Below are 57,671 nucleotides of genomic sequence, written 5' to 3'. Positions count from 1 at the left end.
GTGGCGGTCACGGGCGATTTCCAGCACCTTACTGGCGCGGTGACGCGCGGTCGCCATTGCCGTTGCCAGGGCGTTAAACGACGGGTTAAATACCGCGTGCATAAAGCCATCGTCGAGAGAACGTTGACGGTTCATCTCAAGGAAACGATCGGTATCTACCAGCACCTGCGGCGGTGAATACTCTTCCGGGATCAGGAACAGTTTCCAGCGTTTCGCACGCAGCCCCACGGTCGCACGACTGGAGATCACCGAAACAAACGGTGACAGGATCAGTGAGAAGACAATCGGCGCCAGCCAGAACAGGAATCTCAGGTCCAGCCATGCCATGCCAACCGCCCACACAAGACCCAGTAACAGTTGCGAACCGTGACGTTTAAACGCTTCTCCCCAGGAAGTGGAGTCATCATCACGTTGCGGTGAATTCCACACCACCTCCCAGCCGAGGAAGGCACTGACCACGAATACCGTATGAAACAGCATGCGCACCGGCGCCAGCAGTACGGAGAACAGCACTTCCAGCAGCAGCGACAAGGTGACGCGCCAGAAGCCACCATACTCTTTAGTCCCTTTGCACCAGATGAGCAAAATACTCAACAATTTTGGCAGGAACAGTAGCACCATTGTTGAGGCAAACAGTGCAATCGCCAGTTCAGGACGCCATTGCGGCCACACCGGAAACAACTGCCGTGGTTGCAGGAAGTATTGCGGTTCGGTCAACGCATGCACTACCTGTAATGCGGTCGAGAGCGCGAGGAACATAAACCACAGCGGCGCAGAGAGATAAGACATTACCCCCGTCAGGAACACCGCACGGTGTACCGGGTGCATCCCTTTGACCAGGAACAGGCGGAAGTTCATCAGGTTGCCGTGACACCAGCGACGGTCACGCTTTAGCTCGTCCAGCAAGTTTGGTGGCAACTCTTCATAAGAGCCTGGGAGATCGTACGCAATCCATACTCCCCAGCCTGCACGGCGCATCAGTGCCGCTTCTACAAAGTCGTGCGACAGGATTGAACCAGCAAAAGAGCCTTCACCCGGCAACGGCGCCAGCGCGCAGTGCTCGATAAAGGGTTTCACGCGGATAATCGCGTTATGCCCCCAATAGTGCGACTCGCCAAGTTGCCAGAAGTGCAGACCGGCAGTGAACAATGGCCCATAAACACGGGTCGCAAACTGCTGGCAGCGCGCGTACAGCGTATCCATACCAGATGCTTTCGGCGAAGACTGGATAATCCCGGCGTTCGGGTTGGCTTCCATCAGGCGCACCAGTCCGCACAAGCAATCACCGGTCATCACTGAATCGGCATCCAGCACGACCATGTAGCTGTACTGACTGCCCCAGCGACGGCAGAAGTCATCGATATTACCGCTTTTACGCTTTACACGACGGCGGCGGCGGCGATAGAAAATCTGCCCTTCGCCGCCGACTTCAGCGATAAGCTCCATCCAGGCTTTTTGCTCTGCGACGCAGATATCCGGGTTGTAACTATCACTCAGAATGTAGACATCAAAGTGTTTAGCATTGCCGGTGGCTTTTACCGATTCCCACGTTGCGCGCAAGCCTGCAAAGACGCGATTCACGTCTTCATTACAGATGGGCATGATCAATGCCGTACGATGCTCCGGGTTTAGCGGCTCATCGCCAACGGTCGACGCAGAAATACTGTATTTATCGCGACCAATGAGCAGTTGCAGGAACCCCATCAACGCGGTCCAGAAACCGGCAGACACCCAGCAGAAAAGAACAGCAAAGAGGATCAGAATGCCGGTTTGCAGCATATAAGGCAGGAGCTGCATAAAGGAAACCCACAGATCCTGATCGACCATATCAACCGGATTAATAAACGCCCACCCCTGGTACGGAAGAATCGTCTTCATGTACCAGGTGGCGACAACGGTTTGCGCCAGTGTCAGGATAAGCAGGATATAACGACGGATTGTCCCGACGGTACGCCATTTTTGCTCGCTTTCCTGTTCTTCTTTAGTCAACCGAGCCAGATAGCGCGGTGTCACATCGCGCCCGCGCAGACGATCCCAGAATCGCCCTACCGGGTTAGTTCGCCACGGGTCGGGAAACATAGAGGAACGTTTTGCTTTCGGCATGGCCTGCAGCTGATCGCGTCCTTCGTCGTCTTTAATTAACTGCCCATCAGCCAGTGAATCCGGCCAGGCTTGTTCAAGACGCGCCTTCACCGACCCTTGCGGGGAGTCATCCTCCCGCGCCCAGGTGCGGTGTTCGGCATCCAGCGCCTGATGAACGGCGCGGATATCGGTCTTCGGCAATGCCGCTTTCTCACTGGCGGAGATGGGCATTGCGTCAATGTACTCAGTTGTTTTATTCATTGGCAGGTAACTGGTAGCTCCAGGTTTCACTCAACGTCTGATCGGCATTCACCAGCGCAGCACGCATTTCAGTGGTTTTCTTGGCATCTTTCACTTTCACGCGCATTACCAGACGCCAGCCTTTGGTGACCGGGTTATAACGCACTGTACTCTCTACAATCTCACCATTATCGCCAATACTGGTTTGTGCGGTGACTGGCGTATCCGCTGGCAGTTTTTTCATTTCTGCACCAGTAAAATCGACCACAAAGGCGATAGTACCGTCAGGTTGACGAATCAGGTTTGATTGTTTCACATCCCCCGTTGAACGACGCGTCTGCTGTACCCAGGCGTTATCTGGCGCATGCAATTTGTCTTCGTCCCGGCTGAAGGTGATGGTGTATTTAAAGTTCATCTCTTTACCCGGTTCCGGCAGCTGGTCCGGCGTCCAGTAAGCGACGATGTTATCGTTAGTTTCATCGTTGGTCGGGATTTCTACCAACTCAACGCTACCTTTACCCCACTCCCCTTTCGGTGTTACCCAGGCGCTTGGACGCAGATCGTAACGGTCGTCGAGATCTTCAAAACGAGAGAAGTTGCGGCCACGCTGTAACAGACCAAACCCTTGCGGATTCTCCATAGAGAAGCTGCTAACCGCCAGATGTTTCGGGTTATTCAGCGGACGCCAGATCCACTCGCCGTTACCGGCATGGATAGACAAGCCGTTTGAGTCGTGCAATTCCGGACGATAGTTATTCGCCGGAGACGGCTGGTTCGGTCCGAACAGGAACATACTGGTTAGCGGCGCAACACCCAGTTTGCCGACTTTGTCGCGCAGATAAATTTTAGACTGCACATCAACAACCGTGTCACGTCCTGGCATAACCACAAACTTGTAAGCGCCTGTCGCCCGCGGTGAGTCAAGCAATGCATAAATGGTTAAACGTTTATCAGTCGGTTTTGGACGCTCGATCCAAAACTCTTTAAAGCGCGGAAATTCTTCACCGGATGGCAACGCGGTATCAATTGCCAGGCCGCGGGCAGAAAGGCCATAAACCTGACCTGCACCAATCACGCGGAAATAGCTAGCCCCGAGCATGCTGACGATTTCATCGTTTTTATCTTTGCTGTTGATCGGGTAAAGCACTTTAAAACCGGCAAAACCAAGGTCTTTTACCGTGTCTTTGTCATGCTGAACATCGCCGAATGTAAAATAATCCGGACTGTATTTGATTCTTTTTACTGCCGTTGCAGTAACTTCATTGATTTTGACCGGCGTGTCGAAGTACATACCCTGATGGTAGAACTCGAGCTTGAATGGGGTCTTCAGATTGTTCCAGTAGGCTTTGTCATGATTAAACTGGATCTGCTGATAGTCCGCGTATTTCATGTCGCGGAAAACGGAGGGCAAGTTGCTTTTAGGCGCCTCATAGCCTTTTCCGGCTAAGGATTGAGCTTGCTTTGCAACATCGTCAATGCTGAACGCCCAGCTTGAAGAGGTATACAGGGTTAACATTACTGCAGCACTCAACCAACGCATTTTCATCATTTGTAGTTTATGTTTCATAATAAGTAAGCACTTCCCCCTTTGTGTGCTTATATCGATCCGATCTATTTTAATGGATAACCAGCCATTACGACAACAGAATCCCGGTGTTATTCAGCATGCTGGCTCATGGATTAAGCACTTGATTGCGGCCGTTTTCACTTTCCGTGCTTCTCCTAAAGACAGAAGCAGCGAGTTCGTGTAGGGTTTGCCAGCAAATTTATTTATCAACAGTCTTACAGACGCTTCCATTTTGGTTAGTGGTAGTGACTATGCCGCGCAAAAACACCCGTGAAGCCTGTGCCAGATGCGGTCAGGTCGATGTTGTTATGGCAAAAGCCTAAAGGCATTACCCGGCAGGGATAAGACGAAAAATCCGAGATTAGTTAATCATATATGAATCCAGTACCCGCGCAGCGTGAATATTTCCTCGACTCCATCCGCGCCTGGTTGATGTTGTTAGGGATCCCTTTTCATATTTCTTTAATCTATTCAAGCCACACCTGGCATGTGAATAGCGCAGAACCATCCTGGTGGCTGACACTTTTTAACGATTTCATCCACTCGTTCCGCATGCAGGTATTTTTCGTTATTTCTGGTTATTTTTCCTACATGCTTTTTTTGCGCTACCCATTGAAAAAATGGTGGAAAGTTCGTGTCGAACGCGTGGGGATCCCGATGTTAACGGCCATTCCTCTGCTGACCTTGCCGCAATTCATTATGCTGCAGTATGTCAAAGGCAAAGCAGAAAGCTGGCCTGGCCTGTCATTATATGACAAATATAATACACTGGCCTGGGAGTTAATTTCGCACCTGTGGTTTTTACTGGTATTGGTGGTCATGACGACACTTTGCATATGGATATTTAAGCGCATCAAAGATAATTTAGATAATTCCGAAAACAAAAATAAAAAATTCTCAATGGCTAAACTATCGGTGATCTTCTTATGCCTCGGCATCGGCTATGCGGCAATAAGAAGAACGCTCTTTATCGTTTATCCGCCTATTTTAAGCGATGGCATGTTCAATTTTATTTTCATGCAGACGCTGTTTTATATGCCGTTTTTTATCCTTGGCGCATTAGCTTTTATTTTCCCTAATCTTAAAGCCTTGTTTACCACACCTTCTCGTGGTTGCACACTCGCTGCAGCAATGGCATTTGTCGCATATTTGCTCAATCAACGTTACGGTAGCGGCGATGCCTGGATGTATGAAACCGAGTCGGTGATCACGATGGTACTCGGCTTGTGGATGGTGAATGTGGTTTTCTCCTTTGGTCACCGTTTGCTCAATTTTCAGTCGGCGCGGGTGACCTATTTTGTAAACGCATCGCTGTTTATCTACCTGGTTCACCACCCGTTAACGCTGTTTTTCGGCGCATACATCACCCCGCATATCACCTCAAATTGGCTTGGTTTTCTCTGCGGTCTGATATTTGTGATAGGGATTGCGATAATTCTGTATGAAATTCATTTACGCATTCCGTTGTTGAAGTTTTTGTTCTCCGGAAAACCGGCCATTAAGCGCGAGAATGATAAAGCACCAGCCCGCTGAGCCACGCTTACAATAACCATTCAACGGGTAATATTGACGCCAGTCTGACCAAAACCCGCTTCCAGAAACTGGTTGCGGGTTCTTTTTTGAGAATAATTTCTTCCTTCCCGTGGCGATCGACCCAGTTAATCCGCCCCCACCGATCCAAACGCAACTGCCAGGCCGCATCATACTGACTCTGAATAAAGCGTTTATCGATCAGTTGCGCCAGCGTTTTATTCTCTATTACCAGGCCCATTTCAGTGTTGAGTAATGTAGAACGCGGGTCGAAATTGAATGAACCAATAAATACGGTTTTGCCATCGACACTGAAGGTCTTGGCATGCAGACTGGCACCGGAATTCCCGGTTATTCCGCGGTCGTGCAGTGTACCGGGTTGTTCCTGCGTCGGCTTCAGCTCATAGAGTTCCACGCCATAACGGAGCAATTTTTTGCGCCAGCGTGCGTAGCCAGCATGCACCACAGCGACATCATTGGCGGCAAGTGAGTTGGTTAAGATTGCTATCTTTACCCCTTTTCTTACCATTCGTAACAGTTGCGCTACACCTGCACGCGTCGGCACAAAATAGGAAGAGATAATATCAATCCGCTCGCCGGGTGACCCCATGATATCGAACAGACGCTGCGGCAGAAGGGAATGGCGTTTTGCTTTGCCCTCCCCTTTCGCAGGATCATCACTTAATAAACGCGTTTTTGCCCAAATAAGCGGTAACGACCCCTCAACGAGTTGATTCATAAAAGGGCTTGATTCCAGTTTATGCAAATAGCGATGCGTGATGCTGTCATTATGCCAGGATGCGGGTAGCTCAATACGATCAGCCATTTCACCTTCTGGCACATCCAGAACATGCTGCAAGGGTGAAACTGATTTGCAATACCAGTAGCGGGCGAAATCATCAGCGACGTCCTCAACAACCGGCCCCATTGCCATCACATCTAAATCTGAAAAAAGCGGTTCTTCTCCTGCTCCAAAATATGCATCGCCGATGTTTCTCCCCCCCACCAGAGTCACCACGCCATCGACGGTAAAACTCTTATTGTGCATACGTCGATTGAGACGGGAAAAATCGGTGATATAGCCAAGCGGACGCAATAAGCGAAATGAGAAAGGATTGAAAAGTCGAACTTCAATCCGCGGATGACTATCGAGCAAGCGTAAAATGTCATCAAGTCCGGGTGTATTGTTGTCATCAAGCAACAAACGAACGCGAACGCCACGCTTCGCGGCGGCTAACAGAGCGGAAAACAGTAACCGCCCCGACATATCGTCCTGCCAGATGTAATACTGAACATCCAGCGTATGTTCCGCCATTTCTGCCAGGCGATAACGTGCGGCAAACGCATCCAGACCTTTATCAAGGGGGAAAATGCCGCACAGTCCTGGATGTTGCGAACACAAGGGCAACACCGCGCTCGCCAGCCGGGGCAAATCATTCATCTCCTTGTTGGGTAAGGAGTCTTTCGTAGAGATGGGCGTTTTCTTCATCATAACAGACAAAGTATACCTGCTCGGGTAAAGCGTGACGGGTAATAAATTCCGAAACGGTTTTTACTGCTATTTCAGCCGCTGCAGCGCGTGGGTATCCATAAACACCAGTACTAATGGCAGGGAAAGCTACCGATGTATAACTGTTCGCCGCCACCAGTCGCAGACTATTGAGATAGGCATCCTGTAATAGCTGATCTTCATTTTGTTCTCCGCCGCGCCACACTGGTCCAACAGTATGTACAACAGCTTTGGCGGGGAGATCGCCTGCGAGGGTAATTACTGCGTGTCCCGTAGGGCAGTCGCCCTGTTGTTGTCTGACTTTTAAACAGGCATCCAGCAGCGCCGGACCGGCAGCGCGATGTATAGCGCCATCGACGCCGCCTCCCCCCATCAACGATGGATTTGCCGCATTAACAATCACATCAACGGTCAGTTTGGTAATATCGCCCTGTACAACATGAATACGCGATTTCATAACGCCTCCTTACACCATCTTGTTTCTTAAGTGTACAGCAGGGTTTTTAGAGAAATCGCATTTTTCTTGTCGGCGACGTGAGTGGTTCAGAAACTTAGTTATATTCGATATTCATCACAGCCAGCTTTTTCTGCTCATCAAGATACTGCACTTTTACTGAGGCAATTTGCGCATTTTTAACTTTGCCGCTCATTAGCTCTTTGCTGGAATACGTTTTGCTCTGTACAGGACCATTTTGCATACAGGTCATTTCAACTGGCGCTTGTAGGGAGCTCACGTCACACGCCGGTTCCACAATTTGACCATAAAAATGAATCACGCCACCTTGCGCATTGCTTTCCGCTGTTGCAAAGAAAGGAAAAACCAGGCTGCCAAGCATAAGGGAGTTTAATAACGGTCTGAACATCTCTTCTATTTCCTCAATGATTAATCATCCTTGAGGGTGTGTTATCCATGCTTTCAGGTGGCCGATTCGTATCAGACCATTCTCTTCCGGCTCATTTTATGCTCAACTATCAATACATTAAGACTTTCCTGAAGAGGGCGGCCATTGTTGTGATAAATGAAGTGACTGTCCATCAGAAACAGTAACAACTATTTTCACCCGATCGTCCGGGGAAATATTTAAACTCAACTTCGTCAAGGCAATGGGTTGATTAGCGGGTAATGAAAGGGTCTTTTCTTGCTTCGTCTGACTTTGTCCCGAACTGCCTTCACGCAGAGATAATATTTGCACCCGGCACAAGCATGATTGCGTCAGAGTAACCTCAGGAATAATGGTGTACATGTCACCTTGTTGGGTTGTATTAAAGGTTATCTGGCTGGAAAGCGCCGCGAGAAGTAATAACGCGTTCATACTATTCTCCCGAAAAAAAACAGGGCTTGCGCCCTGTTTCTGTAATACAAATTCTGTATTAGTACTGATGAGCGGTCGCGTTGTTACCAAAGCCAACCTGAGTTACGTTGACACTGGAGTTAGATGCAGTCTGGTCAACTGCTGCACCGTTGCCGCCACCGAACTGTTTAACAGTCATTTCAGAGTTTTTACCGTTCCACTGATCCAGTGTCGCGCTGTTACCAAATCCACGTTGGGTCAGTTCAATTGAGCTGTCATCAGAACCTTGTCCCACATCTGCGCCGTTACCGCCGCCGTGCTGGGTAATTGTCAGATCAGAGTTGCGGGCATCAGCCTGCAATGCAACAGCAGAGTTACCGCCACCGTATTGGTAAATATTCAGTTCTGAATTCGGGCCGCTGTTATTACCGCCACCACCGTGGTTGCCGCCGCCACCGCCGTACTGAGGAATAGAACCTGCCAGAGCGCTACCGGAGAATACGATTGCTGCAATTGCTGCTACTTTTAAAAGTTTCATGTAAAACCCCCATCGGATTGATTTAAAAGTCGAATGGAAATTAACGCTGTGTTACGCGAATAGCCATTTGCGACTGTCTCTGCACTACAATTGCCGTTTTTTGAGTACCATGCTGCGTAATATTTGCTTTATTACCAGAACCTTTCTGGATAATCATTGCAGTATTACCATATGCGCCCTGCGAAATACTGGCATCGTTGGCATTGCCCGCCTGATCAATATACGCAAGGTTATAATCTCCTGTCTGGTCAATCTTTGCCCGGTTGTTATTACCATCTTGCGAAACAACCGACAAAAGTTTAGAGCCTCCCTGCCGTAACTGTGCACTATTATTAGCACCAGCTTGACCAATTATGGCTGCCTGATTAAATGAAGACTTACTCAATTCATTTACCGCAAAGTTATACTCTGAATTAGCTAAATCATAACCTGCCGCGGCTGCAATCCCAGGCGCACCCAGTACTGTTAACATCATAAATAACAATCTGTTTTTCATGTTGTCACCCTGGACCTGGTCGTACATTTAAGAAATTTAAATCATTTCAACTTGGTTGTTAACGCAAACCGTTTTTTGTTAACGCTGCGTTACGATGGAAAGTATGTCTGCGGAAATATTTTTAATAACTCACCCGCGCGTTGTATTTTTCTTTTTTTACTCATGCCAAAGTATTAAAACTCGCGTAAATACGCTGTTATTTACGCAAAAATTATTTTGTTTACTTTTAAACCGTCGTTTTTTGACCGCGAAAATTCGACAAACTATCTCTCCTCATGATTCACGACGATTCTGTCGATATGTTTACCTGACAAGCCGTCACAAACATCGTTTTTTTGCAGCCAAAAATTGTCCCTGAAGAGAATATGAAAATGCAGACAATTTTAGCGCAACAAAAGGACCAGAGATAAATAAACTTTATGAATACAATCATGTGGTTACGCGTATTTGTATGACTTTTCAAAATTGTGCAATAAAAGCCATATGTACAACTTTTCTATCATTACCAAACTTAACAATCCCTTGATGTTAACAAATTTAATTACCAGATTACATTTTGTTACATGTTTAACACTTGATTTAAGATTTGTAATGGCTAGATTGAAATCAGATGTAATCCATTAGTTTTATTTTTTACCCATTTAGGGTTGATTTATTACTACACACAGCAGTGCAACATCTGTCAGTACTTCTGGTGCCTTTATTGAATAAAGGCAGCTGTCAGGTGTGCGATTAATAAAAAGAGCGGGGTTTCATCATGTTTAATGAAGTCCATAGTATTCATGGTCATACATTACTGTTAATCACTAAACCTTCCTTGCAAGCGACTGCGTTATTGCAGCATTTAAAACAATCGCTGGCAATCACAGGAAAACTACATAACATTCAACGTTCTCTGGACGATATATCTTCTGGCTGCATTATTCTGTTGGATATGATGGAAGCAGATAAAAAACTCATCCATTACTGGCAGGATACATTAAGCAGAAAACACAACAACATCAAAACACTGTTGTTAAATACTCCAGACGATTACCCGTACCGCGACATTGAAAACTGGCCTCATATCAACGGTGTTTTTTACGCCCTGGAGGATCAAGAACGCGTCATCAATGGGTTGCAAGGCGTCTTACGCGGGGAATGCTACTTTACGCAAAAACTTGCCAGCTATCTGATTACACATTCAGGTAACTATCGTTATAACAGCACGGAATCTGCCCTCCTTACTCATAGGGAAAAAGAGATCCTTAATAAACTGCGTATCGGCGCCTCCAATAACGAGATTGCTCGTTCGCTGTTCATCAGCGAAAATACGGTTAAAACGCATCTTTATAATCTTTTCAAGAAGATAGCAGTCAAAAACCGGACTCAAGCAGTCTCATGGGCAAACGATAACCTCAGGCGATAAAGCCATGAAACGTTATTTATGCTGGATTGTAGCAGCGAATATTTTCTTCGCTGCGGGGAATGTTCACGCCGTAGAGGTAGAAGTACCGGGATTGTTAACTGACCATACTGTTTCATCCATTGGACATGATTTTTATCGTGCCTTTAGTGATAAATGGGAAAGTAGCTATACCGGGAACTTGACGATTAATGAAAGGCCCAGTGCACGATGGGGAAGCTGGATCACCATAACGGTAAATCAGGACGTTATTTTCCAGACTTTTTTATTCCCATTGAAAAGAGACTTCGAGAAAACTGTTGTCTTTGCACTGGCACAAACTGAAGAAGCACTGAACCGTCGACAGATTAGTCAGGCTTTACTGAGTACGGGCGATTTAGCGCCTGATGAATTTTAAATTAAATTGTCCGGAGGCTGCAATGCGTGTCAAACATGCAGTAATTCTACTCATGCTAATTTCGCCAATAAGTTGGGCCGGGAATATGACCTTCCAGTTCCGCAATCCTAATTTTGGTGGCAACCCCAATAATGGCGCTTTTTTACTAAACAGCGCCCAGGCACAGAACTCGTATAAAGATCCAAGCTATGATGATGACTTTGGTATTGAAACGCCCTCGGCGTTAGATAACTTCACCCAGGCCATTCAGTCACAAATATTAGGTGGGCTGCTGACAAATATTAATACGGGTCAGCCAGGACGAATGGTGACTAACGAATATATCGTCGATATTGCCAACCGGGATGGTCAGCTGCAACTGAACGTAACCGATCGTAAAACGGGTCAAACGTCCACGATTCAGGTTTCGGGATTACAAAATAACTCAACCGATTTTTAAGCCCCAGCTTTGTAAGGAAAATAATATGCAGCGCTTATTTGTTTTGGTTGCAGTCATGTTGCTGAGTGGATGCTTAACAGCACCACCAAAAGAAGCCGCCAAGCCGACATTAATGCCTCGAGCTCAAAGCTACAAAGATTTAACCCATTTACCTTCGCCAACGGGCAAAATCTTTGTCTCGGTATACAACATCCAGGATGAAACTGGACAATTTAAACCCTATCCGGCGAGTAACTTCTCCACCGCAGTTCCGCAAAGCGCGACCGCCATGTTGGTCACCGCATTGAAAGATTCGCGTTGGTTTGTACCACTGGAGCGTCAGGGCCTACAAAACTTACTGAACGAACGTAAGATTATTCGTGCGGCACAAGAAAACGGCACTGTTGCGCTCAATAACCGGATCCCGCTACAGTCGCTGACGGCAGCCAATATCATGGTTGAAGGGTCGATTATTGGTTATGAAAGTAATGTGAAATCGGGCGGTGCCGGGGCGAGATACTTCGGTATTGGCGCCGATACGCAGTACCAACTTGACCAAATCGCGGTGAACTTGCGTGTCGTTAATGTCAGCACCGGTGAAATCCTGTCATCAGTGAACACCAGTAAGACCATTCTTTCCTATGAAGTCCAGGCCGGCGTCTTCCGCTTTATCGACTACCAGCGGTTACTGGAAGGGGAAGTAGGATATACCTCGAACGAACCCGTTATGCTATGCCTGATGTCGGCGATTGAAACCGGTGTTATCTTCCTGATTAATGATGGTATCGACCGCGGTCTGTGGGATTTGCAGAATAAAGCAGATCTGCAGAATGACATTCTGGTGAAATACCGCCATCTGTCAGTACCGCCGGAATCCTGATCCATAAAAAAGCCGGAGTATTAATCCGGCCTTTACGTATTCAATATAAAGCGTGATTCTCTCACGCTTTATTTTTTACTTGTTGCTCATGGTTAGCGGTCTTGGCACTGCGCGCCGCCAACCAAAGCCCACTGTTTTTCATCGCGTAACCAAACACCAGCCCAAGCGCCAGAGATGGCAATACCAGTTTCCAGTTTCCCTGCGCGGCAAACGTCGCACACGCACCGATAAATGTACCCGGAACAAATGACAGCAATAGCTGTTTGGCCTGAATACACATCAGGAAAGCGACAATGCCAGTCATGACATAGCCAACTATTTCCAGATGGGGTGCCAGCGCACTACCGTAAATAATGACCATTGCCCACACCACACCGCTAAGCAGCGTTGCAGCGGAGATCGCCAACCCTTTCAGGCCGCCTTGCGGACAGGCAAAGTAGGCCGTGCAGCCAAGGAAACCCGCCCAGCTGAGTAAACCAAGGGAAACGGCCACCCATCCCCAGATACCGGAGAGAATGCCCGTTGTGATTGCAATAGAGAGAAGTATGTTCATGCCGCGAATGATAGCAGAAAACGCGGCCATGAATGAGATCGAGCACACATTTTATGCAACGTAGAGTTTGATGTTGCATTCACTGGTGATCACGATCACACTTATTCTTCTTTTTCTTCCTCAAGTTCATCCCACATTGCGCCGATAGCATCGCGGGTCAGTGGTGCCATAGTGCGCCAGAACGGCGTGGTTGCATGGGCCTCAATTTTACCGAGAAATGCGCCACACCACGGCAACAGATACTCGCTGAACAACGTTTCCAGTGCTTCGCTTTCATCTTCCGTTGACTGATCTTCCAGCCAGGAAGCCGCAAGCAGTAATGTGCCGATGTGATCGGCTGGCGTATCTGCTAACGGCATCCCGCGTTCTGAAAGAAAAGCACGCACTTCCGCTTCCGTCGCGCCCTCAACCCAGGCACTGCGGTAAGGCGGTACTGCACATTCATCGCCGATAAACAGCGCATTGTAATCAGCAGATACTTGCGCCATATCACAACTTTTCTGCAAGCGTGCCAGCAACTCATCCTGCTCCAGAGGCCAGCTCGCCGCCAATTTTCCCTCACGAATCAGGGTAAACAGCGGAACCAGTAAAGGGTCCTGCGGTTGGCGGTAATAAAGTGACCCCAGTACACGACACAGGATAGAAAACTCGTTCATTTATTTATTTCCATAAAAGCAATTAAAGTTCAGCAAATTCCGCAATCGGCGCCATACCGCGGGATTCCAGGAAGTTGAGTAAACGGCGCGGTGAAACATTCAAAATGCGTTCTTCTGGAAAATCAACCGCGTCAAGAATTTTACGACACTCTTCAAAATCACCCATAGTAAACGCGGTATGAGAATCCGAGCCTAATGCCACCCAACCGCCAGCATCGCGCACCGCAGCGGCAACTGCACGGCAGTTATCTTCACTGCCTTTGCGCGAGTGTAGGAAGGACGAATTATTGATTTCCAGCGCGACCTGGTGTTTCGCGGCTGCTTCCGCAACTGCTTTGAAATCAATGGAATATTTCGGATTGCCCGGATGGCTTATTATGTGCACATTGCCGCTGGCGATAGTCGCGATCATCGCTTGCGTATTGGTCGCTTCATCATGTGGTGCAAAAACCGGTTCATGAAAACCAGCAATGATTAAATCCAGCGACTCAAACATTTTGCCGCTACAGTCAATTTCACCGTCAACATTTTTAATGTTGGCTTCAATGCCGCGCAGGATCCCTACCCCATCAACCACTCGTGGCCAAATACGCATATTAATGAAATGCCAGTGATGCGGTGCATCTTCCATATCCGGGCCGTGATCGGTAATTGCAAAAAGCTTGATTCCCTTCTGTTTAGCCTGGGCAATGTAGTCACTTAATGTGCTGTATGCATGCGTGCTGGCAACGGTATGCATATGTAGGTCGACGGGATACATAACTCTCTCCTGTATTCAATTCTTGCCAAGGATAGCAGGAATCCTGGCGCTTTATTAGTAGCCTCGAACTCGGTCGACTTGCCCGCTGACGGCCTCACCTCTTTCTAGCTGGGAAATGGTGCGCGAAATATACTCCACTGCTTCGACGGGGCGAGTAATAGCTGCCACATGTGGCGTTATCGTGACGCGTGGATGTTGCCAGAGCGGGCTTTCCGGCGGTAAAGGTTCACGATTAAAAACATCCAGCATTGCTCCTTTAATCTTGCCACTTTCCAGCGCCGCGAGCAGGTCATCTTCCACCACATGGACGCCACGCGCCAGATTGAGAAGATACGCGCCATCCGGTAATTGATTGAATAATTGTTGATTAATAATGCCGATCGTTTCGGGCGTATTCGGTAACAGATTAATCAGTACCCGGCATTGACTCAGAAATGCCTTCAGCTCCTCGCTTCCAGCAAAGCTTTGTACATCTGGCCAGGATTTACGACTGCGACTCCAGCAACGCAGCGGAAAGCGCCATGTTTGTAGACTCTGTGCGACTTTACCGCCCAACACGCCAGCGCCCAGGATGCCAATTGTAAAATCCTCCCGATGATATTCAGGCAGCGGTTGCCAGTGCGAAGCATTTTGCTGGATTCGATAATCGTCAAAACGTCGGAACCAATGTAGCACCTGGCTAACAGCATATTCCTGCATTTGCTCGCCCATACCGGTATCTTCCAGGCGGAAAAGCGGAATGGAGGGTTTAAGCATTTCAGGGTGTGCCTGTAGTTTACTCAATATAGAATCCACACCGGCGCCTAGTGCAAACACAGCTTTAAGATCTCGTCCTGCCAGCATTTCAACAGGAGGATGCCAGACTAATGCATAATCCGCGCCCTGGTTATCTCCGTTTTTCCAGGCTCTGACCCTGGCATGAGGTATCGCTTGACTCAGCGCCTCAATCCACCATTTTGAGTCAAAGGTTGGGTGATAAAAGATGATATCCATATTGGCTCCCGAAAAGAGTTGAGCGGAATTTATTCGCGCTTATTGTTATGATCTGCAAGGAACATCAGAATAGCAAATCTGCTGTCGGTGGCAAAAAAAGCAAAACTTGCTTATTAAAGCCGCAAACTGATTGAAGTTTGAATAAACGCACTTTTTTTTAAAAAAGTTTGTTGACCCGAGGCGACTATTTCCCTAAATTAGCGCCCGTTCCAGCAAGACAGGAACAACAATTTGGTGAGGTGTCCGAGTGGCTGAAGGAGCACGCCTGGAAAGTGTGTATACGGCAACGTATCCGGGGTTCGAATCCCCGCCTCACCGCCATATCTTAAGAAGAGCTCGTACGAAAGTACGGGCTTTTTTTTCGCATATTGCACAGCCCGGCAGGGATGAGAAGCCCGGACCCGGGTTCGACAACTGGCGAAAGCCAGTTGGACAGACCGTGAACGCAGTGAACGGGCTGCCCGCAGGGCGACGAGGAATTTTCCAACATAGTCTCCTGTTCCGTTCAGAAAGGATGAGGTAAGTGATACCTTGTTTTGTAAAATCATTTTTGCATTAGATAATACCGAAATAATATTTATTATTTACCAAGGCAAAAGCTGAATATAAATGTACAAAGTGATTCAATTCTAACTATTGTGGGTAAATGGATGGGAGTATCCTTTAATAACAGACAGCATGACTATGCTCTTCTGAAGCGAGCACAAGACAAAAGAGTTTCCGATATTGCTTTAGGAACTCTTGATACAAAAGATCCTGATGCTGATACTCACCTGCTTCTTGTTGAAGCAAAATAAATCTTAACTCTTACGAAACAGGTTGGCATTCAGGCACTCCAGACTCGCATATGTTCATGATCTACAAACAAAGACTCAAGATGTCATATCTGCGATGAATTCTACATATTCTAAAATGGAGGATAAAGCATGAACTTAACTGAAATTTCAAAAGAAATTGAAAAATTAAAATACCATATAAGTATCCTTGGTGACATAATCGATTATCATAATCATCCCGTGGAGTCATTAACTATTTCAATGGATTGGAATGAAAGAAACATTAATCGTACACATGATATATTTGAAAAATACGATGAAAAATTAAGCAACAATGAAAAATTAAAATGGTATGAATTTGAAAATGACTTAAAAGATGAACTCGATATTGAATACCAAATGGTAAAACAAGTTATTCTTGCTTTTTACAAAAACCATCAGTGGACAGATGTTTGTTATCAATATGCGCTGAGTTTTGGCCCCAACATACCTGCCGAGTTTTACCAAATTATTCGCCACAATAACTGATTGTTTATCTGGTAGTAGGCTAAATCTATTACCAGATAAATGCATTTGTTCATAATCATTTATTTATCCACTAATCTATCGCACAAACTGATATGGAATTGATTCGAGCGATGAGGTAGTAAATTATATACGATATTAATAATAATCTTATGCATTAATATCAATTAGTATAGTTTTCATAGTAAATCAATTTAAGGATAGAACCATGTATAATACAAAGCGGATTGCCTGGCGTGCATATAAAAAAGGGTATCATACAGGGGAGAGTATAAAATGGTTTTCATATTTTCACTCAATTCTTACTGGAGCCTGCTTTACCTTTTTTATTGGGCTTTTTAGTGTCCCCCCTGTTAATATCTCCAATAGTTTTCCGCTGTGGTGGGCTACGTTAGGTTTCGCAATATCAACATTACTGAACACAGGCTTCTCATTATTTTACATATTCGCAAGTGGCGAAAGGGAATTCATTTTTGAACTACACTCATATAGTAAAGTCGGTAACTTATTGATTATTACCTCATTAGCACTACCAGTAATTTCATTTATCATGTTACTTTTTTATTACTCCACACATATTGGCGTAATTATTTTATTTGTCACCGCCATCATTTTATTGATAATAAAAAGAATGTTTTCAGAGATAAAATCAACGAAGGATAAAATAGAAAAGAAAAAGTTATGGTCAATTGAAAACGAAAAGTTTGCTGATTATGATACAATATGTGAACATTATGACTTTCCAATTTTCACACCAGAAGAACAAACCCAGAGAAATATTGAGTTTTATTTCCTTATCAAAATAAATAAAATTATTAAAAATTTTCAAGACAGCAACCCTCAAATCGACAACATGGATAATATTGATTTTTTCAATAACGAATTACTCAGCATTATTCATGAAATGTATAACAGCAGAAATTTCCACCCGGGAATTTTATCAAAAAAAACAAAGGAATTGATTTTATTAACCATGACCGACAACAATGAATTAAACAAGGAAAAAATCGCAGAAGAGCTGACAAAACTGAATGAATATATTGAGAACAGACTTTATAATTTAAAATAGCTATCCTGCATTGCAACTAAACCGGCTGTAAGTAGTTTTAGATAAATTTGCACTCTGGGCAATACACATCAAAAACAAAGCCCGGTTAGCCCGGGCTCTGCGCTTGTAATACGCTTAACTATAGGCATGTAGCGTACGTTGGCAAAGAGCCGAACGTACGCAATCATTTTTGCCGAACCGGACGATCCCGACCATTTCATCTTCTTCGAAACGTTCCAGCGCGTCACTTAATCCAGAGCGCACGCCGCGAGGCAGATCGCATTGCGTGATATCACCATTGACGATAACCGTTACGTTTTCCCCGAGGCGGGTTAAAAACATTTTCATTTGCGCGGCAGTCACATTCTGCGCCTCGTCAAGAATGACAACTGCATTTTCAAAGGTACGTCCACGCATATAGGCGAACGGCGCGATTTCCACCTTCCCTATTTCCGGTCGCAGGCAATACTGCATAAAGGAAGCCCCCAGGCGCCGGACCAGCACGTCATAGACCGGACGAAAATAGGGAGCAAACTTTTCTGCGATATCCCCAGGTAAGAAGCCAAGATCTTCATCGGCTTGCAAAACTGGACGGGTGACGATGATCCTGTCGACATCCTTATGTATCAGAGCCTCTGCCGCTTTTGCCGCACTGATCCAGGTTTTACCGCACCCGGCTTCGCCCGTAGCGAATATCAGCTGCTTACTCTCAATAGCCTTCAGATAGTGCAATTGCGCTTCATTTCGCGCCACGATTGGCGAAGTATCGCGACTGTCGCGGGCCATACCAATGGCTTCTACGCCGCTCATCTGCACAAGCGAGGTGACCGATTCTTCTTCACGCTGTTTATGGCTGCGTGAATCCCGTCTCAGCACACGTTTTGCTTCGCGACGAGCTTTGATCACTGCTTTTTGTCTTCCCATGGAGAGCACCTTGAGTTGTTTGTATTCATCACACGCGCCGTTGGCAGCGCGATTATGCGCACGAACATCAGAGGGTTGGCTTCCTTGTAAGCCATAGTTTGCTTTTGGAAATAACACCGAAAACGGCTACGCGCACCGTTCACGGCGTCGGTAACACGAGAAAAGGGAGGAAGTGAGTAAAAATACAGAGTGACGAAGTTGCTACCGGAGGAGAAATCTCCGCGTTTGGTCGAGCGTTGATTGTCAAAAACATGTCCAGTGCAGGACGTTACCATCCGCGATCTCCATAGTTACTGACTATCACTGCCGGGAACTACCGCTGTTACTTAATAAGTACAACAGTTTTCGCATTTATTGCAACAATATATTTACTTATGTTTAAATATAAAGCACCATTTCAGTGACATTAGTTTCTACTGGAAAGATGACAGAGTAATGACAGTGATGAAAAAAGCTGTGTGCTTTCAGCAGGATTCGCTTCAGGCATCTGCGCACGAACGCCGGATGCGGCGTAAACGCCTTATCCAGCCTACCGAGCCAGCACCGATTGTAGGCCTGATAAGATGCGCCAGCATCGCATCAGGCATCAGTGCACGAACGCCGGATGCGCCGAACGCCTTATCCGCCTAAAAACATTAAACCTGCAATAGCGCCCTTCCCAGGTAATCATTCGCGTTCTTCACTCCCGGTAGCGCAAAAAAATAACCGCCGCCGATAGGTTTAACGTATTCCTCCAGCGCTTCGCCATTGAGCCTTTTTTGTACTGTCAGGAAGCCTTTTTCCAGATCGTGTTGGTAGCAGACAAACAGCAACCCCATATCCAGTTGCCCGGAGTTGGTGACGCCCAGTGAATAACTGTAGCCACGACGCAGCATCAGACTGGACTCACTCTCTGGCGTGCGGGGATTCGCCAGCCGGATATGGCTGTCCAGCGCAATCACCTTCCCTTCCGGATCGCTGGCGTAATCGGGAACATCATGCTCATGCTGCATTCCCAGCGGCGCACCGGTCTGCTTATCACGGCCAAAAATCGTCTGCTGTTCTTTCAGTGGCGTTCTGTCCCAAAATTCCACTCGAAACTGAATCAAGCGTACTGCCTGATAGCTACCACCGATTGTCCACGCAGGCTCCTGCTGATCTGCCGTCACCCACACCACTTTTTGCATCAACTTATCATTCTGGCTATCGGGATTGGCGGTACCGTCTTTGAAGCCCAGCAAATTGATTGGTGTCTCTTTACCTTTACTGCGTGCCGCGTGATCGGAGATAAACCCTTCCCGCTTCCAGCGCACGCTGAGTAAATCCGGCGTGTGTTTGATGATATCGCGCAGCGCATGGATCACCGTGTCCTGGGTGTTGGCGCAAATTTGTAGCAACACATCACCATGACATAACGCTGCATCCAGCGAGTCGTTGGGGAAACGCGTCATCTTCTGCAACTTTTTCGGCATCTGCGGCGCAAGCCCAAACCGTTCGTCAAACAATGAGTGGCCCACCGATAACGTGATGGTGAGATTATCGGGCGCAATGTAGTCGCCAAGAATGCCGGAATCGAGTGGTGGCAGGCGCGGATTTTGCGTTTCTGGTGCCGCTCCGCCCTGAGTCAGAAACGCAAAACGCTGAGTCAACAAGCGAAACAACCGCTCAAGATCGGCTTTATCGCTGGCAAGCACATCAAACGCCACCAGCATCATTGCGGCCTGTTGTGGCGTCAGGATCCCTGCCTGATGCTCACCATAAAACGGCTGTTTCTCATTGCGTGCATCCGGTGAAAGCGTACCCGGCGCACTTTGCGTTTTTTGTGCATGAGCGACCGGACAACTTCCCGCCAGCGCCAGTGCACCAATCCCTTTCAGTAAACGTCGGCGTGACGGTTCATTCACACCGTTTTCATCTTCATACTGCATAACGCTTAGTCCAGCCCCAGCACACCGCGAAGTTGCGCCAGATCTTCCGCCAGCGCAGTAATCGGCCCTTTCAGTGCATTCCGGTCGGCATCGGTCAGTTTGTCGTAGGTTTCAAAACCGTCTTTGGTACGGTATTTCGCCAGAATGGTATCGACCTTTTTGAAGTTAGCATCGACTTTTGCCAGCAGCTCCGGGTTGGCTTTTTGTAGTTGTGGACGCAGCAGATCGACTATTTTCTGCGAGCCTTCAACGTTAGCCTGGAAATCCCACAGATCGGTGTGGCTGTAGCGATCTTCTTCACCGCTGATTTTGCTTGCTGCCACTTCCTCAATCAGTCCGGCTGCGCCGCCGACCACTTTTGAAGGTGGGAAAGCCAGTTCACTGATGCGTTTTTGCAAATCGACCACATCGGTATAAAGCTGGTCAGCGTACTGAGCCATTCCTTTGGTGGTGTTGTCGCCAAACAATGCTTTTTCCAGACGGTGGAAACCAGTGAATTTCGGATCGGCGGCTTTTTGCTCGTAATCATCTTCACGGGCGTCAATGCTGCCATCCAGATCGGAGAACAGTTCAGCAATCGGTTCGATGCGCTCATAGTGCTGGCGCGTCGGCGCATACAGTGCTTTCGCTTTTTCGATATCGCCTGCTTTGATGGCGTCGGTAAATGCTTTGGTGTCAGTCACCAGCTGCGTGGTTTCCGCCATGACATACGCTTTATATGCAGTAATTGCACCACCAAGACTTAACAGCGCATCACTTTGCGCCGCATCCGCCGTTGCCTCGCCTTTGACGATCAACTTCCCTTTCGGGTTAGTCAGCAGGCCGCAGGTCATATCGTATTCGCCAGGCTGTAAATTCGCCGTCATTTTCTGGCTAAAGCCAGGGGCGATATTTTCCCGCTCTTCCACCACCATCACGCCTTTAAGGATCTCCCACTCCAGCGCCTTCTGGCTGTGGTTCTGAATAATGAACTGTGTTTTCCCGGCGTTAACCGTAATGGTCATCGGTTCGCACTGCTTATCCGTCACAGTGACTTTGACTTGCGGAATATCAGCGGCGTTAGCCATAAAAGCAGAAGAAAACAGCGCAGCCACGCTCAACTGCAATGCGTTACGGCGGAAGTTAATGGTCATGACGAGACTATCCCTTTAAAGTATGTTGTAACTAAGCAAGAGTTTGCGTCGTATTTGCTACGCAGAACGAGACGCTGTCGCCCCTGCACGTGGCGGCAGAGCAAATGCCACCAGCGCCGGGATGAGATAAATAAACCAGACGGCGACTTCGCTGACGCTCGGCGCTTCCTGATAGCCAAAAATCCCTTCCATCAGCGTGCCAAACAGCGAGTGAGTTGAGAGCACCGCACTCATATCGAAGGCGATTTCCTGAAAGTGGTTCCACAATCCGGCTTCATGAAATGCGCGAATGGCACCTGCCGCCAGCCCTGCGGCGACGAAGAGAATAAACAGGCTGGTCCATTTAAAAAATGCACCAAGATTGAGGCGAATACCGCCCCAGTAGAGCAGGAAGCCGAGCACCATGGCTGTAGCAAGACCGAGCATTGCACCCAGCGGCGGCCAGATCCCGACATCTTGTTGAAATGCCGCCAGCAGGAAAAAGACCGACTCCAGCCCTTCCCTTGCAACGGCAAAAAAGACCATCATCACCAGCGCCCAGCCATGATGATTTCCACGCTGCAATGCGCTATCGACTGCCTGCTCCAGTTGCACTTTGACGTTGCGCGACACTTTGCGCATCCAGAAAACCATCCAGGTAAGGATCACCACGGCGATCACCGCCACGATACCTTCAAACAGTTCCTGTTCTTTTTGCGGAAATTCGCCGGTGGTTTCATTGATGAAGATACCCAAGCCCAGGCACAACGCAGCGGCAAGCAACACGCCAATCCACATCACACCAATCCATCGGCCTCGCTGGGTACGCTTAAGATAGCTGGCAATCAAACTGACAATCAGCGCGGCTTCAAGTCCTTCGCGCAACATAATGAGAAACGGAACAAACATGCCACCACCCTTAAACGTTTTTCTGAGTCAATCTATGCAAAGAAAAGTAAATCGCAGTGATAGCGATTATCATTACGGTAAAGAAAAATACAAGCGGAATGTTTATAAAATGATGTTGGAATGTAAACAAAGAGAGATAATGCCCGGGATATAAACGATTATTCCAGGGTAGAAAGATGGGATTGTTTACAACGAGCCATGTGTTCTTGCCAGATACCGCGTAAGCGCCTTATCCGGCAAGAACCACACAACTATTTTAATGCTGCGCAACACGCTGCTGAAGCCAAACAAAACCGCCGCAGGCTAAGTCCCTTAGCTTTCCTGCAACCGTGACGGCGGCGCCGAATGATAGTGCGCATCGGCCTCGGCAAAGCGTTTTTGCATCGCCGCTGACGGCGCTTTACCCAGCAAACTAAACACCACAATCCCGATACTGCCGAAGATGAAGCCCGGAATAATTTCGTACAGACCCAGCCAACCGAACTGCTTCCAGACGATAACCGTCAGCGCACCGATGATCATCCCCGCCAGCGCACCGTTGCGCGTCATGCGTGACCACATCACCGAGAACAGCACCACCGGACCAAACGCCGCGCCAAAGCCTGCCCACGCGTAGCTCACTAAGCCCAGCACGCGGTTTTCCGGGTTTGCCGCCAGCGCAATCGCCACCAGCGCCACTACCAGCACCATCACACGCCCTACCCACACCAGTTCTTTCTGGCTGGCATGTTTACGCAGAAACGCTTTGTACAAATCTTCAGTAATCGCACTGGAACATACCAGCAACTGGCAGCTTAAGGTTGACATCACCGCAGCCAGAATCGCCGACAGCAGAATCCCGGCAATCCACGGGTTAAACAGAATTTGCGCCAGTTCGATAAACACACGCTCGGCGTTCTGATTTACCGCACCCGCCAGCGCCGGATGATCGTTAAAGTAAGCAATCCCAAAGAAGCCGACAGCCACCGCCCCTGCCAGGCAGAGGATCATCCAGGTCATACTGATACGACGCGCATGGACAATACTATGGTGAGAATCCGCCGCCATAAAACGCGCCAGAATGTGCGGCTGACCGAAGTAACCCAGCCCCCAGCCCATTAGCGAGATAATGGCAACAAAGTTCAGCCCTTTGAGCATATCCACGTTTTCGATGCTCTTTTGTTTGATCACTTCCAGCGAGTCGCCAAACCCACCGACACTGATAATGACGATAACCGGCGTCAGGATCAGGGCAAAAATCATCAGGCTGGCCTGTACAGTGTCAGTCCAGCTCACCGCGAGGAAACCGCCAATAAAGGTGTAAAGGATCGTCGCCGCAGCTCCTGCCCACAGAGCCGTTTCGTAGCTCATGCCAAAGGTACTTTCAAACAGACGCGCGCCTGCCACAATGCCCGAAGCGCAATAAATGGTGAAGAACAGCAAAATAACCAGCGCGGAGATAATGCGCAAAATGCGGCTTTTATCTTCAAAGCGCCCGGTGAAATAATCCGGCAGAGTTAAGGCGTTATTATTGTATTCGGTATGAACACGCAACCGCCCGGCCACCAGCTTCCAGTTAATCCACGCGCCTAATGTCAGACCAATGGCGATCCAGCTTTCGGAAATCCCGGAAAGAAAAACCGCGCCCGGCAACCCCATTAACAGCCAGCCGCTCATATCCGACGCACCCGCCGATAATGCCGTCACGAATGGCCCAAGGCTACGACCGCCCAGAATATAATCGTCAAAGTTTTTCGTTGATCGCCAGGCGATAAACCCAATCAATATCATGCCAAAGATATAGACACAAAATGTCACCAACATCGGTGTGCTAATAGCCATCTAAAGTCTCCAAAAATTATTATCGGCAATGTCGAAACTTGCCGTTATATCTGCCACCGGAACGGGGTAACAGAGTTTATGTTTTACCAGGGCGACCGTATCCTGCCGGAAGTGCTGGTTATTCACAATCGATTTAACACATCATTTACATCAAATTTTATTGCCCAGCGATACTATTTTTCATCAGGTTGCACTTCCTCACATTTTTTACGGTTGCACCTTTCAAAAATGTTAACTGCCGCAGAGAAAAAGTCTGCGTTACTTTTTTAATCCCTGTCATATCGATTTCTTTTATTAACATTTCATTCATTTTTAAGCTTGCTACGTAAGTCACATTTAACGCAGTTGCACAAAGTTGCAACATAATAGATATTTCACGATAACGTTAAGTTGCACTTTTCAGAACAACAGGAGTAATGGCATGGGAACCACCACCATGGGGGTTAAGCTGGACGACGCGACGCGTGAGCGTATTAAGTCAGCCGCGACACGTATCGATCGCACACCGCACTGGTTAATTAAGCAGGCGATTTTTTCTTATCTTGAACAACTGGAAAATAGCGATACCTTGCCGGAGCTACCTGCGCTGCTTTCTGGCGCGGCCAATGAGAGCGATGAAGCACCGACTCCGGCAGAGGAACCACACCAGCCATTCCTCGACTTTGCCGAGCAAATTTTGCCCCAGTCGGTTTCCCGCGCCGCTATCACCGCCGCGTATCGCCGCCCGGAAACTGAAGCGGTTTCTATGCTGCTGGAACAAGCTCGCCTGCCGCAGCCGATTGCCGAACAGGCGCACAAACTGGCGTATCAACTGGCCGATAAACTGCGTAATCAAAAAAACGCCAGTGGTCGCGCAGGTATGGTTCAGGGATTATTGCAGGAGTTTTCGCTGTCATCGCAGGAAGGCGTGGCGCTGATGTGTCTGGCAGAAGCGTTGTTGCGTATTCCCGACAAAGCCACCCGGGATGCGTTAATTCGCGACAAAATCAGCAACGGTAACTGGCAGTCACACATTGGTCGTAGCCCGTCTTTGTTTGTTAATGCCGCCACCTGGGGGCTGCTGTTTACCGGCAAACTGGTTTCTACCCATAACGAAGCCAGCCTCTCCCGCTCGCTGAATCGCATTATCGGTAAAAGCGGTGAACCGCTGATCCGCAAAGGTGTGGATATGGCGATGCGCCTGATGGGCGAGCAGTTCGTCACGGGTGAGACCATCGCGGAAGCGTTAGCCAATGCCCGCAAGCTGGAAGAAAAAGGTTTCCGTTACTCCTACGATATGCTGGGCGAAGCCGCGCTGACTGCCGCAGACGCACAGGCGTATATGGTTTCCTATCAGCAGGCGATTCACGCCATTGGTAAAGCATCCAATGGTCGTGGCATCTATGAAGGTCCGGGCATTTCAATCAAGCTGTCGGCGCTGCATCCGCGCTACAGCCGCGCCCAGTATGACCGGGTAATGGAAGAGCTGTACCCACGTCTGAAATCACTCACCCTGCTGGCGCGTCAGTACGATATTGGTATCAACATTGACGCCGAAGAGGCCGATCGTCTGGAGATCTCCCTCGATCTGCTGGAAAAACTCTGTTTCGAGCCTGAACTGGCTGGCTGGAACGGCATCGGTTTTGTTATTCAGGCTTATCAAAAACGCTGCCCACTGGTGATTGATTACCTGGTTGATCTCGCCACCCGCAGCCGTCGCCGTCTGATGATTCGCCTGGTGAAAGGCGCGTACTGGGATAGTGAAATCAAGCGTGCGCAGATGGACGGCCTTGAAGGTTACCCGGTTTATACCCGCAAGGTGTATACCGACGTTTCATATCTCGCCTGTGCGAAAAAGCTGCTGGCGGTGCCAAATCTAATCTACCCGCAGTTCGCGACGCACAACGCCCATACGCTGGCGGCGATTTATCAACTGGCTGGTCAGAACTACTACCCGGGTCAGTACGAGTTCCAGTGCCTGCATGGTATGGGCGAGCCACTGTATGAGCAGGTCACCGGGAAAGTTGCCGACGGCAAACTTAACCGTCCGTGTCGTATTTATGCCCCGGTTGGCACACATGAAACGCTGCTGGCGTATCTGGTGCGCCGCCTGCTGGAAAACGGTGCTAACACCTCGTTTGTTAACCGTATTGCCGACACCTCTTTGCCACTGGATGAACTGGTCGCCGATCCGGTCACTGCTGTAGAAAAACTGGCGCAACAGGAAGGGCAAACTGGATTACCGCATCCGAAAATTCCCCTGCCGCGCGATCTTTACGGTCACGTGCGCGACAACTCGGCAGGGCTGGATCTCGCCAATGAACACCGTCTGGCCTCGCTCTCTTCTGCCCTGCTCAATAGTGCACTGCAAAAATGGCAGGCCTTGCCAATGCTGGAACAACCGGTCACGGCTGGTGAGATGTCGCCCGTTATTAACCCTTCGGAACCGAAAGATATTGTGGGCTATATGCGTGAAGCCACGCCGAGTGAAGTAGAACAGGCGCTGGAAAGTGCGGTTAATAACGCGCCAATCTGGTTTGCCACTCCTCCGGCTGAACGCGCGGCGATTTTGCATCGCGCTGCCGTGCTAATGGAAAGCCAGATGCAGCAACTGATTGGTATTCTGGTGCGTGAAGCCGGAAAAACCTTCAGTAACGCCATTGCCGAAGTGCGCGAAGCGGTCGATTTTCTCCACTACTACGCCGGACAGGTGCGGGATGATTTCGCTAACGAAACCCACCGTCCATTAGGGCCTGTGGTGTGTATCAGTCCGTGGAACTTCCCGCTGGCTATTTTCACCGGGCAGATTGCTGCTGCACTGGCGGCAGGTAACAGCGTACTGGCAAAACCGGCAGAACAAACGCCGCTGATTGCCGCGCAAGGGATCGCCATTTTGCTGGAAGCGGGTGTACCGCCAGGCGTGGTGCAATTGCTGCCAGGTCGGGGTGAAACCGTGGGCGCGCAACTGACGGGTGATGATCGCGTGCGCGGGGTGATGTTTACCGGTTCAACCGAAGTCGCTACGTTACTGCAACGCAATATCGCCAGTCGCCTGGACGCTCAGGGTCGCCCTATTCCGCTCATCGCTGAAACCGGCGGCATGAACGCGATGATTGTCGATTCTTCAGCACTGACCGAACAAGTAGTAATAGATGTGCTGGCCTCGGCGTTCGACAGTGCGGGTCAGCGTTGTTCGGCACTGCGCGTGCTGTGCCTGCAAGATGAGATTGCCGACCACACGTTGAAAATGCTGCGCGGCGCAATGGCCGAATGCCGGATGGGTAATCCGGGTCGCCTGACCACTGATATCGGTCCGGTGATTGATAGCGAAGCGAAAGCCAATATCGAGCGTCATATTCAGACCATGCGTAGCAAAGGCCGTCCGGTGTTCCAGGCGGTGCGGGAAAACAGCGAAGATGCCCGCGAATGGCAAAGCGGCACCTTTGTCGCCCCGACGCTTATCGAACTGGATGACTTTGCTGAATTGCAAAAAGAGGTCTTTGGTCCGGTGCTGCATGTGGTGCGTTACAACCGTAACCAGCTGCCGGAACTGATCGAGCAGATTAACGCTTCCGGCTATGGCCTGACGCTTGGCGTTCATACGCGTATTGATGAAACCATTGCCCAGGTCACTGGCTCGGCCCATGTTGGTAACCTGTATGTTAACCGTAATATGGTGGGTGCAGTGGTTGGTGTGCAGCCGTTCGGCGGCGAAGGGTTGTCCGGTACCGGGCCGAAAGCAGGCGGTCCGCTCTATCTCTACCGTCTGCTGGCGAATCGCCCGGAAAGTGCGCTGGCGGTGACGCTCGCGCGTCAGGATGCAGAGTATCCGGTCGATGCGCAGTTGAAAGCCGCATTGACTCAGCCGCTAAATGCACTGCGGGAATGGGCGGCAAATCGTCCAGAATTGCAGGCGTTATGTACGCAATATGGCGAGCTGGCGCAGGCAGGAACACAACGATTGCTGCCAGGGCCGACGGGTGAACGTAACACCTGGACGCTACTGCCGCGTGAGCGCGTGTTGTGTATTGCCGATGATGAACAGGATGCACTGACTCAGCTCGCCGCCGTGCTGGCGGTGGGCAGCCAGGTGCTGTGGCCGGATGACGCGCTGCATCGTCAGTTAGTGAAGGCATTGCCATCGGCAGTCAGCGAACGTATTCAACTGGCGAAAGCGGAAAATATAGCCGCTCAACCGTTTGATGCGGTGATCTTCCACGGTGATTCGGATCAGCTTCGCGCATTGTGTGAAGCGGTTGCCGCGCGGGATGGCGCAATTGTTTCGGTGCAGGGTTTTGCCCGTGGCGAAAGCAATATCCTGCTGGAGCGGCTGTATATCGAACGTTCGCTGAGTGTGAATACCGCTGCCGCTGGCGGTAACGCCAGTTTAATGACGATCGGTTAAACAGGTAGCCGGAGGATGTTGCACCTTCCTCCGGCATCATTAGCGTGGTCGAATCCCCTCAATAATAATCCGCTGCACGTTTTCAACCGTTTGATTGAAAAATACCTCATCGCGCAACGTCGCACCTGTCACCGCCTCCACCTGAGGGGCGAAATCGGCGTAATGTTGAGTGGAGGCCCAAATCATAAAAATCAAATGCTGCGGGTCAATCGGCGCGAGTTTGCCGCTTTTGACCCAACCGGCAATCAGCGCCGATTTCTCATCAATTAATGCCTTCAAATCGCCCGTCAGTTCATCCATTAACAGCGGCGCACCTGCCAGCATCTCCATACAGAACAGGCGCGAAGCCTGCGGATAATCGCGGGAGACTTCCAGCTTCAGACGGATGTACTCTTTGATCGCCGCCAGCGGGGCGAAATCTTCACGAAACGCTTTTAACGGTGCCAACCAGATATCGAGAATCTGCCGCAGCACGGCAATATACAGCGCCTCTTTTGACGGAAAGTAATACAGCAGATTGGTTTTTGAAACACCCGCCATCTCTGCAATTTGCTCCAGCCGTGTGCCGTGAAAACCGAATTGCGAAAAAGTGTCCAGTGCCGCGCTAAGAATCGCTTTTTTCTTCGCACTCACTGCGCGCGAACGTTTACCCGTTGTTTTCACTGCGCCTTGCGTCATGCGCTCTCCCCTCTTGTAGATTGGCAACAGGATAGCAAAACCCCCGTCTGGCCTCGACCTTCTGCACTCTCATCGCGCACGGATGCATGTTTTATGTGCAACTGTTTTGACCGTTTAGTCCACTTTTTACCAGATATTTTAGATAACGCAATGTTAACACATTAATAACATTCACTTTTTAAAAACTGGCACCCGCTTTGCAAACAAGCCATTAGGCGGCTGAAAAGGATATGCAGGATGCAGCGCCCCGTCTGACTTTCACTTTACGAGACGAAGAGAGGTTGATGATGAAAATTGGCGTATTTGTACCTATTGGCAACAACGGCTGGCTCATTTCGACCCACGCGCCGCAGTACATGCCGACCTTTGAACTGAATAAAGCCATTGTGCAAAAAGCGGAGCACTACCATTTCGATTTCGCCCTGTCGATGATCAAACTGCGTGGTTTTGGCGGCAAAACTGAGTTCTGGGATCACAACCTTGAGTCGTTCACTTTGATGGCGGGGCTGGCGGCCGTGACCTCGCGCATTCAGATTTACGCCACTGCCGCCACCTTAACGTTGCCTCCGGCAATCGTCGCCCGTATGGCAGCAACCATTGACTCCATCTCTGGCGGGCGTTTTGGCGTCAACCTCGTGACTGGCTGGCAAAAGCCCGAGTATGAGCAGATGGGTATCTGGCCTGGCGATGACTATTTCTCCCGTCGTTACGACTATCTCAACGAATATGTTCAGGTGCTGCGCGACCTGTGGGGCACGGGGAAAAGCGATTTTAAAGGCGATTTTTTCACCATGAATGATTGTCGCGTCAGTCCGCAACCGAGTGTCCCCATGAAAGTGATCTGCGCCGGGCAAAGCGACGCTGGCATGGCGTTCTCCGCTCAGTATGCCGATTTCAACTTCTGTTTCGGCAAAGGCGTAAATACCCCCACGGCTTTCGCCCCGACCGCTGCGCGGATGAAACAGGCCGCAGAGCAAACCGGGCGCGACGTTGGCTCTTATGTGTTGTTTATGGTGATTGCCGATGAAACCGACGATGCCGCTCGCGCCAAATGGGAACACTACAAAGCGGGCGCAGATGAAGAGGCGTTAAGCTGGCTAACCGAACAAAGTCAGAAAGATACCCGCTCCGGTACTGACACCAACGTCCGTCAGATGGCCGATCCCACTTCGGCGGTAAACATCAATATGGGGACGTTAGTCGGTTCTTACGCCAGTGTCGCGCGCATGTTAGATGAAGTCGCAAGCGTGCCTGGTGCCGAAGGCGTGCTGTTGACCTTCGATGATTTTCTGTCGGGAATCGAAACCTTCGGCGAGCGCATTCAACCACTGATGCAGTGCCGCGCCCATCTCCCTGCGCTGACTCAGGAGGTGGCATGATGACAACCTTAGCCGCACGACCGGAAGCAATTACCTTCGATCCGCAGCAAAGTGCGCTGATCGTGGTGGATATGCAAAACGCTTATGCCACGCCAGGCGGCTACTTAGATCTCGCCGGGTTTGATGTCTCAACCACTCGCCCGGTCATTGCCAACATTCAAACCGCCGTGACCGCAGCGCGAGCGGCAGGGATGTTGATCATCTGGTTTCAAAATGGCTGGGATGAACAGTATGTCGAGGCTGGCGGACCCGGCTCACCGAATTTTCATAAATCGAACGCCCTGAAAACCATGCGTAAGCAGCCGCAGCTGCAGGGGAAGTTGCTGGCGAAAGGCTCCTGGGATTATCAACTGGTGGATGAACTGGTGCCGCAGCCTGGCGATATTGTGCTGCCGAAGCCGCGCTACAGCGGTTTCTTCAATACGCCGCTGGACAGCATTTTGCGCAGCCGTGGAATACGTCATCTGGTTTTCACCGGCATCGCTACCAACGTCTGCGTCGAATCGACGCTACGCGACGGCTTCTTTCTGGAATATTTCGGCGTGGTGCTGGAAGACGCGACTCACCAGGCGGGGCCGGAATTTGCGCAGAAAGCTGCGTTGTTCAATATCGAAACCTTTTTTGGCTGGGTCAGCGACGTCGAAACGTTCTGCGACGCGCTTTCTCCCACGTCTCTTGCTCGTATTGCCTGAGGAACTTACTTATGCCGAAATCCGTAATTATTCCCGCTGGCAGCAGCGCACCGCTGGCCCCCTTCGTTCCCGGCACGCTGGCTGATGGCGTGGTGTATGTCTCCGGTACGCTGGCTTTTGATCAACATAATAACGTGCTGTTTGCCGATGACCCAAAGGCGCAAACCCGCCACGTTCTGGAAACCATCCGCAAGGTTATCGAAACTGCGGGTGGCACGATGGCGGATGTGACCTTCAACAGCATCTTTATTACCGACTGGAAAAATTACGCCGCGATTAACGAAATCTACGCCGAGTTTTTTCCGGGTGACAAACCGGCGCGATTCTGCATTCAGTGCGGACTGGTAAAACCTGACGCGCTGGTGGAAATCGCCACGATTGCGCATATCGCCAAGTGAGGCCGCGATGAAACTTTCACTCTCACCTCCCCCTTATGCTGATGCGCCCGTAGTGGTGTTGATTTCGGGTCTTGGCGGTAGCGGCAGTTACTGGTTACCGCAACTGGCGGTGCTGGAGCAGGAGTATCAGGTAGTCTGTTACGACCAGCGCGGTACCGGTAATAATCCCGACACGCTGACGGAGGATTACAGTATCGCCCAGATGGCAGCAGAATTGCATCAGGCACTGGTAGCCGCAGGGATTGAGCGTTACGCGGTGGTCGGCCATGCGCTCGGTGCGCTGGTGGGAATGCAGCTGGCGCTGGATTATCCCACGTCGGTAACTGTGCTGGTCAGCGTTAACGGCTGGCTACGAATAAACGCCCATACGCGCCGCTGTTTTCAGGTTCGCGAACGATTACTGTATAGCGGCGGCGCACAGGCATGGGTGGAAGCGCAGCCGTTGTTCCTCTATCCCGCCGACTGGATGGCGGCCCGCGCACCTCGCCTGGAGGCAGAAGACGCGCTGGCACTGGCGCATTTTCAGGGCAAAAATAATTTACTGCGTCGACTTAACGCCCTCAAACGCGCTGACTTTAGTCACCATGCGAATCGTATCCGCTGCCCGGTGCAAATCATCTGCGCCAGTGATGATCTGCTGGTGCCATCAGCATGTTCCAGTGAACTTCATGCCGCCCTGCCCGATAGCCAGAAAATGGTGATGCGCTATGGCGGACACGCCTGCAACGTGACCGATCCCGAAACGTTTAATGCTCTGTTACTCAACGGGCTTGCCAGCCTGTTACATCACCGTGAAGCCGCCCTGTAAGGAATTGCTATGAACGAAGCCGTTAGCCCAGGTGCGCTTAGCACCTTGTTCACCGATGCCCGCACTCACAACGGCTGGCGGGAGACACCCGTCAGCGATGAGACGTTACGGGAGATTTATGCCCTGATGAAATGGGGGCCAACATCAGCTAACTGTTCTCCGGCACGGATCGTGTTTATCCGCACGGCAGAAGGAAAAGAACGTCTGCGCCCGGCGCTTTCCAGCGGCAATCTGCAAAAAACCCTGACCGCGCCCGTCACCGCTATCGTCGCCTGGGACAGTGAATTTTATGAACGGTTACCGCAACTGTTTCCTCACGGCGATGCCCGCAGTTGGTTTACTTCCAGCCCGCAACTTGCCGAAGAAACAGCGTTTCGCAACAGCTCCATGCAGGCGGCCTATCTGATCGTTGCCTGCCGTGCGCTGGGGCTGGATACCGGCCCGATGTCGGGTTTCGACCGTCAACACGTGGACGACGCCTTTTTTGCGGGCAGCACGCTGAAAAGCAATCTGCTGATTAATATCGGCTATGGCGATAGCAGCAAACTTTTTGCGCGCCTGCCACGTCTGTCCTTTGAAGAAGCCTGCGGGCTGTTGTAAGGAGCAAACTATGAACATTGTCGATCAACAAACTTTTCGCGATGCGATGTCCTGTATGGGCGCGGCGGTCAATATCATCACCACGGACGGTCCAGCCGGGCGCGCCGGGTTCACCGCCAGCGCCGTCTGCAGCGTGACCGACACGCCGCCCACATTACTGGTGTGCCTGAATCGTGGGGCGTCCGTCTGGCCGGTATTCAATGAAAATCGAACGCTGTGTGTAAATACACTTAGCGCCGGGCAGGAGCCGCTTTCAAACCTTTTTGGCGGCAAAACGCCCATGGAACACCGCTTTGCCGCCGCCCGCTGGCAGACGGGTGTGACCGGATGCCCGCAACTGGAAGAGGCGCTGGTTTCGTTTGACTGCCGTATCAGCCAGGTGGTGAGCATCGGCACCCACGACATTCTGTTTTGCGCCATCGAGGCGATTCATCGTCACGCCACCCCCTACGGGCTGGTGTGGTTCGATCGCAGTTATCACGCGCTGATGCGCCCTGCTTGTTAACCTCCTTAAGGAGACAGCTGATGGCAATGTTCGGTTTTCCTCACTGGCAGTTAAAATCGACCTCTACAGAGAGCGGCGTGGTCGCGCCGGATGAACGATTGCCGTTTGCTCAGACGGCAGTAATGGGCGTTCAACACGCGGTGGCGATGTTTGGCGCGACGGTGTTAATGCCTATCCTGATGGGGCTGGATCCCAATCTTTCCATTTTAATGTCGGGGATCGGCACGTTACTGTTTTTCTTTATTACCGGAGGACGCGTTCCCAGTTATCTCGGTTCCAGCGCGGCTTTTGTTGGTGTGGTGATTGCTGCAACGGGCTTTAACGGCCAGGGCATTAACCCGAATATCAGCATTGCGCTGGGCGGGATTATCGCCTGTGGGCTGGTTTATACCGTCATTGGCCTGGTGGTGATGAAGATCGGTACGCGCTGGATTGAACGCCTGATGCCGCCCGTAGTGACGGGCGCGGTGGTGATGGCGATTGGCCTGAACTTAGCGCCTATCGCGGTAAAAAGTGTATCGGCTTCGGGCTTTGATAGCTGGATGGCGGTAATGACGGTGCTGTGTATTGGGCTGGTGGCCGTATTTACCCGAGGCATGGTCCAGCGGTTGCTGATTCTCGTAGGATTAATTGTCGCTTGTCTGCTGTATGGCGTGATGACCAACGTTTTAGGGCTGGGAAAAGCCGTCGATTTTACTCTCGTCAGCCATGCTGCCTGGTTCGGTCTGCCACATTTTTCCACTCCTGCTTTTAATGGTCAGGCAATGATGCTGATTGCGCCCGTGGCGGTGATTCTGGTGGCGGAAAACTTAGGTCATCTCAAGGCAGTCGCCGGGATGACCGGACGCAATATGGACCCGTATATGGGGCGGGCATTCGTCGGTGATGGGCTGGCAACGATGCTTTCCGGCTCTGTCGGCGGTAGCGGCGTGACCACCTATGCTGAAAATATCGGTGTGATGGCCGTGACGAAAGTCTACTCAACGCTGGTGTTTGTTGCTGCTGCCGTCATCGCCATGCTGTTGGGCTTTTCGCCGAAATTTGGCGCGCTGATTCATACCATTCCTGCAGCGGTGATTGGTGGTGCATCAATTGTTGTGTTCGGGCTAATTGCCGTCGCAGGCGCGCGGATCTGGGTACAAAACCGTGTGGATTTAAGCCAGAACGGCAATTTGATAATGGTCGCGGTAACGTTAGTGCTGGGCGCGGGTGATTTTGCTCTCACGCTGGGCGGCTTCACGTTGGGAGGGATCGGCACGGCAACTTTTGGCGCGATTTTACTCAATGCGTTGTTAAGCAGAAAGTTGGTTGACGTTCCTCCGCCAGAAGTTGTTCATCAGGAGCCATGAACAGAAAACCGCCGGGATTACCCGGCGGTGATGACTTTTTGACGAGCTTAAGAAAAAAATGCATTCGTCATTGATTAGCCCGGCTAGTTGTCGCTTTTGCCGTGACTGCTCTTGCCACCTTTTTTACCTGCTTCAGATGCGCGCTGCGGGTCATTCTTGAAATTACCCCCGCTGTGCTGTCCACCTTTTTTACCTGCTTCTGATGCTCTTTCGCGGTCTTCTGCAAAATTACCTGAACCGCCTCGATGGTTTGCCATTACTGACCTCCGTCTTGATGTAGACATCATATTGCATTGCATAGGATTAACGCGGCGTATGGCGGTGCCATATTTTCGCTACGTGGGACTAAGCTTAGTGAACTGACGCGGGTGGACCCGCGTTTGGTAATATCCTGCAACAGGTTCTGAGCGAGAATAGATATCATTTCCAATAATTATCCATAAGCCTCTCTTATGATTAAAAAAACGCTATGGGATAAAAATGTATCATTTTGCGACAAATTTACGCGCTTGTGAAAGTTGTTATAAATCAAATAAGTGGTTGTGAAATTTGCACTCTGAAAAGGACGTCTTATCTTTAAAAGAGTGGTAGCGAATCGCTACGGAATAGAGATAACACGAGGAGTGGTTAGAAATGGCTAAAGTTCTGGTGCTTTATTATTCCATGTACGGACATATCGAAACGATGGCGCGCGCAGTCGCTGAAGGCGCAAGCAAAGTCGATGGCGCAGAAGTTGTTGTTAAGCGTGTACCGGAAACCATGCAGCCGCAATTATTCGAAAAAGCAGGCGGTAAAACGCAAACTGCACCCGTTGCAACTCCGCAAGAACTGGCCGATTACGACGCCATTATTTTTGGTACGCCAACTCGCTTCGGCAATATGTCCGGGCAAATGCGTACCTTCCTCGACCAGACGGGCGGCCTGTGGGCTTCTGGCGCATTGTACGGAAAACTGGCGAGCGTCTTTAGCTCTACCGGCACTGGCGGCGGTCAGGAACAAACCATCACATCCACCTGGACGACACTTGCGCACCACGGCATGGTGATTGTCCCTATTGGCTACGCAGCGCAGGAACTTTTTGACGTCTCGCAGGTTCGCGGCGGAACGCCGTACGGCGCAACCACCATTGCAGGCGGTGACGGTTCACGCCAACCCAGCCAGGAAGAGTTGTCTATCGCACGTTATCAGGGGGAATATGTCGCTGGTCTGGCAGTTAAACTCAACGGCTAATCTTCAACAGGAGGATACGCATGCCAACTCAAGAAGCGAAAGCTCATCACGTGGGTGAATGGGCATCTCTGCGCAATACGTCGCCGGAAATAGCCGAGGCCATTTTCGAAGTCGCCGGGTACGACGAAAAAATGGCGGAAAAGATTTGGGAAGAAGGTAGCGATGAAGTGTTAGTCAAAGCCTTTGCTAAAACCGATAAAGATTCGCTTTTTTGGGGCGAACAGACCATCGAACGTAAAAACGTTTAATCCTGAAACTCCCCCGCTTCTCGCGGGGGAGCTTTCAAATTGTTGACAACGTGCGCTTTGTTCATGCCGGATGCGGCGTGAACGCCTTATCCGGCCTACATGATCGTGCAAATTCGATATAGTGCAATTCTCGGGTAGGCCTGATAAGCGTAGCGCATCAGGCAATCTCACGTTTGTCATCAATCTCATATTCCCCCGCTTCTCGCGGGGGAGCTTTCTGTTATTTCACCGCTTCATTCAACACGTTATCAAACTTATCCATCGGGCAAAAACCGTTGGCATCTATCGGGCAGCCGGTTAATTCCAGCGTCACACGCTGCGCAGGGGCCTGCAACGTTAACGCATCGGCATTACGCAACTGTTCCGAACCCTGGTACACATATTCAATTTTCATCAAATCGCGATTAGCTTTGCTGTCATGCCAACGCTGGAAAACGATTTTGCCGCCAATCGGCGTGCGTTCGTTCTGGTCATGCAACTGATACGGTTTGAAATCCAGCGCCGTTAACAGAGAGGCAATGTTTGAGTCGTGCCCAACCAGCACTGTGATTTTCGGCGCACTGGCACGATCGGTAACCAGGGCTTTGTCGATATAACTGACCAGCGGTTTCGCGACATTGCGCGCCACTTCCGGTGAAGTAAACAGGCTATCCTGGTAGCCGTTTTTCAGTTTCGACAACACTTTCCATTGTTGATCTGATTTGATCTCCCCCCAGGCCACCTGATCCATCGGGAAACCTTCGTAGTATTGCAGGGTGAACGCATCTACCAGCGAGTTGCCCACTTTTAGCGGCCCGGAAACGCCTGGTTCTTGTTGATACTTCGCGCTAAAGGTATTTTTACCGTCCACCAGCGAGCACTGCTGTTTCTCTTTGCAGGCTGGGGAATCTTTATAGTTAACGATTTTTTCCAGTAACTGGTAGCTGTCGGTAAGCTGAAGTTTACCGAGCTCTTTTTCCATTGCCGCCACCGCCTGCTCACTGAATGCGGCGGAATCATCGGTGATCACCGGATTAAAGGTTGGGTCCATAGTGCCCATTTTTTCCTGGTGATGAACAGGAATATCACACCCTGGGAATGCGCCGGTAATAAAGAACTGCGCAGTGGCGACAGTGCGTTGCAAACTATTGGCATAGGCATAAACGGTGTCCGGCGGCGGGCAGTCACCCGTTTTCACTATTCCCTGCTCTGCCAGCCACTCACGCATGTAATGGCCCATATACACTTCCAGCACGCCGCCTTTGGTCGTGAGTTGTCCACCAGGAACATCCCACTCCGGCCATTTATTCGGCGTCGACTGCTCAAGCACACTGCCATTATTTGCCAGAGGCGCACGTAAGTTATGACGGCTCATGAGTAGCACTTGCTGTAGCTGATAGCCTTCCGGCACGGTCTGTGCCTGAGCATTCGAAGAGAGTAAAACCATTCCAGCCACGGCCGCAGCGATTAGCGTTTTTTTCATTCCCATCACCTCTTTAGTTATCAATCAATTAAGAGTGTGACAGAAATATGGCATTTTTCCGGGAACAGGTTCGCAATTTAGCAGATGACGAGGCGGGAAACCGTCAGGCGATAACGGACAATAGTCGCGCTATCGCCTGGTTTGTATCGTTAAACTAATATCTGAAACAGCACGGCAAAAAGAATGATATTGGCAATGACAATGGCCCAACCGTTATAAAGCATATATTTCAGGTGAGTTGATTGTGCCAGCCCCATTTGACCGAACATATCCGATGACGGGAAAGGTCCAAACCAGTCCACTTGTGATGAGGCTAATAATACTGCCGTTGTACCCTGTGGCGGCACTCCCGCAGCCATCAACATCGGACCAAATATTTTATGCGTGAAGGTCATCTGAGCAACAGCAGCACCGGGTACATGACCGATAATGTTAAAGGCAAAAATACAGAAGCAAAGCCATGCCGGAGATATCCCGGTTAACAGTGGTTGTGTGTATTCGAGCAATCCCTGATACGCCTGCAGGCTATCCATAAGTTCCAGAATCGGGTTATACAGCCAGTAGAGCAGAAACATCCACACCAGTCTGCCACAGCCTTTATACAGCGCTTGCAGGATCCCGGTTGGGCTTAATCCGCCCACCAGCCCGGTGATCAACGCCACCAACAGCATAACGATAATGGCAAAACTAAAACCTGCTTTTATCACTACGCCAATAACCGCCATCACAATAATGGTTGCAGCAAATGCCAGGGCGCTGAGTTTGCGACGACGATCGCGGGCAGGCTCCTCGTCTTCCTGAGTTTTCTCTGAAAGATCCACTTCGTAGTGTAATTTTCCTTCCGTCATCTTCTGAATTCGCCCGGCCATTATCCAGCCAGCAAATAACGTCACGGCGCTCATTGGCAGCCCGACGTACATCAGGTATTGCGGATAAGTCAGGCCGCCGAGTTGTAAAATCGTCACGGTACTGGGAGTAAATGGCCCGGTAAACAATCCCACTGACCCCGCCGTCATCATCAGTGCAGCCACTGTAGGCGGTGTCAGCCGTACTGCCGCCGCCACGGGAATAATCACCGCAACAATAATGGCGTTGCCGCCTGCCATTGTGCCCAGCGCGCCACAGATGAGAATGGATGAGACAACGATACCAAATTTGACCCGTGTCTGGCTGGAAAGCCCGATACGATGCACCACAAATTTGACCAGTTCAACGGCGGCTCCGGTACGTGTTGCCACTTCACCTACGCCTGCGCCAAGCATAATGATCAAACCAACAGTGGCGATAAACGATCCCGTCGATTTTGCCAGCATGGCGCCCATTTCAGGTAAGCCGGTGGAAGTCATTATCATCGCAATAATAATCGATGAAATAACCGCCAGAACAATATCGACGCCTATCAACGAGAGCACCGCTAACGCCACCAGTGGTGTAAAACCAAGCAGTCCGAGTTCATTACCTGGACGCCCCTGGCACCAGAACGCTATCAGTAAAAATGCAATCAATAACAAGCCAATAATGACATTCTTTTTGGTGATATTTTGTCTGGTTAGTGAACCACCAGCGAGCATTGAGTCACTCATATAACTCCTTAACCCCATCGAATCGACTTTCAATATCAGCCGATATATTTGGACAGCTCAGAAAATATCCCCCCTCGTTATTATTGTTAGCAAAATGCACTGAGGGTTTGTCCGGGTACTACAGGTATTATTCTGAGTTCGTAATTAACCCCTTTAGGTGGGCAAATAACGCATTGTTACCACAACAGGCGTTACTCATTAAATTTATGTTAACTTAGTGTTACCATGAAATGACTTTTTATCTATCGTCTATAACTCTGGGTTAACTCTTAATGAAACTGCGCCACCTGGAAATCTTCTATGCTGTGATGACATGCGGGACACTTTCACGGGCAGCGGAATCGCTGAATATTTCCCAGCCGGCCGCCAGTAAAGCGTTAAAAAACGCTGAGCAAAAACTCGGTTTTCAGCTCTTTCAGCGAGTTCGTGGCAAGCTTCTTCCAACCAGCGAAGCGATCACACTTTTTGAAAAAGCGCAGTCGATTTATCACGAACTCGACAACCTGCGACTGCTGGCCGATAACCTGACGCGAGATCCGCGAGCCAGAATAGCCCTGGGATGCCTGCCAAGCCTGGGATTAAGTCTGGTGCCGGAAATAGTCACGGCGTTTTACCAGCAGAATGCGAATCTGGTCATGACACTGACGACAGAGCACACTGAAACGCTGGTTAAAAAACTTGATCTGCGTGAGATTGATCTGGCCCTGACGCTACAACCGATTCAACAAGGGGAAATTATGACGACGCTGATCGCCGAAGTTCCGCTGGTTTATATCGACCGGGACTATCGCCAGGGGGCAGTAGAAATAGACAAGATTGACCAACAACGCTGGATTTCTCCCGGCCCTCATTCCCTTTCCGATGCAATAGCTAAACGACGTGATTTTTTGACGACGCGCCTGAATGTCCAGACCTATTACATGGCCACGGAATTTGTAAAACGCGGAATGGGATGCAGTATTACCGATATTTTCTCTGCCCGTCATAACCTCCCGGCAGAGACGATTCACCCCATCGCCCCGCCAATGAAAATTGACCTTTGCTTGCTACGCCGCGCCGACGTTTCACTTAGCCCCATTACACAAAAATTTGTCGATTTCCTTTGTCAGCAATTACGTCTCCAGCTGCGAGCCATTAACCTTGAGTTATACCCTGAAAATAAAAAGTCAATTGCTCCTCAGGTCTAAATGCTTTGACATAACCCCAACGCATTTATTAGCGGTGGATATCTCAGGTGATGAAAAAACGCATTGTAATTATTGGCGGCGGGGTAATTGGTCTGGCAACAGCATGGGTGCTGGTAAAACAGGGCCATCAGGTGCAATTGTTAGAACGCAACAGCCAGGCAGGCGTCGCCACCAGTTTCGCTAATGGTGGGCAACTCAGTTATCGCTACGTTGCTCCTCTGGCGGATAAAGGCGTACCGATGCAGGGAATTAAATGGATGGGGAAAAGCGACTCCCCCCTCAATATGCGTTTGCGCATGTCATTTAGCCAGTGGCGCTGGTTGCTGGAATTTTTACTGGCCTGCAATAGCCGGACAAATAAACTCAATGGCGACCATATTTTACGCTTATCACTGTTAAGCCGTCAGGTCATGGAAGAGTGGCTGCTGGAAGATAATCTTGATGATTTTCACTGGCGCCGTTCTGGCAAACTGATTATTCATCGCCGCCCGCAAGATTTAGCCAAAGCGGCAAAAGGCATTAATCCGCAATTTCAACAGGCTTTGTCACGCGAAGAGTGCGTTCATCTTGAACCAGCACTAAAACATATTGGTCATTCATTGTGTGGCGGTATTTACTCCCCCGGCGATGAAACGGCGGACTGCTATAAGTTCTGCCAGGCATTACTTGCCAAACTTAATGCCAGCGCAAATTTTTCGCTACAAACCGATTGTGAAGTTTTGCAGTTGAATAAAAAAGGCGAGCGCATTGATTCCATCACCACCAGCACAGGAACACTGGTTGCTGATGATTATGTCGTTGCCGCGGGTAATGGCAGTAAGCATTTACTTGCCGAAACCGGGACTCACGTACCGCTCTGCGGTCTGAAAGGTTACAGTCTGACGCTCCCCTTCCCACAAGAAATGGGGATCGCACCGCAAATCAGTGTCACCGACTATGGTCATAAAATTGTCTATGCCCGACTCGGTGAGCGGTTGCGTATCGCCGCCATGGTCGATATTGGCTATGACGGTAATGAACTGCGCCCTGAACGAATCAATGCCTTAAAACAGATCGTAGCTAACAGTTTTCCGCAACTGCAAGGCATCGATGATGCCGAATTATGGACAGGTATGCGTCCATCCACCCCTGCGGGTCCGCCACTATTAGGACGGGCGAAGTATCAAAATCTGTGGATGAATCTTGGTCAGGGCAGTCTGGGCTTTACGCTGGCGGCGGGTAGTGCCGTGGTGTTAGGCGCGCTGCTGTCGGGCGAAGATCCTACAATTTCCCTTGATGGACTGACATGGAGCCAATCAGCTTGAATATCAAACGTAATAACCCACAACCTCGTCTTGCCGCCAGTGTGGAATATGGCAATCTTGTATTTCTCTCCGGTCAGACACCGAAGAGCAATACGCCTGACATCGCGCAACAAACGCGCGAAGTGCTGGAGAAAATCGACGCATTACTTGCTGAAGCGGGCAGTGATAAATTTCATCTCTTGTCCGCTCAGGTATGGCTGAAAGATATCAGCCGCGATTTTGCCGATTTCAACGACGTATGGGTTAACTGGCTGCCAGAAGGACATAGCCCGGTTCGCGCTACCGTACAGGCTGAGATGGCCCGCCCGGAGATTCTGGTTGAAGTGATGGTCACTGCGGTAAAAGCCGGATAATTCACCATTTTCCGCCCCCTGACAACGTCGTCATGGGGCATCTATGAAGGTTAAACGTCCCCTCTTTTACCTGCCAAAATTCAGGCTGAAAATATCATTTTTAGTTATGTTTTTATCACTGGCCTACGATTTTTTCTGATTTCCCCTACACTTAACCCTGATACCTTGTCAGGGGTTTCCCTTTGTCTGTATTGATTTACGCGAGATAACGCTATGGAATTAAAGGATTATTACGCCATCATGGGCGTGAAACCGACGGACGATCTCAAGACAATCAAGACCGCCTATCGTCGACTGGCCCGCAAATACCATCCAGATGTCAGCAAAGAGCCCGATGCCGAAGCCCGCTTCAAAGAGGTCGCTGAAGCCTGGGAAGTGTTAAGTGATGAACAGCGTCGCGCTGAATATGATCAGATGTGGCAGCATCGCAACGATCCGCAATTCAACCGCCAGTTCCAGCATGGCGACGGTCAGAGTTTCAATGCCGAAGATTTTGACGATATCTTCTCGTCAATTTTCGGTCAACATGCCCGCCAGAGCCGTCAACGCCCCGCCACACGTGGCCACGATATTGAAATTGAAGTTGCGGTATTCCTGGAAGAAACGCTTACTGAGCACAAACGTACCATCAGTTATAACCTGCCGGTTTATAACGCCTTTGGCATGATCGAACAGGAAATCCCGAAAACGCTGAATGTGAAGATCCCGGCGGGCGTCGGCAATGGCCAACGTATCCGCCTGAAAGGCCAGGGGACGCCAGGCGAAAACGGTGGTCCAAATGGCGACCTGTGGCTGGTGATTCATATAGCCCCGCATCCGTTGTTTGATATTGTCGGTCAGGATCTGGAAATTGTGGTGCCGGTTAGCCCGTGGGAAGCGGCTCTGGGTAGCAAAGTCACTGTACCAACCCTGAAAGAAAGCATTTTGTTGACCATTCCGCCAGGCAGTCAGGCCGGGCAACGATTGCGCATTAAAGGCAAAGGTCTGGTAAGCAAAAAACAGACTGGTGACTTGTATGCGGTACTGAAAATCGTCATGCCGCCGAAACCGGATGAAAATACTGCCGCGCTGTGGCAACAACTGGCAGACGCCCAGTCGTCTTTTGATCCACGTAAAGATTGGGGGAAAGCATAATGGCTCATGTTACGGTGACTTTTACCATTACCGAATTTTGCCTGCATACCGGCATTTCTGAAGAGGAGTTGAATGAAATTGTCGGTTTGGGGGTGGTTGAACCGAGAGAGATCCAGGAAACAACCTGGGTATTTGATGACCATGCTGCCATTGTGGTGCAACGCGCGGTACGTCTGCGTCAGGAACTGGCGCTGGACTGGCCGGGGATCGCGGTGGCGCTGACGTTAATGGATGATATTGCACATCTGAAACAGGAAAACCGTCTGTTACGCCAGCGGCTTTCCCGGTTTGTGGCTCACCCGTGAGTGTGGCTGCCGGATGCGATGCTGACGCGTCTTATCAAGCCTACAAAGATCACCGTTCCCGTAGGCCGGATAAGGCGTTCACGCCGCATCCGGCAGCGCTGCCATAATGCCTGATGCGACGCTTGACGCGTCTTATCAGGCCTACAAAAATCACCCTTTCCGTAGGCCGGAGAAGACATTCACGCCGCATTCGGCGGCGCTGCCATAATGCCTGATGCGACGCTTAACGCGTCTTATCAGGCCTACCAATCGGCATTATCTCTATTGGTTATCGCAAGCAATAACTGGCTTAGTGCCGCGTAAAAACCAAAACTGTCATACTGATGGCAACGCGCAGCAAACTCTGGTAACCATTGCCGCAGCGCCGTCAGTGTTTTTTGCCGCAAACTGTCGATTCTTCGCGCAGTAACGGTTCCCTCTCCGAGTGAAAAATACAGATGACTCAACAACTCCAGATAGATCGCCAGATGATCTGCCGGTTCGTTGAAATTGCCACTGGTTTCCATACCTGCCTCAACTAACAAGCGTTTAATCTCTTGCTCGTCCTGTTTGTAGGCCGATGCATACGGCAGTGCCGCCTGCTTGTCAGTCATCAGAAACAGGCCGCAAAAGTCGGCGGCCAGTTCCAGACGGGCGTCGTCACGTACTGTCAATGCAGCAATACTTTTCTCCAGCTCATTCACCGCCGCAGTCAGCGGCGGCTCGCGTTTCAGCAAAGAAAACCATTCAGCCATCTGCACACTGGCGATTTGCGTCAGTTGTTCATCATCCAGTTCACGGGAGAACAACTGCGCCAGCCAAGCGTAAACACAGGCAATCTGTTGTGGCGTAAGGATAGTCATGATTTCACCTGTGACGCCGGAACATATTCGCACTGCGCCACCATCTCTACGGGACCATCAAACGCCGTCACCTGCTCCACTGTTCCGCTGTACTTCTCAATTTCCACCAGCGTAGTGTGCGCACTGGTCGCCTGCGCTAGCTGCGAAGTACCGATGTCGATGGTCAACACGTTGAGGTTACCGTATTTACACAGCGCACCAGGCTCGCCGCCTTTATCTGGATCGTACCATGCCCCTTCATGAATTCGCGCCACACCGGGTGCATAGCGGTCAGAAACTACTGCCCCTGCCAACACCTGACCGCGAGCGTTAAAGACGCGTACCACATCACCGTTACGAATGCCGCGCGCGCTGGCATCCTGCGGGTTAATGAACACTGGCTCTTTACCTGCTACCATATATTGCTGACGCAGCGTTTCCGACTCACATAACTGCGAGTGAAGTCGGAAATCCGGATGCACAGATTGCAGATGCAACGGATATTTCTGCGAGCCGGGCCCACCGTGGGAGCGTTCGATTTTCTCAAACCACATCGGATGTCCCTGACAATCGTCATAGTTCATGTCGGCAATGGTTTTCGAGTAGATCTCAATCAGGCCACTCGGCGTGCCCAGCGGTTCGAGATCCGGATCTTCGCGGAATGCCTGGTGGCGAACAAACATCTGCGGATGGTCAAACTCGACGTACTCTTTGTTATTCCAGAAGTCATCAAACGCTGGCAGATGAACGCCGCGTCCTTTGCCTTGTTGTACACCTTCCTGCCAGATGCGTTTCAGCCAGCCCATTTCGTCCAGCCCTTCGGTAAAGGCTTCTTCGCGATTAAAGCGACGGCACAGCTCGCGGAAAATATCAAAGTCGTTACGCGCCTCGAACTGCGGCGGCACGACCTGTTTCATGGCGATAATGCCACGGTTGGAGTGGTTGCCGTACTGGTCGAGATCGTTACGCTCAAACTGCGTGGTCGCAGGCAGCACGATATCGGCAAAGCGGCAGGTTGAGGTCCACTGGTTATCTATGGCGATAACCGTTTCCAGCTTGCGCCAGCCTTCAATAATGCGATTGATCTGCTGATGGCGATGGAACGGGTTAGTTCCGGCAAAAATACACATTTTCAGCGGCGGCAGTTTTACCGATTTACCATTCCAGTTGATTACTTTCCCCGGTTCGAGGATCGCATCGACAAAACGGGCAATCGGAATGGTACTGCTGTAGCCTTTGTAGTCGCTGTTGTCGTGGACAGGCGGAATCGACGTTGAGCCGGAGAAACCGCTCAGAATGACGCCTTTACGCCCCGGCGTGCCTGCACCGTTATAGTGCCAGCCAAAACCAAAGCCACCGCCCGGCAGGCCAATTTGTCCCAGCATCGCCGCCAGAACCACAACCATCCACGCCCACTGTTCACCGTGCTGCATACGCTGTACGCACCAGCCAGCAATAATCTGCGTTCTGTTGGCCGCCATCTGCCGCGCCAGCCCGCGAATGGTTTCGGCATCAATGCCAGTCAGTTTTTCAGCCCATGCGGCATCTTTCGGCTGACCGTCTTTCTCGCCCAACAGATAGGGCAGAAACTGCTCAAAGCCCACGCAGTAGTTAGCGAGGAAGTTTTTGTCGTACAGGTTTTCGCTGTACAACGTATGCGCCAGCGCCAGTTGCAGCGGCACGTCAGTTTGCGGGTTAACCGCAATGTGCTTCACATGCTCGCGCCCCAGATACTCATGGGTGGATGTGACAACCGGATCGATGCTGATGACCTCAATTTCACCGGCTGCGACTTTCGCTTTTAGCTGCTCGTAATATTCATAAACATCGTGATCCGGGCACCACCAGTTTGCCTGCTGGTTTTTCAGCAAATCGGAGCCCCACAGCACAATGGTTTTGCTGTTCTGCAAGACCAGTGGCCAGGAGGTTTGCTGTTCATACACTTCCATGGAGCCAACGACACGCGGCAGGATCACCTGCGCAGCACCGGTGGAGTAATCCCCGCCGGTACCAACGCTATTACCATGCAAGGCAATAGCTTTCGCCAGCATCCCCGAAGCGTTATGGAACATCCCCGTCGATTGCCAACCGCTGGCGGTCAGCAAGGCACTCGGCCCGTGAGTTTTCTGTACGCGTTCCAGTTCTTCATAGAACATGTCGAGGGCTTCATCCCAGCTCACGCGCACAAAACGGTTATCACCGCGCTGGGAGGTGTCGCTCAGATGGCGCTTACGCAGCCAGTCCACGCGTACCATCGGATAACGAATACGCGCCGCGTTGTGTACGTGGTCCGGCAATCCGGCGATCATTTTCGACGGATATTTATCCAGTTCGAACGGTTTTGCCGCCACAAAGCGCCCCTCCTTCACCGTCGCGCGGATAGCCCCCCAGTGCGAGCCGGTAAGAATGCCCTCTTTCGAGGTGACGGCCTCAGTCGCCGCTTGCGCCGCAGTCGCACGGCGCGGCGTTAACAATGACGGCCCCAGCATCCCGGCGACAGTTAAGCCGCCGAGTTGTGCCAGAAAACGCCGACGTGATGCCTGAAAGAGATCGTTATTGTTCATTATTTTTCTTCCTTCTTATCGCCGTGAGCCTTACCTGCGGTGTCAGACGCATTCATTTGCAGATATTTCAACAAGGTGCGTTCTTCACGTTTATCGAGGCTGGTAAAGCCAATCATGCCGTTGAGCGTGCCGATCCAACCGTTAGCGTCAAAGTGGGATATTTCCGGTGCGCCGTGGCACTGGTTACAGGTGCCGTTGTACAGCGAATCCGCATAAGCCCAGATCGGTTTGATATCGTTCACCATGTCGCCTTTCTTCATCCACGCGGTGGCCTGCAACTTGCTCCACTCGGTATTGGTGTCGGCAACGGTGGTTTTCTCCAGCGTTTTCACCTGCTGCTGCACATCGCCACGAATCGAGGCAACAAAGATACGTTTACCTGGGAATTGGGTGAGTACACGCTGACGTCCGGCGCTTTCCGTCCAGCCGGTAATTTCAATTTGCAGCCAGTCGCCGTCACGTTTAAGGACTTTCACTTCCGAGGCGGGCAGCAGAGAACCAGACGCTTCTTTATCGCCTTTCGCCGCATAAATCGGCTTAATATCAATGGAGTACAGTGTGTCACCACTATCATTAGCACTGGCGCGCAGCTCATCGAACTGCTTACGGAAGCCGCTACTCATATCCGGTAACTGGTGGGCAATACCTTTATGACAGTCAATGCAGGATTGATTATCTTTCGCTGCCACCTTCATCTGACGTGCCGCTTCAGGATGCTGCTTCGCATGATCCATCGCATCGTAGTTATGGCAGGAGCGGCAGGTTGCCGAGTTGTTTTCTTTCATTCGCGCCCATTCACGCTCGGCAAGTTCCGCGCGTTTGGCTTCGAATTTCTCAGGTGTATCAATGGAGTGGGCAATAAAGGTCTGGTAGATATCGTTGCTCGCTTCCAGTTTGCGCTTCACCATGCCTGGAATATCCGGCGGGATATGACAGTCATGGCATTCAGCTCGCACGCCGGAGGCGTTCTGGAAATGCACCGACTGTTTATATTCTTCATACACCGGTTGCATACTGTGGCAACTGACACAAAATTCGGTTGTGCTGGTGACTTTGATCCCAACGTGTGGCAATACAATCAGCGCAATGCCAATCACAATCCCAATAGCGACCAGCGCCAGTACCGACCAACGAGCACTGGGTCGGCGTAGCACGTTCCAGAGTTTCCGCATAATAGCCCCTGTAAAATTATGGTTTAGTGAAGCGATCTTAATGAGCAAATATGAACAGCGGCACTGGTCAGGATGAACGGCTTACGGCAGAATATGAACAGATATGAACAGAATGAGAAAAACCCTCTGATGCCACATCACATTGTTATTGTTGAAGATGAGCCGGTTACCCAGGCGCGATTACAAACCTACTTCACTCAGGAGGGGTATACCGTTTCCGTTACGGCAAGCGGTGCCGGGCTACGGGAAATTATGCAAAATCAATCAGTGGATTTAATTCTGCTGGATATCAATTTGCCCGATGAAAATGGCCTGATGTTAACCCGCGCCCTGCGAGAACGCTCAACGGTGGGGATTATTCTGGTTACCGGACGCAGCGATCGGATTGACCGGATTGTTGGGCTGGAAATGGGCGCAGACGATTACGTCACCAAACCGCTGGAACTGCGCGAACTGGTAGTACGGGTGAAAAATCTGCTCTGGCGAATCGACCTCGCGCGACAAGCTCAACCGCTCACTCAGGACAACTGCTATCGCTTTGCCGGTTATTGCCTGAATGTGTCGCGCCATACGCTGGATTTGGATGGCGAACCGATTAAACTGACCCGCGCAGAGTATGAAATGCTGGTGGCGTTTGTGACCAATCCCGGCGAAATTCTCAGCCGCGAACGTCTGCTGCGTATGCTCTCTGCCCGTCGGGTGGAAAACCCTGACCTGCGCACTGTCGATGTGTTAATTCGTCGTTTACGTCATAAACTCAGCGCGGATTTACTGGTGACACAACATGGCGAAGGTTATTTCTTAGCCGCTGATGTGTGCTGATAAAAATAGACCGGACGAAATCCCCCTGGCGACAGCGAGCGGCGGATATGTTCGCGGTCGGCATTTTTCGGCGTCAGGACTAAAATCGGTGGGCTGACATTATCAGACACCGATTGCCCCTGTAATTGCCTGATGGCCTGCTCAACCGCCAGTTCCCCCTGCCAGACCATTTGATCGCTGGCAGCCATAATCACTCTTCCCCGCTTCAGCCCGCGATACACCTGATGTGAAAGATAAAACGACACCACAGTAAGCGGCGTTTTCAGGTTGCGCCCTTCACCCATTGCCGCCTCTGCCGCAATGGCCGTTCCGGCAACGACGTCGATTTCTGGATGGCGTTCCAGCATCTCCTGCAACAGGTTACGCTGGATTTCAATATCGTTATCGCCGAGCGCAATATCGACAATACGCACCGGGCTTCCGGCTATGGCTGCGCGAAAACCCTCTACCATCTCCTTACTGCCCCCGGCGTTATCGGGGCCGGGCATCAACAGCACGTTCAATGGTTTTCCGTGGCTCCATTGCACCAGATATCGCCCTGGTTGATAGCCCATCTGAAACCAGGGCACGCCAACGCGGCTTTTCACCTGGGGAGCATCAATAGCATTTACCAGTTCGATCACCGGCAGACTTGCTACCTGCGTTTGCAGGTCGGGAAATGACGTCGTGCTACTACCGAGCAAAATGGCCTCTGCGCCCCACTGTTTACACTGGTCGATTTGTGCTTGCTGGGTAGCCAACTGGCTGTAGCCGCCTGCCTCCAGCACTTTTAAATCCACACCGTAGCGGCGAGCAGCCTCCTGCATACCATAGTTCAACGATAACCAGTATGAATCTTTCAGGCTGGGGTAAAGCGCACACAACTTCCAGGGACGATTTGCCTTTAACGGCATAACAGGTTGCACCGTGAAATGCTGCGCATCATGCCAGCGCAGCAGATTATCAGCCGAAAATGCCGACAACATGAAAAGGGAAAGAAGTAAAAATAGCAGTACGCGCATGATAGCCTCATCAATAATAAGGCTTTATGCTAGATGCATTCCGCTTTGCGACTCAACCTTTTTCACCTTAAGTACACTGACCGTGAATTTAACCCTGACCCGAAGACTCTGGATGGGCTTTGCCCTGATGGCGCTGTTAACCCTGACCAGTACCCTGGTGGGATGGTACAACCTGCGTTTTATCAGCCAGGTGGAAAAAGACAACACTCAGGCATTGATTCCTACCATGAATATGGCGCGCCAGTTGAGCGAAGCCAGCGCCTGGGAACTTTTCGCCGCGCAGAACCTGACCAGTGCCGATAACGAAAAGATGTGGCAGGCACAGGGGCGAATGCTCACCGCACAAAGCCTGAAGATTAATGCGTTGCTGCAAGCGTTACGGGAACAAGGTTTTGACACCTCCGCTATTGAACAACAGGAGCAGGAGATCTCCCGTTCGTTACGTCAACAAGGGGAACTGGTGGGGCAGCGTTTGCAACTGCGCCAGCAACAACAGCGACTCAGTCAGCAGATAGTCGCCGCCGCCGATGAGATCGCACGCCTGGCGCAAGGTCAGGCGAATAATGCGGCAACCTCCGCCGGAGCGACCCAAGCCGGGATTTACGATTTGATCGAACAACATCTGCGTCAGGCCGCAGAAAGCGCACTCGATCGGCTAATTGATATCGATCTTGAGTACGTTAACCAGATGAATGAACTGCGCCTTAGCGCCCTGCGGGTGCAGCAAATGGTGATGAATCTGGGGCTGGAACAGATCCAGAAAAATGCGCCAACGCTGGAAAAGCAGCTCAATAATGCGGTGAAAATTCTGCAACGTCGGCAAATACGCATTGAAGATCCGGGAGTTCGTGCTCAGGTCGCAACAACGTTAACTACCGTTAGCCAATATAGCGATTTGCTGGCGCTGTATCAGCAGGACAGCGAAATCAGCAATCGCCTGCAAACTCTCGCCCAAAATAACATTGCCCAGTTCGCACAGTTTAGTAGCGAAGTCAGTCAGCTGGTCGACACCATTGAGCTGCGTAATCAGCACGGGCTGGCGCATCTGGAAAAAGCCAGTGCACGCGGGCAATATAGCCTGTTATTGCTGGGAATAGTTTCTCTTTGCGCACTGATTCTGATCCTCTGGCGCGTGGTTTATCGCTCAGTCACGCGTCCACTTGCCGAACAAACGCAGGCGCTGCAACGCTTGCTGGATGGTGATATCGACTCCCCTTTCCCGGAAACCGCTGGCGTGCGGGAACTGGATACCATCGGGCGGCTGATGGATGCTTTTCGCAGCAGTGTTCATGCGCTTAATCGCCACCGCGAACAACTGGCGGCGCAGGTCAAAGCGCGCACTGCCGAATTGCAGGAACTGGTGGTAGAACACCGCCTGGCACGGGCGGAAGCAGAAAAAGCCAGTCAGGCAAAATCGGCGTTTCTGGCAGCAATGAGCCATGAGATCCGCACTCCGCTGTACGGAATTCTCGGCACCGCGCAGTTGCTGGCAGATAACCCGGCGCTTAACGCCCAGCGTGATGATTTGCGGGCAATTACCGACTCTGGCGAATCATTGCTGACCATCCTCAACGATATTCTCGATTATTCAGCTATCGAAGCAGGTGGCAAGAATGTTTCGGTCAGCGATGAGCCCTTTGAACCGCGCCCACTGCTGGAAAGTACCCTGCAATTAATGAGCGGACGGGTTAAAGGTCGTCCGATTCGACTGGTAACGGAAATTGCCGACGATCTCCCAACCGCGTTAATGGGCGATCCGCGCCGTATTCGCCAGGTTATTACCAATTTGTTGAGTAATGCCCTGCGTTTCACCGATGAGGGGCAGATTATCCTACGCAGCCGCATTGATGGCGAGCAATGGCTGGTCGAAGTGGAAGACAGCGGCTGTGGTATTGATCCCGCGAAACTGGCTGATATCTTTCAGCCGTTTGTTCAGGTGAGCGGCAAACGCGGCGGCAGCGGCCTGGGGCTGACTATCAGTACCAGTCTGGCTCAGGCAATGGGCGGCGAACTGACCGCCACCAGCAGGCCGGGAGTTGGAAGCTGTTTTGGCTTACGGTTACCGTTACGTGTTGCCACTGCGCCCGCACCAAAAACAGTCAATCAGGCGGTGCGTCTGGACGGTTTACGATTACTGTTGATTGAAGATAACCCGCTAACGCAGCGTATTACCATCGAGATACTTAACACCAGTGGCGCTCAGGTCGCGGCCGTGGGAAATGCCGCGCAGGCTTTAGAGACGCTGCAAAATAGTGAACCGTTTGCTGCCGCACTGGTGGATTTTGATCTGCCGGATATCGACGGCATTACACTTGCCCGGCAACTTTCGCTGCAATATCCGTCGCTGGTTTTGATTGGCTTTAGCGCCCATGTCATCGACGAAACGCTGCGCCAGCGTACCAGTTCGCTATTTCGCGGAATTATCCCTAAACCGGTGTCGCGTGAAGTGCTTGGTCAGTTACTGGCGCACTATCTGCACCTGCAAACACATAACCATCAACCACTGGATGTATCGCAGCTCAATGAAGATGCGCAGTTAATGGGGGTGGAGAAAATCCACGAATGGCTGACATTATTTAAACAACATGCCCTGCCGCTTCTCAATGAAATGGACACTGCCCGCGTCAGACACGACAGCGACAAAATCAAACGTGCCGCGCATCAGTTGAAAAGCAGCTGTGCCAGTCTGGGCATGCGCAGTGCCAGTCAGTTGTGCGGACAACTTGAGCAGGAACCATTAACCGCGGTCCTGCCGCGTGAAGAAATTACGCGTAGCATCGCTGCCCTGGAACTGTGGCTGAATAAGAAAGCCCCGAACCCGATGTGAATCAATATCATCCCGTTAAGAAAACTTAGAATAGTGGCATTTGGTATGCAACTTAACGGGCGTGCAAAATTATGACAGAGAAAAAAAGAATCCGCTGGCAGCGACGGCCAGGCACGACGGGCGGTAAATTACCGTGGAATGACTGGCGCAATGCCACGACCTGGCGTAAAGCGACGCAATTATTACTGTTGGCAATCAATATTTATATTGCCGTCACCTTTTGGTACTGGGTGCGCTATTACGAAACAGCAGGTAATACGGCATTTGTCGCCAGACCGGGTGGCATTGAAGGTTGGCTGCCGATTGCTGGTCTGATGAATCTGAAATACAGCCTTGCAACAGGTCAGTTACCTTCCGTGCACGCCGCCGCGATGCTGTTATTGGCCGCTTTTATCATTATCAGCTTACTGCTTAAAAAAGCCTTTTGTTCGTGGCTATGCCCTGTTGGTACGCTCTCTGAATTAATTGGCGATCTCGGAAAAAAAGTGTTTGGTCGACAATTCGCCCCTCCACGCTGGCTGGATATTCCTCTACGCGCGGTGAAATACTTGCTATTAAGCTTTTTTCTTTATATCGCGTTATTCATGCCCGCCCAGGCGATTCACTATTTTATGCTATCGCCTTATAGCGTGGTGATGGACGTTAAAATGCTCGATTTCTTTCGCCATATGGGGAAAGCGACATTAATCAGCGTGACGGTTTTGCTGATTGCCAGCCTGTTTATTCGCCATGTCTGGTGTCGTTATCTCTGCCCATATGGCGCGCTGATGGGACTGGTTTCGCTATTATCGCCGTTTAAGATTCGTCGCAATGCCGAAAGCTGTATCGACTGCGGTAAATGTGCGAAAAATTGCCCATCACGGATCCCGGTCGATAAATTAATTCAGGTCAGAACGGTGGAATGTACCGGTTGTATGACCTGCGTGGAGTCGTGCCCGGTGGCCTCAACATTGACCTTTTCACTGCAAAAACCTGCGGCAAATAAAAAAGCCTTTGCGTTGTCTGGCTGGTTAATGACGCTACTGATTCTGGGGATTATGTTTGCGGTGATTGGTTACGCAATGTATGCGGGAGTATGGCAAAGCCCGGTGCCGGAGGAGTTGTACCGACGCTTAATTCCACAAGCGCCAATGATTGGTCACTAAATTAGCAACAAGCGGAACATCACCTCGCACGGGGTGATGTTCACAAAATCACATTATTTTGATTTTGACATCATAACTTTCAAGCCCGGTCATTTTCTCCCGCGCGGTGAAGCGAATTTCAGAGACTTCTTTCCCTGTGTTCTTGTTAAATTCGGCGATTTTTTGCGCGATAAAATCTGAGATTTCCGTTTCGGCTTGTTTTTTTAGCTCTTCAATATTCACTGTTAACCTCTTCTGGTCTTAAAAGACAGCAACACGCCAGTAAGGTGTTGGTTCCCGGTACCTGGTCAGGTAAGAAATGTTATAAGCTATCTCCCTGAAAGATTCAATAATCAACAGGTTATCGCTTATTATACATACAGAGTTGAGGAAAAATAAGCCAGATATAAAAAAGGCTCCACGAGGGAGCCTGATATTATTTGGTGAAATCCAGTGGTGTCTGGTCAGTGCGTATTTGCAATGCGATGTTATCAAAGGTGATCATCATCGACTTGCAGAAAATACACTTTGCACCTAAAGGGTTTCGCTCCGTCACATCGAATGCCGATGTGCGGTACTGTGAACCATGACAACATGGACAGCGGAAATGGAGATGCTGAGTAATAGCGGCAACCTTAGAGCGTAACAACGTTCGCTGCCGAGGGACCACGTTGCCCCTGCTCAATAGAAAATTCGACTTTCTGATTTTCGTTCAGCGTGCGGAATTCATTGCTCTGGATGGCGGTGAAATGGACGAAAACGTCCTTGCTGCCATCATCAGGAGTGATAAAGCCGAAACCTTTATCTGCGTTAAACCATTTTACTAAACCAGTCATTTTATTAGACATATTTTTACTTCCTTCATTTTGGGCCTTTCGGCAAACAGGGCTTTAATACAGAAACTACTTAGTGTTCAGGAGAGAGACTCAAAAGAAGGGGATAATGCCTGATAATGAGAACTGCTTTAGTAAACTACTTTGTATGATGTCTGTCTTTCAAACCGACGCAGCTATTAACGCATGATAAATAAGATTAAGCAAACTTTATTTTGGCCGTCCAGCGGTCTTAAATAAAACTGGCTTTATTTTATTTAGACCGTATAGTGCAGCGCAGATTTATCAGTAAGGAATTTGTTTGTCCCGTAAAATGACAGGAATTGTCAAAACCTTTGATCGCAAAAGCGGCAAAGGATTCATCATCCCCTCCGACGGTCGTAAAGAAGTCCAGGTCCATATTTCCGCATTCACCCCCCGCGACGCAGAAGTGCTCACCCCAGGGTTACGCGTGGAATTTTGCCGCGTCAATGGCCTGCGTGGCCCCTCAGCGGCAAACGTCTATTTGTCCTGATGTAAACTGCATGCCGGAATGCGCGCTTCATTCACGATTTGCGTAAAACCAGCCAACGAACACATGCCCTGCGCGTTTCTTTCGCCACACTCAGCCAACGTTAACTCCACTTTGCCTGGCGGCGTTTTTAGCGACAACGGAGTTTTGTCACGCATCTGCTGTAGGGTCTGGAATACCAGCGATACCTGAATCCACTGGCTGTTATCACTAAGTCGCCGCCAGCGTTCAAAAACCAGTTCGCCCCCCGGTGGGGTATTATCCGGCTGGCCTGGTAGCGTCCAGTTAAGCTCTAACGCGCCCCCCAGATTCGCCAGATTAGTGTCGTGTCCGGCAATAAATAGCAGTGAAGTGGGTAATGTCACGCCATAAACCTGTTGTTGCGTGTTATTTGGCGTCAGCGCCGTCAGCACTAAATCCAGCAACGGCGTGGCACGACTACGGGCAACATCTGGTGTCCGTTGCAGCAAATAAAACTGCGCGTTATGCAGACTTAGCAAGGTGTTCCACTGGTGTGAATCAGTAATTCGTCCCCAGCCAGGCTCCGGCATTCCCTGTGCCTGTTGCAGGAGAAATATCTCCGTCAGCATTGAAGCCAGGCTTGCCGCACCGGTCAGGGATACATTGTCATCACTCACTTTGAGTTCGGACGGCAATGCCTGAGTCAACGTACAACTTTCGTCCTGATTGTCTCGTTTAAGGCACAGATTTGATTGCTGGAAATTGAGAACCTGCTCCAGTTCGCGAAATGCGGTTTGCCGATGCTCGGTAAACTCCGCTATCGATCCCCCTGCTCTACTGAGAATAGTCGCGGTAACGTTCGGCTTATCCAGTTGGCAAACGCCAGTTTTAAGGGGATTAAACAGGGGATCGGGCCGGGAAGTATCTGGCTGGGTATGTACTGTAATCGTACAGTTGGGTGCCAGCCCGGCAGCAAAGGCTTCACCTGTTTTACGCGTACGTTCATCGACATCCGCAATAATCGCAACCTGATCAGGTTTCGGGCAGCCATTTTTTGCCAGTAAACCGTCAGCGACCAGGCGTTGGCGTTGATAATGCCCAAGATAAATGACCAGTTCGCCGCCACGCGGGGTCAACCAGCCCAATTTCACCGGCCACTCAGGCCATGTGTCTGGAGTGACATCCTGCATGAGTGGCGTGGCTTTGGTGGGCGCACGCACGCCATGACGGCTGACAATCACCACCCGCTCCAGCTTCAGTTCCGGCTCACGCTGAGCGAATGCAGGTGGCGAGGTTAACGGAATCAGAAGAGATAAAAATGGGATCAAAATCGCTTTCATCGATATGTTTCCGTTTTTCATATCCGACATGACTGCCTGATGCGACGCGTCGTATCAGGCCTAAGTTCGTTGTACGCCAGTCATCCCTTCAGACGCGGATCCAGCCATACCAACACGACGGTAGAAAGCGAACACATCAACAAAATGCCGACGAACCACAATAGATACCACATTGTTCATGCTCCTTAGTACAGCTCATGATCGTGACGGCGCAGAGTTTCAGTCGTCATACGACCCCACATTTTGTAGTAGCTCCATAGAGTGTAGAGCAACACTATTGGCAAAAATATCAGTACAATTACTAACATAATGCTAAGTGTCAGTTGGCTGGAGGTACTGTCCCACACGGTCAGGCTGGATATCGGACTGATACTCGAAGGCATAACAAAGGGAAATAACGTAACGCCAGCGGTGAAAATCACACCAAATTGCATCAATGACGCCATCAGAAATCCCCAACCGGGGCGACCACGGTAAATTGCCATCGCCGTCAGTAACGGGCAGAAGAAACCGAGCAGTGGGAAGATCCACAAGACGGGCGATTCGACGAAGTTATTCATCCAGGCGCCTGGCAGTACCGTCACCATTTTCATCAGTGGATTGGACGGACCGTTGACATCCTGAGCGAGTAACACAAAGCCATCAATACCGACCCACAGCCAGTAACCCGCCAGCAGGAAGCAGAGCATCACCAGCAGCGCGGCGTGTTTGGTCGCCAGTTGTGAACGCAGATGAATAGCACCAACGGTTTTCAGCT

At 50.4% G+C, this 57,671-nt stretch carries 58 protein-coding genes, 1 tRNA gene and 1 pseudogene (2 of these 60 only partly in view); 27 read left to right on the top strand and 33 right to left on the bottom strand.

All coding sequences use genetic code 11. The features are described 5' to 3' along the window. A protein-coding gene (gene mdoH / locus D9736_RS10395) for a glucans biosynthesis glucosyltransferase MdoH (RefSeq protein WP_130222068.1) crosses the window boundary here: on the bottom strand, positions 1-2,343 show its 5' portion. Its footprint begins 201 nt before the window's first position; 2,343 of the gene's 2,544 nt are visible here — the first part of the coding sequence; it begins with the start codon at positions 2,341-2,343; its stop codon lies beyond the left edge, outside the window. Next, a complete protein-coding gene (gene mdoG / locus D9736_RS10390; RefSeq protein ID WP_130258319.1) occupies positions 2,336-3,871 on the bottom strand; it encodes a glucans biosynthesis protein MdoG in 1,536 nt (511 codons plus the stop codon). The genes mdoH and mdoG overlap by 8 nt, the downstream gene beginning before the upstream one ends. Before the next feature lie 393 nt (positions 3,872-4,264). On the opposite strand from mdoG, the gene mdoC reads away from it, so the two are divergent. Beyond that, on the top strand, positions 4,265-5,422 hold the full coding sequence (gene mdoC, locus D9736_RS10385) for a glucans biosynthesis protein MdoC (protein WP_130258285.1): 1,158 nt from the start codon (positions 4,265-4,267) through the stop codon (positions 5,420-5,422). Positions 5,423-5,429: 7 nt separating this feature from the next. Here the strand turns inward: mdoC and clsC are convergent, their stop codons facing one another. The 6 genes from clsC to csgB form a co-directional block, all read right to left on the bottom strand. Then, the gene (gene clsC / locus D9736_RS10380; protein ID WP_130258284.1) at positions 5,430-6,911 is read right to left on the bottom strand and encodes a cardiolipin synthase ClsC; all 1,482 of its coding nucleotides are present in this window, start codon (positions 6,909-6,911) and stop codon (positions 5,430-5,432) included. Continuing rightward, the gene (gene ymdB / locus D9736_RS10375) at positions 6,853-7,386 is read right to left on the bottom strand and encodes an O-acetyl-ADP-ribose deacetylase (protein WP_130258283.1); all 534 of its coding nucleotides are present in this window, start codon (positions 7,384-7,386) and stop codon (positions 6,853-6,855) included. Before ymdB ends, clsC begins: the two co-directional genes overlap by 59 nt. A gap of 94 nt (positions 7,387-7,480) precedes the next feature. Continuing rightward, complete coding sequence (locus D9736_RS10370; protein WP_130205471.1) at positions 7,481-7,792, bottom strand: type 1 fimbrial protein; 312 nt, start codon at positions 7,790-7,792, stop codon at positions 7,481-7,483. A 117-nt stretch (positions 7,793-7,909) separates the two neighbouring features. After that, complete coding sequence (gene csgC, locus D9736_RS10365; protein WP_000992819.1) at positions 7,910-8,242, bottom strand: curli assembly chaperone CsgC; 333 nt, start codon at positions 8,240-8,242, stop codon at positions 7,910-7,912. 58 nt (positions 8,243-8,300) lie between these two features. Continuing rightward, complete coding sequence (gene csgA, locus D9736_RS10360) at positions 8,301-8,759, bottom strand: curli major subunit CsgA (protein WP_000771421.1); 459 nt, start codon at positions 8,757-8,759, stop codon at positions 8,301-8,303. Between the two features lie 40 nt (positions 8,760-8,799). Further along, positions 8,800-9,255 carry a curli minor subunit CsgB gene (gene csgB / locus D9736_RS10355; protein ID WP_130215852.1) on the bottom strand — a complete coding sequence of 152 codons (456 nt, stop codon included), beginning with the start codon at positions 9,253-9,255 and terminating at the stop codon, positions 8,800-8,802. 757 nt (positions 9,256-10,012) lie between these two features. Here csgB and csgD point away from each other — a divergent pair. From csgD to csgG, 4 genes are read left to right on the top strand one after another with little or no spacing between them, the layout of a single operon-like run. Beyond that, a complete protein-coding gene (gene csgD / locus D9736_RS10350; RefSeq protein ID WP_064528493.1) occupies positions 10,013-10,663 on the top strand; it encodes a biofilm master transcriptional regulator CsgD in 651 nt (216 codons plus the stop codon). Positions 10,664-10,667: 4 nt separating this feature from the next. Further along, positions 10,668-11,057, top strand: coding sequence for a curli production assembly/transport protein CsgE (csgE, locus tag D9736_RS10345; RefSeq protein ID WP_130205465.1), 390 nt, complete (start codon positions 10,668-10,670; stop codon positions 11,055-11,057). Between the two features lie 22 nt (positions 11,058-11,079). Continuing rightward, positions 11,080-11,496, top strand: a complete 417-nt coding sequence (csgF, locus tag D9736_RS10340) for a curli production assembly/transport protein CsgF (RefSeq protein WP_064528489.1) — start codon at positions 11,080-11,082, stop codon at positions 11,494-11,496. Between the two features lie 25 nt (positions 11,497-11,521). Next, positions 11,522-12,355 (top strand): curli production assembly/transport protein CsgG, encoded by an 834-nt coding sequence (gene csgG / locus D9736_RS10335; RefSeq protein WP_130205462.1) that lies wholly within the window; start codon positions 11,522-11,524, stop codon positions 12,353-12,355. A gap of 61 nt (positions 12,356-12,416) precedes the next feature. Here the strand turns inward: csgG and D9736_RS10330 are convergent, their stop codons facing one another. The 4 genes from D9736_RS10330 to ghrA form a co-directional block, all read right to left on the bottom strand. After that, complete coding sequence (locus D9736_RS10330) at positions 12,417-12,908, bottom strand: DUF1097 domain-containing protein (protein ID WP_130205460.1); 492 nt, start codon at positions 12,906-12,908, stop codon at positions 12,417-12,419. 101 nt (positions 12,909-13,009) lie between these two features. Then, positions 13,010-13,564: a molecular chaperone YcdY gene (ycdY, locus tag D9736_RS10325; protein ID WP_130205458.1), complete on the bottom strand. Its 555-nt coding sequence runs from the start codon at positions 13,562-13,564 to the stop codon at positions 13,010-13,012. Positions 13,565-13,586: 22 nt separating this feature from the next. Further along, positions 13,587-14,324 carry a zinc-binding phosphatase gene (ycdX, locus tag D9736_RS10320; RefSeq protein ID WP_130205456.1) on the bottom strand — a complete coding sequence of 246 codons (738 nt, stop codon included), beginning with the start codon at positions 14,322-14,324 and terminating at the stop codon, positions 13,587-13,589. A 54-nt stretch (positions 14,325-14,378) separates the two neighbouring features. Further along, positions 14,379-15,317 carry a glyoxylate/hydroxypyruvate reductase GhrA gene (gene ghrA / locus D9736_RS10315; protein WP_130258282.1) on the bottom strand — a complete coding sequence of 313 codons (939 nt, stop codon included), beginning with the start codon at positions 15,315-15,317 and terminating at the stop codon, positions 14,379-14,381. Between the two features lie 233 nt (positions 15,318-15,550). On the opposite strand from ghrA, the gene D9736_RS10310 reads away from it, so the two are divergent. From D9736_RS10310 to D9736_RS10300, 3 genes are all read left to right on the top strand, one after another. Next, positions 15,551-15,638: transfer RNA gene (locus tag D9736_RS10310), tRNA-Ser, on the top strand. 605 nt (positions 15,639-16,243) lie between these two features. Then, complete coding sequence (locus D9736_RS10305; protein ID WP_130215847.1) at positions 16,244-16,621, top strand: DUF1878 family protein; 378 nt, start codon at positions 16,244-16,246, stop codon at positions 16,619-16,621. Between the two features lie 205 nt (positions 16,622-16,826). Next, complete coding sequence (locus D9736_RS10300) at positions 16,827-17,687, top strand: hypothetical protein (RefSeq protein ID WP_130215845.1); 861 nt, start codon at positions 16,827-16,829, stop codon at positions 17,685-17,687. Between the two features lie 114 nt (positions 17,688-17,801). On the opposite strand, the gene phoH is transcribed toward D9736_RS10300, so the two are convergent. From phoH to D9736_RS23365, 6 genes are all read right to left on the bottom strand, one after another. Continuing rightward, positions 17,802-18,590: a phosphate starvation-inducible protein PhoH gene (phoH, locus tag D9736_RS10295; RefSeq protein ID WP_167850467.1), complete on the bottom strand. Its 789-nt coding sequence runs from the start codon at positions 18,588-18,590 to the stop codon at positions 17,802-17,804. Positions 18,591-19,225: 635 nt separating this feature from the next. Beyond that, positions 19,226-20,497, bottom strand: a complete 1,272-nt coding sequence (efeB, locus tag D9736_RS10290; RefSeq protein WP_130258281.1) for an iron uptake transporter deferrochelatase/peroxidase subunit — start codon at positions 20,495-20,497, stop codon at positions 19,226-19,228. A gap of 5 nt (positions 20,498-20,502) precedes the next feature. Next, positions 20,503-21,630, bottom strand: a complete 1,128-nt coding sequence (gene efeO / locus D9736_RS10285) for an iron uptake system protein EfeO (protein ID WP_130258280.1) — start codon at positions 21,628-21,630, stop codon at positions 20,503-20,505. A 57-nt stretch (positions 21,631-21,687) separates the two neighbouring features. After that, positions 21,688-22,518, bottom strand: coding sequence for an iron uptake transporter permease EfeU (gene efeU, locus D9736_RS10280; protein WP_130258279.1), 831 nt, complete (start codon positions 22,516-22,518; stop codon positions 21,688-21,690). A 312-nt stretch (positions 22,519-22,830) separates the two neighbouring features. After that, a complete protein-coding gene (gene putP, locus D9736_RS10275) occupies positions 22,831-24,339 on the bottom strand; it encodes a sodium/proline symporter PutP (protein WP_001018479.1) in 1,509 nt (502 codons plus the stop codon). A 157-nt stretch (positions 24,340-24,496) separates the two neighbouring features. After that, entirely contained in the window at positions 24,497-24,703 is a 207-nt protein-coding gene (locus D9736_RS23365; protein WP_135381141.1) for a hypothetical protein, read from the bottom strand. Positions 24,704-24,760: 57 nt separating this feature from the next. Here D9736_RS23365 and putA point away from each other — a divergent pair, with 57 nt between their 5' ends. After that, positions 24,761-28,723: a trifunctional transcriptional regulator/proline dehydrogenase/L-glutamate gamma-semialdehyde dehydrogenase gene (gene putA / locus D9736_RS10270; RefSeq protein ID WP_130258278.1), complete on the top strand. Its 3,963-nt coding sequence runs from the start codon at positions 24,761-24,763 to the stop codon at positions 28,721-28,723. Positions 28,724-28,762: 39 nt separating this feature from the next. On the opposite strand, the gene rutR is transcribed toward putA, so the two are convergent. After that, positions 28,763-29,401: an HTH-type transcriptional regulator RutR gene (rutR, locus tag D9736_RS10265; protein ID WP_130258277.1), complete on the bottom strand. Its 639-nt coding sequence runs from the start codon at positions 29,399-29,401 to the stop codon at positions 28,763-28,765. 287 nt (positions 29,402-29,688) lie between these two features. On the opposite strand from rutR, the gene rutA reads away from it, so the two are divergent. Genes rutA through rutG form a run of 7 tightly spaced genes read left to right on the top strand, consistent with a single transcriptional unit; the run spans position 29,689 to position 35,132 of the window. Continuing rightward, entirely contained in the window at positions 29,689-30,780 is a 1,092-nt protein-coding gene (gene rutA / locus D9736_RS10260) for a pyrimidine utilization protein A (protein ID WP_130258318.1), read from the top strand. Beyond that, positions 30,780-31,472 (top strand): peroxyureidoacrylate/ureidoacrylate amidohydrolase RutB, encoded by a 693-nt coding sequence (rutB, locus tag D9736_RS10255; protein ID WP_130258317.1) that lies wholly within the window; start codon positions 30,780-30,782, stop codon positions 31,470-31,472. Before rutA ends, rutB begins: the two co-directional genes overlap by 1 nt. A gap of 11 nt (positions 31,473-31,483) precedes the next feature. Continuing rightward, the gene (gene rutC / locus D9736_RS10250) at positions 31,484-31,870 is read left to right on the top strand and encodes a 3-aminoacrylate deaminase (RefSeq protein ID WP_001126780.1); all 387 of its coding nucleotides are present in this window, start codon (positions 31,484-31,486) and stop codon (positions 31,868-31,870) included. Between the two features lie 7 nt (positions 31,871-31,877). Continuing rightward, positions 31,878-32,678, top strand: coding sequence for a pyrimidine utilization protein D (gene rutD, locus D9736_RS10245; RefSeq protein ID WP_130258276.1), 801 nt, complete (start codon positions 31,878-31,880; stop codon positions 32,676-32,678). 9 nt (positions 32,679-32,687) lie between these two features. Then, a complete protein-coding gene (locus D9736_RS10240) occupies positions 32,688-33,278 on the top strand; it encodes a malonic semialdehyde reductase (RefSeq protein WP_001001171.1) in 591 nt (196 codons plus the stop codon). Between the two features lie 10 nt (positions 33,279-33,288). Next, positions 33,289-33,783 (top strand): NADH-dependent FMN reductase RutF, encoded by a 495-nt coding sequence (gene rutF / locus D9736_RS10235; protein WP_001028092.1) that lies wholly within the window; start codon positions 33,289-33,291, stop codon positions 33,781-33,783. A gap of 20 nt (positions 33,784-33,803) precedes the next feature. Next, entirely contained in the window at positions 33,804-35,132 is a 1,329-nt protein-coding gene (rutG, locus tag D9736_RS10230) for a pyrimidine utilization transport protein G (protein ID WP_130215833.1), read from the top strand. 83 nt (positions 35,133-35,215) lie between these two features. Here the strand turns inward: rutG and D9736_RS10225 are convergent, their stop codons facing one another. Beyond that, positions 35,216-35,389, bottom strand: a complete 174-nt coding sequence (locus D9736_RS10225) for a general stress protein (protein WP_001273658.1) — start codon at positions 35,387-35,389, stop codon at positions 35,216-35,218. A gap of 376 nt (positions 35,390-35,765) precedes the next feature. On the opposite strand from D9736_RS10225, the gene wrbA reads away from it, so the two are divergent. Together wrbA and D9736_RS10215 are read left to right on the top strand one after the other, a co-directional pair. Beyond that, positions 35,766-36,362 carry an NAD(P)H:quinone oxidoreductase gene (gene wrbA, locus D9736_RS10220; protein ID WP_001151442.1) on the top strand — a complete coding sequence of 199 codons (597 nt, stop codon included), beginning with the start codon at positions 35,766-35,768 and terminating at the stop codon, positions 36,360-36,362. Between the two features lie 20 nt (positions 36,363-36,382). Then, positions 36,383-36,610 (top strand): YccJ family protein, encoded by a 228-nt coding sequence (locus tag D9736_RS10215; RefSeq protein ID WP_001143120.1) that lies wholly within the window; start codon positions 36,383-36,385, stop codon positions 36,608-36,610. A 220-nt stretch (positions 36,611-36,830) separates the two neighbouring features. Here the strand turns inward: D9736_RS10215 and agp are convergent, their stop codons facing one another. Next, on the bottom strand, positions 36,831-38,072 hold the full coding sequence (gene agp / locus D9736_RS10210) for a bifunctional glucose-1-phosphatase/inositol phosphatase (protein ID WP_130258275.1): 1,242 nt from the start codon (positions 38,070-38,072) through the stop codon (positions 36,831-36,833). Between the two features lie 149 nt (positions 38,073-38,221). After that, positions 38,222-39,655, bottom strand: coding sequence for a gluconate:proton symporter (locus D9736_RS10205; RefSeq protein WP_130258274.1), 1,434 nt, complete (start codon positions 39,653-39,655; stop codon positions 38,222-38,224). A gap of 272 nt (positions 39,656-39,927) precedes the next feature. On the opposite strand from D9736_RS10205, the gene D9736_RS10200 reads away from it, so the two are divergent. The 5 genes from D9736_RS10200 (at position 39,928) to cbpM (ending at position 43,938) form a co-directional block, all read left to right on the top strand. Next, positions 39,928-40,842: a LysR family transcriptional regulator gene (locus D9736_RS10200; RefSeq protein WP_130215827.1), complete on the top strand. Its 915-nt coding sequence runs from the start codon at positions 39,928-39,930 to the stop codon at positions 40,840-40,842. Positions 40,843-40,892: 50 nt separating this feature from the next. After that, positions 40,893-42,146, top strand: coding sequence for a D-amino acid dehydrogenase (locus D9736_RS10195; protein ID WP_130258273.1), 1,254 nt, complete (start codon positions 40,893-40,895; stop codon positions 42,144-42,146). Further along, positions 42,143-42,499, top strand: a complete 357-nt coding sequence (locus D9736_RS10190; RefSeq protein ID WP_130258272.1) for a RidA family protein — start codon at positions 42,143-42,145, stop codon at positions 42,497-42,499. The genes D9736_RS10195 and D9736_RS10190 overlap by 4 nt, the downstream gene beginning before the upstream one ends. A 213-nt stretch (positions 42,500-42,712) precedes the next feature. Then, positions 42,713-43,633, top strand: coding sequence for a curved DNA-binding protein (gene cbpA, locus D9736_RS10185; protein ID WP_130205426.1), 921 nt, complete (start codon positions 42,713-42,715; stop codon positions 43,631-43,633). Continuing rightward, complete coding sequence (gene cbpM / locus D9736_RS10180) at positions 43,633-43,938, top strand: chaperone modulator CbpM (protein WP_130205424.1); 306 nt, start codon at positions 43,633-43,635, stop codon at positions 43,936-43,938. Before cbpA ends, cbpM begins: the two co-directional genes overlap by 1 nt. Positions 43,939-44,180: 242 nt before the next feature. Here cbpM and torD read toward each other — a convergent pair whose 3' ends face one another. Genes torD through torC form a run of 3 tightly spaced genes read right to left on the bottom strand, consistent with a single transcriptional unit; the run spans position 44,181 to position 48,495 of the window. Beyond that, a complete protein-coding gene (torD, locus tag D9736_RS10175; protein ID WP_130258271.1) occupies positions 44,181-44,780 on the bottom strand; it encodes a molecular chaperone TorD in 600 nt (199 codons plus the stop codon). After that, positions 44,777-47,323 carry a trimethylamine-N-oxide reductase TorA gene (torA, locus tag D9736_RS10170; RefSeq protein WP_130258270.1) on the bottom strand — a complete coding sequence of 849 codons (2,547 nt, stop codon included), beginning with the start codon at positions 47,321-47,323 and terminating at the stop codon, positions 44,777-44,779. The genes torD and torA overlap by 4 nt, the downstream gene beginning before the upstream one ends. Then, positions 47,323-48,495, bottom strand: coding sequence for a pentaheme c-type cytochrome TorC (gene torC / locus D9736_RS10165; protein ID WP_130258269.1), 1,173 nt, complete (start codon positions 48,493-48,495; stop codon positions 47,323-47,325). The genes torA and torC overlap by 1 nt, the downstream gene beginning before the upstream one ends. 129 nt (positions 48,496-48,624) lie before the next feature. On the opposite strand from torC, the gene torR reads away from it, so the two are divergent. Then, a complete protein-coding gene (gene torR / locus D9736_RS10160) occupies positions 48,625-49,317 on the top strand; it encodes a two-component system response regulator TorR (RefSeq protein WP_130258268.1) in 693 nt (230 codons plus the stop codon). Here the strand turns inward: torR and torT are convergent. Continuing rightward, complete coding sequence (gene torT, locus D9736_RS10155; RefSeq protein ID WP_130258267.1) at positions 49,290-50,318, bottom strand: TMAO reductase system periplasmic protein TorT; 1,029 nt, start codon at positions 50,316-50,318, stop codon at positions 49,290-49,292. The two genes, torR and torT, sit on opposite strands and share 28 nt — an antisense overlap. An 82-nt stretch (positions 50,319-50,400) precedes the next feature. Here torT and torS point away from each other — a divergent pair, with 82 nt between their 5' ends. Together torS and D9736_RS10145 are read left to right on the top strand one after the other, a co-directional pair. After that, positions 50,401-53,145 (top strand): TMAO reductase system sensor histidine kinase/response regulator TorS, encoded by a 2,745-nt coding sequence (gene torS, locus D9736_RS10150; RefSeq protein ID WP_130258266.1) that lies wholly within the window; start codon positions 50,401-50,403, stop codon positions 53,143-53,145. A gap of 71 nt (positions 53,146-53,216) precedes the next feature. Next, positions 53,217-54,290: a 4Fe-4S binding protein gene (locus tag D9736_RS10145; protein ID WP_130258265.1), complete on the top strand. Its 1,074-nt coding sequence runs from the start codon at positions 53,217-53,219 to the stop codon at positions 54,288-54,290. A 48-nt stretch (positions 54,291-54,338) separates the two neighbouring features. Here the strand turns inward: D9736_RS10145 and D9736_RS10140 are convergent, their stop codons facing one another. The 4 genes and pseudogenes from D9736_RS10140 to cspG all read right to left on the bottom strand — a co-directional run bounded on the left by D9736_RS10140 (position 54,339) and on the right by cspG (position 55,117). Continuing rightward, positions 54,339-54,512, bottom strand: a complete 174-nt coding sequence (locus D9736_RS10140; protein WP_130205410.1) for an addiction module toxin, GnsA/GnsB family — start codon at positions 54,510-54,512, stop codon at positions 54,339-54,341. Continuing rightward, positions 54,502-54,737 (bottom strand): annotated as a pseudogene (locus D9736_RS10135) (cold-shock protein). The gene D9736_RS10140 and the pseudogene D9736_RS10135 overlap by 11 nt, the downstream one beginning before the upstream one ends. Further along, positions 54,706-54,894, bottom strand: coding sequence for a cold-shock protein (locus D9736_RS10130; RefSeq protein ID WP_130205730.1), 189 nt, complete (start codon positions 54,892-54,894; stop codon positions 54,706-54,708). Before D9736_RS10130 ends, D9736_RS10135 begins: the two are co-directional and overlap by 32 nt. A gap of 10 nt (positions 54,895-54,904) precedes the next feature. After that, entirely contained in the window at positions 54,905-55,117 is a 213-nt protein-coding gene (gene cspG / locus D9736_RS10125) for a cold shock protein CspG (RefSeq protein ID WP_000066493.1), read from the bottom strand. 286 nt (positions 55,118-55,403) lie between these two features. On the opposite strand from cspG, the gene cspH reads away from it, so the two are divergent. Beyond that, positions 55,404-55,616, top strand: coding sequence for a cold shock-like protein CspH (gene cspH / locus D9736_RS10120; protein WP_130205408.1), 213 nt, complete (start codon positions 55,404-55,406; stop codon positions 55,614-55,616). Here the strand turns inward: cspH and D9736_RS10115 are convergent. The 3 genes from D9736_RS10115 to appB all read right to left on the bottom strand — a co-directional run. Beyond that, positions 55,604-56,914: an AppA family phytase/histidine-type acid phosphatase gene (locus tag D9736_RS10115; protein ID WP_130258264.1), complete on the bottom strand. Its 1,311-nt coding sequence runs from the start codon at positions 56,912-56,914 to the stop codon at positions 55,604-55,606. The genes cspH and D9736_RS10115 overlap by 13 nt on opposite strands. A gap of 80 nt (positions 56,915-56,994) precedes the next feature. Further along, positions 56,995-57,087, bottom strand: a complete 93-nt coding sequence (gene cbdX / locus D9736_RS10110) for a cytochrome bd-II oxidase subunit CbdX (RefSeq protein WP_032161491.1) — start codon at positions 57,085-57,087, stop codon at positions 56,995-56,997. 12 nt (positions 57,088-57,099) lie between these two features. Continuing rightward, positions 57,100-57,671: the 3' portion of a cytochrome d ubiquinol oxidase subunit II gene (gene appB / locus D9736_RS10105; protein ID WP_130258263.1), read on the bottom strand. 565 nt of this gene lie beyond the right edge of the window; 572 of the gene's 1,137 nt are visible here — the last part of the coding sequence; its start codon lies off the right edge, out of view; the stop codon is at positions 57,100-57,102.

Origin of the sequence: Escherichia sp. E10V10, from assembly GCF_004211985.1 — a bacterium.
Lineage (GTDB): Bacteria > Pseudomonadota > Gammaproteobacteria > Enterobacterales > Enterobacteriaceae > Escherichia.
This window is presented reverse-complemented; position numbering and strand designations above follow the sequence as displayed.

Coding starts and splice junctions, on each gene's coding strand:
- mdoG (WP_130258319.1), bottom strand. CDS start 3,871: ATGATGAAAATGCGTTGGTTGAGTGCTGCAGTAATGTTAACCCTGTAT.
- mdoC (WP_130258285.1), top strand. CDS start 4,265: ATGAATCCAGTACCCGCGCAGCGTGAATATTTCCTCGACTCCATCCGC.
- clsC (WP_130258284.1), bottom strand. CDS start 6,911: ATGATGAAGAAAACGCCCATCTCTACGAAAGACTCCTTACCCAACAAG.
- ymdB (WP_130258283.1), bottom strand. CDS start 7,386: ATGAAATCGCGTATTCATGTTGTACAGGGCGATATTACCAAACTGACC.
- D9736_RS10370 (WP_130205471.1), bottom strand. CDS start 7,792: ATGTTCAGACCGTTATTAAACTCCCTTATGCTTGGCAGCCTGGTTTTT.
- csgC (WP_000992819.1), bottom strand. CDS start 8,242: ATGAACGCGTTATTACTTCTCGCGGCGCTTTCCAGCCAGATAACCTTT.
- csgA (WP_000771421.1), bottom strand. CDS start 8,759: ATGAAACTTTTAAAAGTAGCAGCAATTGCAGCAATCGTATTCTCCGGT.
- csgB (WP_130215852.1), bottom strand. CDS start 9,255: ATGAAAAACAGATTGTTATTTATGATGTTAACAGTACTGGGTGCGCCT.
- csgD (WP_064528493.1), top strand. CDS start 10,013: ATGTTTAATGAAGTCCATAGTATTCATGGTCATACATTACTGTTAATC.
- csgE (WP_130205465.1), top strand. CDS start 10,668: ATGAAACGTTATTTATGCTGGATTGTAGCAGCGAATATTTTCTTCGCT.
- csgF (WP_064528489.1), top strand. CDS start 11,080: ATGCGTGTCAAACATGCAGTAATTCTACTCATGCTAATTTCGCCAATA.
- csgG (WP_130205462.1), top strand. CDS start 11,522: ATGCAGCGCTTATTTGTTTTGGTTGCAGTCATGTTGCTGAGTGGATGC.
- D9736_RS10330 (WP_130205460.1), bottom strand. CDS start 12,908: ATGAACATACTTCTCTCTATTGCAATCACAACGGGCATTCTCTCCGGT.
- ycdY (WP_130205458.1), bottom strand. CDS start 13,564: ATGAACGAGTTTTCTATCCTGTGTCGTGTACTGGGGTCACTTTATTAC.
- ycdX (WP_130205456.1), bottom strand. CDS start 14,324: ATGTATCCCGTCGACCTACATATGCATACCGTTGCCAGCACGCATGCA.
- ghrA (WP_130258282.1), bottom strand. CDS start 15,317: ATGGATATCATCTTTTATCACCCAACCTTTGACTCAAAATGGTGGATT.
- D9736_RS10305 (WP_130215847.1), top strand. CDS start 16,244: ATGAACTTAACTGAAATTTCAAAAGAAATTGAAAAATTAAAATACCAT.
- D9736_RS10300 (WP_130215845.1), top strand. CDS start 16,827: ATGTATAATACAAAGCGGATTGCCTGGCGTGCATATAAAAAAGGGTAT.
- phoH (WP_167850467.1), bottom strand. CDS start 18,590: ATGGGAAGACAAAAAGCAGTGATCAAAGCTCGTCGCGAAGCAAAACGT.
- efeB (WP_130258281.1), bottom strand. CDS start 20,497: ATGCAGTATGAAGATGAAAACGGTGTGAATGAACCGTCACGCCGACGT.
- efeO (WP_130258280.1), bottom strand. CDS start 21,630: ATGACCATTAACTTCCGCCGTAACGCATTGCAGTTGAGCGTGGCTGCG.
- efeU (WP_130258279.1), bottom strand. CDS start 22,518: ATGTTTGTTCCGTTTCTCATTATGTTGCGCGAAGGACTTGAAGCCGCG.
- putP (WP_001018479.1), bottom strand. CDS start 24,339: ATGGCTATTAGCACACCGATGTTGGTGACATTTTGTGTCTATATCTTT.
- D9736_RS23365 (WP_135381141.1), bottom strand. CDS start 24,703: ATGTTGCAACTTTGTGCAACTGCGTTAAATGTGACTTACGTAGCAAGC.
- putA (WP_130258278.1), top strand. CDS start 24,761: ATGGGAACCACCACCATGGGGGTTAAGCTGGACGACGCGACGCGTGAG.
- rutR (WP_130258277.1), bottom strand. CDS start 29,401: ATGACGCAAGGCGCAGTGAAAACAACGGGTAAACGTTCGCGCGCAGTG.
- rutA (WP_130258318.1), top strand. CDS start 29,689: ATGAAAATTGGCGTATTTGTACCTATTGGCAACAACGGCTGGCTCATT.
- rutB (WP_130258317.1), top strand. CDS start 30,780: ATGACAACCTTAGCCGCACGACCGGAAGCAATTACCTTCGATCCGCAG.
- rutC (WP_001126780.1), top strand. CDS start 31,484: ATGCCGAAATCCGTAATTATTCCCGCTGGCAGCAGCGCACCGCTGGCC.
- rutD (WP_130258276.1), top strand. CDS start 31,878: ATGAAACTTTCACTCTCACCTCCCCCTTATGCTGATGCGCCCGTAGTG.
- D9736_RS10240 (WP_001001171.1), top strand. CDS start 32,688: ATGAACGAAGCCGTTAGCCCAGGTGCGCTTAGCACCTTGTTCACCGAT.
- rutF (WP_001028092.1), top strand. CDS start 33,289: ATGAACATTGTCGATCAACAAACTTTTCGCGATGCGATGTCCTGTATG.
- rutG (WP_130215833.1), top strand. CDS start 33,804: ATGGCAATGTTCGGTTTTCCTCACTGGCAGTTAAAATCGACCTCTACA.
- D9736_RS10225 (WP_001273658.1), bottom strand. CDS start 35,389: ATGGCAAACCATCGAGGCGGTTCAGGTAATTTTGCAGAAGACCGCGAA.
- wrbA (WP_001151442.1), top strand. CDS start 35,766: ATGGCTAAAGTTCTGGTGCTTTATTATTCCATGTACGGACATATCGAA.
- D9736_RS10215 (WP_001143120.1), top strand. CDS start 36,383: ATGCCAACTCAAGAAGCGAAAGCTCATCACGTGGGTGAATGGGCATCT.
- agp (WP_130258275.1), bottom strand. CDS start 38,072: ATGAAAAAAACGCTAATCGCTGCGGCCGTGGCTGGAATGGTTTTACTC.
- D9736_RS10205 (WP_130258274.1), bottom strand. CDS start 39,655: ATGAGTGACTCAATGCTCGCTGGTGGTTCACTAACCAGACAAAATATC.
- D9736_RS10200 (WP_130215827.1), top strand. CDS start 39,928: ATGAAACTGCGCCACCTGGAAATCTTCTATGCTGTGATGACATGCGGG.
- D9736_RS10195 (WP_130258273.1), top strand. CDS start 40,893: ATGAAAAAACGCATTGTAATTATTGGCGGCGGGGTAATTGGTCTGGCA.
- cbpA (WP_130205426.1), top strand. CDS start 42,713: ATGGAATTAAAGGATTATTACGCCATCATGGGCGTGAAACCGACGGAC.
- cbpM (WP_130205424.1), top strand. CDS start 43,633: ATGGCTCATGTTACGGTGACTTTTACCATTACCGAATTTTGCCTGCAT.
- torD (WP_130258271.1), bottom strand. CDS start 44,780: ATGACTATCCTTACGCCACAACAGATTGCCTGTGTTTACGCTTGGCTG.
- torA (WP_130258270.1), bottom strand. CDS start 47,323: ATGAACAATAACGATCTCTTTCAGGCATCACGTCGGCGTTTTCTGGCA.
- torC (WP_130258269.1), bottom strand. CDS start 48,495: ATGCGGAAACTCTGGAACGTGCTACGCCGACCCAGTGCTCGTTGGTCG.
- torR (WP_130258268.1), top strand. CDS start 48,625: ATGCCACATCACATTGTTATTGTTGAAGATGAGCCGGTTACCCAGGCG.
- torT (WP_130258267.1), bottom strand. CDS start 50,318: ATGCGCGTACTGCTATTTTTACTTCTTTCCCTTTTCATGTTGTCGGCA.
- D9736_RS10145 (WP_130258265.1), top strand. CDS start 53,217: ATGACAGAGAAAAAAAGAATCCGCTGGCAGCGACGGCCAGGCACGACG.
- cspG (WP_000066493.1), bottom strand. CDS start 55,117: ATGTCTAATAAAATGACTGGTTTAGTAAAATGGTTTAACGCAGATAAA.
- D9736_RS10115 (WP_130258264.1), bottom strand. CDS start 56,914: ATGAAAGCGATTTTGATCCCATTTTTATCTCTTCTGATTCCGTTAACC.
- cbdX (WP_032161491.1), bottom strand. CDS start 57,087: ATGTGGTATCTATTGTGGTTCGTCGGCATTTTGTTGATGTGTTCGCTT.